This window comes from Anaerocolumna sp. MB42-C2 (genome assembly GCF_030913705.1).
Classification (GTDB): Bacteria; Bacillota; Clostridia; order Lachnospirales; family Lachnospiraceae; genus Anaerocolumna.
On sequence record NZ_CP133190.1, the window covers coordinates 922,744 to 980,414 of the forward strand.

The 57,671-nt window shown below is 37.0% G+C and carries 46 protein-coding genes, 1 pseudogene and 1 riboswitch (2 of these 48 only partly in view); of the genes and pseudogenes, 8 read left to right on the forward strand and 39 right to left on the reverse strand.

All coding sequences use genetic code 11. The features are described from left to right. Window positions 1-780 carry the 3' portion of an aldose 1-epimerase family protein gene (locus RBU59_RS04150; protein WP_308146616.1) on the forward strand. 111 nt of this gene lie to the left of the window's left edge, so the window shows 780 of its 891 coding nt (coding positions 112-891); the start codon falls outside the window, past its left edge; the stop codon is at window positions 778-780. A 15-nt stretch (window positions 781-795) separates the two neighbouring features. After that, window positions 796-1,506 (forward strand): gamma-glutamyl-gamma-aminobutyrate hydrolase family protein, encoded by a 711-nt coding sequence (locus tag RBU59_RS04155; RefSeq protein WP_308146617.1) that lies wholly within the window; start codon window positions 796-798, stop codon window positions 1,504-1,506. Between the two features lie 243 nt (window positions 1,507-1,749). Here the strand turns inward: RBU59_RS04155 and RBU59_RS04160 are convergent, their stop codons facing one another. From RBU59_RS04160 to fusA, 3 genes are all read right to left on the reverse strand, one after another. Beyond that, complete coding sequence (locus RBU59_RS04160) at window positions 1,750-3,870, reverse strand: YgiQ family radical SAM protein (protein ID WP_308146618.1); 2,121 nt, start codon at window positions 3,868-3,870, stop codon at window positions 1,750-1,752. A 414-nt stretch (window positions 3,871-4,284) separates the two neighbouring features. After that, window positions 4,285-5,517: a hypothetical protein gene (locus RBU59_RS04165; protein ID WP_308146619.1), complete on the reverse strand. Its 1,233-nt coding sequence runs from the start codon at window positions 5,515-5,517 to the stop codon at window positions 4,285-4,287. A gap of 249 nt (window positions 5,518-5,766) precedes the next feature. Further along, window positions 5,767-7,857: an elongation factor G gene (gene fusA, locus RBU59_RS04170; protein ID WP_308146620.1), complete on the reverse strand. Its 2,091-nt coding sequence runs from the start codon at window positions 7,855-7,857 to the stop codon at window positions 5,767-5,769. Between the two features lie 422 nt (window positions 7,858-8,279). Here fusA and aroF point away from each other — a divergent pair, with 422 nt between their 5' ends. The 3 genes from aroF to aroA all read left to right on the forward strand — a co-directional run bounded on the left by aroF (window position 8,280) and on the right by aroA (window position 12,006). After that, window positions 8,280-9,293, forward strand: a complete 1,014-nt coding sequence (gene aroF, locus RBU59_RS04175; RefSeq protein ID WP_308146621.1) for a 3-deoxy-7-phosphoheptulonate synthase — start codon at window positions 8,280-8,282, stop codon at window positions 9,291-9,293. 258 nt (window positions 9,294-9,551) lie between these two features. After that, on the forward strand, window positions 9,552-10,661 hold the full coding sequence (locus tag RBU59_RS04180; RefSeq protein ID WP_308146622.1) for a prephenate dehydrogenase: 1,110 nt from the start codon (window positions 9,552-9,554) through the stop codon (window positions 10,659-10,661). A 55-nt stretch (window positions 10,662-10,716) separates the two neighbouring features. After that, window positions 10,717-12,006 (forward strand): 3-phosphoshikimate 1-carboxyvinyltransferase, encoded by a 1,290-nt coding sequence (gene aroA / locus RBU59_RS04185; RefSeq protein ID WP_308146623.1) that lies wholly within the window; start codon window positions 10,717-10,719, stop codon window positions 12,004-12,006. A gap of 119 nt (window positions 12,007-12,125) precedes the next feature. Here the strand turns inward: aroA and RBU59_RS04190 are convergent, their stop codons facing one another. The 14 genes and pseudogenes from RBU59_RS04190 to RBU59_RS04255 form a co-directional block, all read right to left on the reverse strand. Beyond that, on the reverse strand, window positions 12,126-14,567 hold the full coding sequence (locus RBU59_RS04190; RefSeq protein ID WP_308146624.1) for a discoidin domain-containing protein: 2,442 nt from the start codon (window positions 14,565-14,567) through the stop codon (window positions 12,126-12,128). 418 nt (window positions 14,568-14,985) lie between these two features. After that, window positions 14,986-16,044, reverse strand: coding sequence for a tRNA preQ1(34) S-adenosylmethionine ribosyltransferase-isomerase QueA (queA, locus tag RBU59_RS04195; protein ID WP_308146625.1), 1,059 nt, complete (start codon window positions 16,042-16,044; stop codon window positions 14,986-14,988). A 227-nt stretch (window positions 16,045-16,271) separates the two neighbouring features. Continuing rightward, window positions 16,272-17,120 (reverse strand): annotated as a pseudogene (locus RBU59_RS04200) (tRNA 2-thiocytidine biosynthesis TtcA family protein); the annotation flags it as partial. Next, entirely contained in the window at window positions 17,119-18,330 is a 1,212-nt protein-coding gene (locus RBU59_RS04205; protein ID WP_308146627.1) for a cysteine desulfurase family protein, read from the reverse strand. The pseudogene RBU59_RS04200 and the gene RBU59_RS04205, both read right to left, overlap by 2 nt. A gap of 542 nt (window positions 18,331-18,872) precedes the next feature. Beyond that, a complete protein-coding gene (locus RBU59_RS04210) occupies window positions 18,873-19,910 on the reverse strand; it encodes an RNA polymerase sigma factor (protein WP_308146628.1) in 1,038 nt (345 codons plus the stop codon). A gap of 197 nt (window positions 19,911-20,107) precedes the next feature. Further along, window positions 20,108-20,863 carry a hypothetical protein gene (locus tag RBU59_RS04215; protein ID WP_308146629.1) on the reverse strand — a complete coding sequence of 252 codons (756 nt, stop codon included), beginning with the start codon at window positions 20,861-20,863 and terminating at the stop codon, window positions 20,108-20,110. 15 nt (window positions 20,864-20,878) lie between these two features. Then, entirely contained in the window at window positions 20,879-21,568 is a 690-nt protein-coding gene (locus tag RBU59_RS04220; RefSeq protein ID WP_330698478.1) for an ABC transporter ATP-binding protein, read from the reverse strand. A 61-nt stretch (window positions 21,569-21,629) separates the two neighbouring features. Further along, window positions 21,630-21,998: a GntR family transcriptional regulator gene (locus RBU59_RS04225; protein WP_308146630.1), complete on the reverse strand. Its 369-nt coding sequence runs from the start codon at window positions 21,996-21,998 to the stop codon at window positions 21,630-21,632. A 319-nt stretch (window positions 21,999-22,317) separates the two neighbouring features. Next, on the reverse strand, window positions 22,318-24,672 hold the full coding sequence (locus tag RBU59_RS04230) for a glycoside hydrolase family 3 N-terminal domain-containing protein (RefSeq protein WP_308146631.1): 2,355 nt from the start codon (window positions 24,670-24,672) through the stop codon (window positions 22,318-22,320). Between the two features lie 175 nt (window positions 24,673-24,847). Next, window positions 24,848-27,946, reverse strand: a complete 3,099-nt coding sequence (locus RBU59_RS04235) for an alpha-mannosidase (protein WP_308146632.1) — start codon at window positions 27,944-27,946, stop codon at window positions 24,848-24,850. Between the two features lie 107 nt (window positions 27,947-28,053). Then, window positions 28,054-29,043 carry a glycoside hydrolase family 130 protein gene (locus RBU59_RS04240; protein ID WP_308146633.1) on the reverse strand — a complete coding sequence of 330 codons (990 nt, stop codon included), beginning with the start codon at window positions 29,041-29,043 and terminating at the stop codon, window positions 28,054-28,056. Window positions 29,044-29,237: 194 nt separating this feature from the next. Further along, the gene (locus RBU59_RS04245; protein ID WP_308146634.1) at window positions 29,238-30,728 is read right to left on the reverse strand and encodes an ABC transporter substrate-binding protein; all 1,491 of its coding nucleotides are present in this window, start codon (window positions 30,726-30,728) and stop codon (window positions 29,238-29,240) included. 117 nt (window positions 30,729-30,845) lie between these two features. Further along, a complete protein-coding gene (locus tag RBU59_RS04250; RefSeq protein WP_308146635.1) occupies window positions 30,846-31,766 on the reverse strand; it encodes a carbohydrate ABC transporter permease in 921 nt (306 codons plus the stop codon). Window positions 31,767-31,879: 113 nt separating this feature from the next. Further along, on the reverse strand, window positions 31,880-32,860 hold the full coding sequence (locus tag RBU59_RS04255) for an ABC transporter permease (protein WP_308146636.1): 981 nt from the start codon (window positions 32,858-32,860) through the stop codon (window positions 31,880-31,882). 484 nt (window positions 32,861-33,344) lie between these two features. Between RBU59_RS04255 and RBU59_RS04260 the strand changes: the two genes are divergently transcribed. After that, entirely contained in the window at window positions 33,345-34,397 is a 1,053-nt protein-coding gene (locus tag RBU59_RS04260) for a LacI family DNA-binding transcriptional regulator (RefSeq protein ID WP_308146637.1), read from the forward strand. Window positions 34,398-34,947: 550 nt separating this feature from the next. On the opposite strand, the gene RBU59_RS28745 is transcribed toward RBU59_RS04260, so the two are convergent. The 7 genes from RBU59_RS28745 to argS form a co-directional block, all read right to left on the reverse strand. Continuing rightward, the gene (locus tag RBU59_RS28745; protein ID WP_442871700.1) at window positions 34,948-35,106 is read right to left on the reverse strand and encodes a FeoB-associated Cys-rich membrane protein; all 159 of its coding nucleotides are present in this window, start codon (window positions 35,104-35,106) and stop codon (window positions 34,948-34,950) included. After that, window positions 35,030-35,569, reverse strand: a complete 540-nt coding sequence (locus RBU59_RS04265) for a transcriptional repressor (RefSeq protein WP_308146638.1) — start codon at window positions 35,567-35,569, stop codon at window positions 35,030-35,032. The genes RBU59_RS28745 and RBU59_RS04265 overlap by 77 nt, the downstream gene beginning before the upstream one ends. A gap of 147 nt (window positions 35,570-35,716) precedes the next feature. After that, window positions 35,717-37,750, reverse strand: a complete 2,034-nt coding sequence (gene feoB, locus RBU59_RS04270; RefSeq protein ID WP_308146639.1) for a ferrous iron transport protein B — start codon at window positions 37,748-37,750, stop codon at window positions 35,717-35,719. 23 nt (window positions 37,751-37,773) lie between these two features. Then, window positions 37,774-38,001 carry a FeoA family protein gene (locus RBU59_RS04275; protein WP_308146640.1) on the reverse strand — a complete coding sequence of 76 codons (228 nt, stop codon included), beginning with the start codon at window positions 37,999-38,001 and terminating at the stop codon, window positions 37,774-37,776. 12 nt (window positions 38,002-38,013) lie between these two features. Next, a complete protein-coding gene (locus RBU59_RS04280) occupies window positions 38,014-38,226 on the reverse strand; it encodes a FeoA family protein (RefSeq protein ID WP_308146641.1) in 213 nt (70 codons plus the stop codon). Window positions 38,227-38,447: 221 nt separating this feature from the next. Further along, window positions 38,448-39,776 (reverse strand): ATP-binding protein, encoded by a 1,329-nt coding sequence (locus RBU59_RS04285; protein WP_308146642.1) that lies wholly within the window; start codon window positions 39,774-39,776, stop codon window positions 38,448-38,450. A gap of 145 nt (window positions 39,777-39,921) precedes the next feature. Then, window positions 39,922-41,694, reverse strand: a complete 1,773-nt coding sequence (gene argS / locus RBU59_RS04290; RefSeq protein WP_308146643.1) for an arginine--tRNA ligase — start codon at window positions 41,692-41,694, stop codon at window positions 39,922-39,924. A 196-nt stretch (window positions 41,695-41,890) separates the two neighbouring features. On the opposite strand from argS, the gene RBU59_RS04295 reads away from it, so the two are divergent. Both RBU59_RS04295 and RBU59_RS04300 read left to right on the forward strand, forming a co-directional pair. Further along, a complete protein-coding gene (locus RBU59_RS04295) occupies window positions 41,891-42,355 on the forward strand; it encodes a MarR family winged helix-turn-helix transcriptional regulator (protein WP_308146644.1) in 465 nt (154 codons plus the stop codon). Further along, window positions 42,333-43,202, forward strand: a complete 870-nt coding sequence (locus tag RBU59_RS04300; protein ID WP_308146645.1) for a DUF6544 family protein — start codon at window positions 42,333-42,335, stop codon at window positions 43,200-43,202. The genes RBU59_RS04295 and RBU59_RS04300 overlap by 23 nt, the downstream gene beginning before the upstream one ends. Before the next feature lie 378 nt (window positions 43,203-43,580). On the opposite strand, the gene RBU59_RS04305 is transcribed toward RBU59_RS04300, so the two are convergent. The 15 genes from RBU59_RS04305 to arfA form a co-directional block, all read right to left on the reverse strand. Beyond that, on the reverse strand, window positions 43,581-43,766 hold the full coding sequence (locus tag RBU59_RS04305; RefSeq protein WP_308146646.1) for a PspC domain-containing protein: 186 nt from the start codon (window positions 43,764-43,766) through the stop codon (window positions 43,581-43,583). A gap of 12 nt (window positions 43,767-43,778) precedes the next feature. Continuing rightward, a complete protein-coding gene (locus tag RBU59_RS04310) occupies window positions 43,779-44,813 on the reverse strand; it encodes a DUF4097 family beta strand repeat-containing protein (RefSeq protein WP_308146647.1) in 1,035 nt (344 codons plus the stop codon). After that, window positions 44,810-45,613, reverse strand: coding sequence for a DUF1700 domain-containing protein (locus tag RBU59_RS04315; RefSeq protein ID WP_308146648.1), 804 nt, complete (start codon window positions 45,611-45,613; stop codon window positions 44,810-44,812). The genes RBU59_RS04310 and RBU59_RS04315 overlap by 4 nt, the downstream gene beginning before the upstream one ends. Then, on the reverse strand, window positions 45,613-45,933 hold the full coding sequence (locus RBU59_RS04320; protein ID WP_308146649.1) for a PadR family transcriptional regulator: 321 nt from the start codon (window positions 45,931-45,933) through the stop codon (window positions 45,613-45,615). The genes RBU59_RS04315 and RBU59_RS04320 overlap by 1 nt, the downstream gene beginning before the upstream one ends. Before the next feature lie 348 nt (window positions 45,934-46,281). Beyond that, window positions 46,282-46,608, reverse strand: coding sequence for a recombinase family protein (locus RBU59_RS28750; RefSeq protein ID WP_330698479.1), 327 nt, complete (start codon window positions 46,606-46,608; stop codon window positions 46,282-46,284). Further along, window positions 46,599-46,958, reverse strand: coding sequence for a hypothetical protein (locus RBU59_RS28755; RefSeq protein WP_330698480.1), 360 nt, complete (start codon window positions 46,956-46,958; stop codon window positions 46,599-46,601). Before RBU59_RS28755 ends, RBU59_RS28750 begins: the two co-directional genes overlap by 10 nt. A gap of 117 nt (window positions 46,959-47,075) precedes the next feature. Continuing rightward, a riboswitch (cyclic di-GMP riboswitch) is annotated at window positions 47,076-47,162 on the reverse strand. Between the two features lie 22 nt (window positions 47,163-47,184). After that, a complete protein-coding gene (locus RBU59_RS04330) occupies window positions 47,185-48,807 on the reverse strand; it encodes a M56 family metallopeptidase (RefSeq protein WP_308146650.1) in 1,623 nt (540 codons plus the stop codon). Window position 48,808: 1 nt separating this feature from the next. Further along, window positions 48,809-49,186, reverse strand: a complete 378-nt coding sequence (locus tag RBU59_RS04335) for a BlaI/MecI/CopY family transcriptional regulator (protein WP_308146651.1) — start codon at window positions 49,184-49,186, stop codon at window positions 48,809-48,811. 415 nt (window positions 49,187-49,601) lie between these two features. Then, a complete protein-coding gene (gene sdaAA / locus RBU59_RS04340) occupies window positions 49,602-50,474 on the reverse strand; it encodes an L-serine ammonia-lyase, iron-sulfur-dependent, subunit alpha (protein ID WP_308146652.1) in 873 nt (290 codons plus the stop codon). A 39-nt stretch (window positions 50,475-50,513) separates the two neighbouring features. After that, window positions 50,514-51,194, reverse strand: a complete 681-nt coding sequence (gene sdaAB / locus RBU59_RS04345) for an L-serine ammonia-lyase, iron-sulfur-dependent subunit beta (protein WP_308146653.1) — start codon at window positions 51,192-51,194, stop codon at window positions 50,514-50,516. A 217-nt stretch (window positions 51,195-51,411) separates the two neighbouring features. After that, entirely contained in the window at window positions 51,412-52,989 is a 1,578-nt protein-coding gene (gene galT, locus RBU59_RS04350; RefSeq protein WP_308148542.1) for a UDP-glucose--hexose-1-phosphate uridylyltransferase, read from the reverse strand. 207 nt (window positions 52,990-53,196) lie between these two features. After that, on the reverse strand, window positions 53,197-54,189 hold the full coding sequence (gene galE, locus RBU59_RS04355) for a UDP-glucose 4-epimerase GalE (protein WP_308146654.1): 993 nt from the start codon (window positions 54,187-54,189) through the stop codon (window positions 53,197-53,199). Window positions 54,190-54,241: 52 nt separating this feature from the next. Continuing rightward, window positions 54,242-55,405: a galactokinase gene (locus RBU59_RS04360; RefSeq protein ID WP_308146655.1), complete on the reverse strand. Its 1,164-nt coding sequence runs from the start codon at window positions 55,403-55,405 to the stop codon at window positions 54,242-54,244. Between the two features lie 88 nt (window positions 55,406-55,493). Beyond that, window positions 55,494-56,408: an ArsR/SmtB family transcription factor gene (locus RBU59_RS04365; protein ID WP_308146656.1), complete on the reverse strand. Its 915-nt coding sequence runs from the start codon at window positions 56,406-56,408 to the stop codon at window positions 55,494-55,496. A 292-nt stretch (window positions 56,409-56,700) separates the two neighbouring features. Beyond that, window positions 56,701-57,671, reverse strand: partial view of an arabinosylfuranosidase ArfA gene (gene arfA, locus RBU59_RS04370; protein WP_308146657.1) — the 3' portion only. The gene runs 547 nt beyond the window's last position; 971 of the gene's 1,518 nt are visible here — the last part of the coding sequence; its start codon lies off the right edge, out of view — the gene reads right to left on this strand; its stop codon occupies window positions 56,701-56,703.

Here is a 57,671-nt window from a genome sequence, read left to right on the forward strand (position 1 = left end):
GGTGATCCAGCTTACTGGAAACGTCATTCACCGGTGCTTTTTCCCATTGTCGGAAGCTTAAAAAATAATAGTTACCATTATAATGGTATAGAATATTCTTTATCGCAGCATGGATTTGCAAGAGATATGGACTTTACTTTGATGAATCGTTCCGACTCTGAAATTTGGTTCAGGCTTAAATCTTCAGATGAAACGAAAAAGGTTTATCCATTTGATTTTACTTTAGAAATTGGTTACCGTTTAATTGAAAGACAAATTACTGTCTTATGGAATGTTATCAATAACGGGACTTCGGAAATGTTTTTTTCTATAGGAGCACATCCTGCATTTTTGTGCCCATTAAAAGATACGGAAAACCAAAGCGACTATTATATTTCGCTTGATAACAAAGAAAATCTTCATTATCTGCTTATAAACAATAAAGGAATGGTTGTGAAAAAGCCATTTAAAGAACAGGCCATTCTGGAAACAGAGAATGGATTTCTGAAGATAAACCCGCATTTATTTGATCAGGATGCCCTTATCATTGAAAATAACCAATGCCAAACAGTTTCATTAGCAGATTCAAAGAAGAATCCTTATGTAACGGTTCATTTTGATGCACCTTTATTCGGATTATGGTCTCCTGCGGGGAAAAATGCACCATTTATCTGTATTGAACCCTGGTATGGGCGCTGTGACAGCAGTGATTTTGACGGTAGTTTAGAAGACAGAGAATGGGGAAACCATCTAGAGACTGGCAAAGAATTTAAAGCATCATATACTATAGATATAAATTAGAAAGGGTGTGATTCCGTGAGAATACCAATTATCGGTTTGACTCCGCAATATGACTGTGAGAAAAACAGGGTTTGGGTAGGTCCAAATTATCTGGAGGCTATCCGGGCAGCCGGAGGCATTCCAATATTACTGCCATTGCAGGTTGAAAAGTATGAGTTAGAAGCTGCTGCTGCTGTTTGTGATGGCTTTTTATTTACCGGCGGTCCTGATATAGATCCGGTTCGATTCGGTGAAGAAACCATAAGGCAATGCGGAGTTGTTGTTCCCGAAAGAGATAACATGGAAGAATTATTATTTCAAATAGCAATGGAGTCCGATAAACCCATTCTTGGAATCTGCAGGGGTATACAGGTGCTTAATGTATTTTTAGGAGGTACCTTATATCAGGATATACCTGCCCAGTTCTCCTCTGATTTGTCCATATCCCATTCACAACAGTCCGGCAATTCTGTCCTGACTCACAGTGTGTACATTACAGAAAGTTCGAAACTCCACACTATATTGGGTAAAGATACCATCAGAGTTAACAGCTTTCACCATCAGGCAATTAAAACTCTTGCACCTTCCCTTATTACGGCCGGTGTTTCTGCTGATTCTTTAATTGAAGCTGTTTACCTGCCGGAACATAAGTTCTTTCTTGGCGTACAATGGCACCCGGAACATCTCTTTCGAACTGAGGATGATGCATTTCGTATCTTTAAGGCTTTTGTTGATGCCTGTACGTAAAGTAAAGGTAAAGACAGTAATGTTTTCTTCCTGTCAAATGTAAGTATGTAACGCCAACTTACACCTTTTTAAGTTAGATTTTGCTTCAATAAAAAATAAGGAGGTATTGATAAATAGTCTATATCAATGGATATAAAGAGGTAATTACTTACTTTCTTTAAACTATCCGCCTTTTAACTATTTACAATATCCCCTTAAATGCTTAAGTTTCTATGTTCTTTACTTTTATATCAATTACATTGATTAACGCTTTGCCGTTACCTTTTTATGCTGATAGGATTTAACGGCCCCCTTGTTTGAATTTTTTCTGTTGAGAGAATTCTTACTATTGGAGATCTTCTCAATGCTTCTGCCTCTTGTGGTTCCGGTCTTATCATTTCTCTTTCTATCCAGTACTTCACTGCCCTTTTGATTGTTTCTAGTATTTTGACTATTTAGTTTATCTTTACCTTTCCCTGACCTTGCAGATGATTTTTCTATATTGCCGTGTTTTATCCTGTCCTGATCCGAGTTCTTAAATTTACCGTTCTGTGAATTACCGTTTTTATTATCATAACGGTTTCCATGTGTTTTAGGGCGGATTAAACATTTCTTATCAAATCCGATCAAATCGGTGCGATGGGCTAAAGTCAAGGCTTCTGTCACCAGATCATAATTCTTAGGATTGCGGTATTGAATCAATGCTCTCTGCATGGCTTTTTCATGTGGAGTTTTTGGAACGTATACAGCCTGCATAGTCCTTGGGTCCAACCCGGTATAATACATACAGGTAGATATGGTAGAGGGTGTAGGATAAAAATCCTGCACCTGCTCCGGCATATAACCTAAATCTCTCAAATATTCCGCAAGAGCTACGGCTTCTTTTAGGGTAGAACCCGGATGAGAAGACATAAGATAGGGTACTACAAATTGATTTTTGCCTATTCTCTCATTCGTCTTTTTATATCTTCTTAAAAATTCCTCATAAACAGAGTTTTTGGGCTTTCCCATCATATCTAATACTCTGTCACTGATATGCTCCGGAGCTACCTTCAACTGACCGCTGATGTGGTGTTCGCAAAGCTCATTCATAAATGTATCATTTTTATCATTTATCAGATAATCAAAACGGATACCGGAACGTATAAATACTTTTTTAACATTTGGTAAACTCCGTAATTTTTTCAGTAAAGAAAGATAATCGCTGTGATCGATCTTCAGATTTTTACATGGAGTCGGAAATAAACATTGTTTATTTAGACAAGCACCTTTCGTATTCTGTTTCTCACAGGCAACGTGTCTAAAGTTGGCGGTGGGACCCCCAACATCATTGATATACCCCTTAAAGTCCTTATCCCAGATTAAATGATTTGCCTCTGCCAGAATGGACTCATGGCTTCTGGTTTGTATAATCCTTCCCTGATGAAAAGTTAGGGCACAAAAATTACATCCTCCGAAACATCCTCTATTGCTGGTCAAACTGAATTTCAATTCTTCTATTGCAGGAATTCCACCCAACGGAATATAAGAGGGGTGATAATCCCTCATAAACGGGAGTGCATATACCCGGTCCATTTCTGCTTGTGTAAGTGGTTTAGCGGGTGGATTCTGTATCACATATTCATTTTCCTTATATGGTTCTACTAATCGCTTTCCTGAATATGGATCCGTATTCGTATACTGAATATAGAAACTTTCAGCAAATTTATGCTTGTCCTTAACAATATCCTGGAAACCCGGTAAAGTTATGGCATCGTACACAGATGATAACTCTTTTGCTTTGTATACGGTTCCGTCAATAAAGGTGATATCCTTTATTTCAATACCGCTGTTAAGAGCATCCGCAATCTCAACTATGGAGTGCTCACCCATACCGTAGGAAATCAGATCTGCCTGGGAGTCCAGAAGTATGGAGCGTTTCACCGTATCACTCCAATAATCATAATGCCCTAATCTCCTTAGACTGGCTTCAATACCCCCGATAATAACCGGTTTGTTTTTATATACCTTACGTATTAAATTACAATATACAATCGTAGCCCGGTCCGGCCTTTTCCCCATTAATCCACCCGGAGAATAGGCATCCTGAGCTCTTCTTTTCTTAGCAACTGTGTAATGATTAACCATGGTATCCATATTCCCGCCACTGACTAAAAAACCCAGTCTTGGAGTTCCAAGAATGGTAATACTGGCGCTATTTTTCCAGTCAGGCTGGGAGATAATTCCCACCTTATATCCATGGCTTTCCAGAACTCTGCTGATGATAGCTGGTCCAAAAGAATGGTGATCCACATAAGCATCCCCAATAACATAAACAAAATCACATTGGTCCCATCCCCTTTTATCCATATCTTCTCGGGAAACAGGTAAAAAATCCTTTATCATATCTATTTATAAGGGCGCTGCTTCACTATATCTTCGGCAGTAGCCCTTTCTCCTTTCAAGTAAGGCTATAAATAGGTAATTGCGAAACTCACATATTGTCTCTATATGTCATGCAATTAATACAATTTAAGAGTCAACTCTGTACCATAGTGCATCTGAAGTTAGAAACCAGTATCAATTGCATGATATATTTATAAGACTTATAGTTTCGTTATTACCTAAAGGCTATTTATTGTCACATCTATTTAGTATAACTGAATTGAAGGAAATAGTCGATAGTTTATTTATGTAATATAATAACATTTCGTTATAGTTCATTCTAATCTAACCCGTACGAAATATAATAATATGCATAAAAACAGTTTTATGATAAATAGATTCATATACCTCTGAGATCGAACCATTAATTCCAATTTAATTTGGTCTTAAGCGGATAGCTGCTATCCCGGTTCCGCTTTTGTATCCTGTAAAATAATTAACATAGCGGTTAGCTTCACTTCCTAAACCGTCTGCGACCAGAATATAACGGCTATTACCTGTGTCATTAATAAATTCTTTATAACCCAGTCCTAATAGGTACTCATATCCAAATGAAATACCTCCTTGAAGTATTATAGTAACCGGACATTTATTATCCAATTCATCTGTTATGTTGTCCCAGCTTGTATTAAAATTATAATAACCATATGAACTGCATCCCTCGGCATTTTCACTAAAGTAATTTTTCATTATTTCCAAATAATCTTCGGGATACGTCTTTGAATAATGGGCAATATATAAATCATCATATATATTTTCAAAAAGGGTATCCCAACTTTTTTGCTTTAAATTATTAAATTTAACATCTACTCCACACCAATATTTTAATACATTAACTCCGCAAATCGGTCCACTTGGTTGTATTATATTATCATCATGATCATATATAGTTAGATAGGATGTTTTATCATAATCCTTAACTTTTGAAGAAGTTATAGAATTATATGCTGATTTGTAATTACCATCATTAAGAGTAATATTGTCTTTTACATTATTAATGTTATTTTCTCTAATATTATTTTCCATGCTTTTCCACAAATTATTTGCTTCATCTTTACCATTATAATTAAAAACACTTACTTCAGATATATTGATTTCTTCTCTCTTAATTAGTTCGATTCCATTGGGTGAAACCTTATAGATGTAAGCATTTTTCTTATCTCCAATGTAATAATTTAACCCTCCAGTATAATATATCTCTACGGATGTTTCCGTCAGACGGTCTTTAGTAATAATATATTGTTTTGCCCTATCCAAAAAACATCTTCCTTTATAGGCATATTCTATAATTGGAACCTGATTTCTGGACGCTCCGACAATTATATATCCCGCCGGTTTCATGTCAGAGTCTTCAAACGCAAGAAGATATGCACTGATCGTTCCATCCATACTATATAAATTTTCCATCTTATTTATATGTATATTCTCCTTAAAGGATTCGCTGTCAGTCAGTCTATCCGAATTTATCTGAGCAATCGCCAGTTTCTTAGCATCATCAGCAGATATAATTGTTTCTGATGCCTGCACCAAGTTTACATACTTAGTATTTACGAGAAGACCAACTAAGACAAAGCAAATTAATAGATTAATAATAATACGTTTCTTCATAAATTTTACTCCTTTTCTTTATTGAATTGCGCAATGGAATTATTTACCTATCCATATTTAAGTATATAAGATATATCCGATTAATCAATTGACAATATACACAAATTATCTAAACCTGGTCATAAATTATACAATTTAAACCTATATCACTGAAAAATGGACTTGTATAAGTGCCATATATACAAGTCCACTCAAATAAATATGATAAAAACAAATCACCTATATATTAATATAAATATATTGAATCTATTACTCACCGCTTGCCATTAGTTCTTTTTCATTATCTTCTATTACTTTCAGCTGAATATCCGACGGTGCCTGTTCATAACGGTTGAATTCATAAGAGAAATCACCGGCTCCTCCGGTCATGGATCGAAGATCGGTGGAGTATCCGTATATTTCTGATAAAGGAATATCAGCCTGAATTTCCTGTTTGCCTCCGTGTATCGGATTCATACCCAATACCCTGCCTCTGCGTTTATTTAAATCACCCATAATATCACCGGTGAACTTATCCGGTACGACTACTTTTAAGGAAGCAATTGGCTCTAACAAGACCGGTGAAGCTTCCATAAATCCTTGTTTAAACGCTTGAATAGTTGCCATCTTAAAGGCCATTTCGGATGAATCTACGGGATGATAGGAACCATCTACTAAGGTTGCTTTTAACCCAACTACCGGATAACCTGCTACAGGTCCTTTTAATACACACTCAGCAATTCCTTTCTCTACGGCTGGAAAATAGTTTCTGGGAACGGAACCGCCGAAAATCTTCTCAGCAAACTCATAGGCCTGTTCCATATTGCCGGAAGGTTCAAATTCAATGTGCACATCACCATATTGGCCATGTCCGCCGGACTGCTTTTTGTACTTGCCCTGAACTCTGACTTTTTTACGCAGTGTCTCGCGGAATGGTACTCTGGGTTTCATTATATCAATATCAACCTTGTATTTTGTTTGTAACTTACTAACCACAATCTCCAGCTGCTGATCTCCGATTCCATATAATAAGGTCTGCCTGTTTTCTTTATCATTTACAACTTTCACAGTAAGATCTTCATCCATAATTTTAGCTAACGCCTGGGAAACCTTATCATCGTCACCTTTATTTTTAGTTTTAAAACGCTGATAGGTATAAGGTTTCGGCATTTCAGGCCGTTCATAAACAACTGGTACTGCTTTAGTTGATAAGGTATCCCCCGTGGTCGTATCGGATAATTTACCGATAGCGCCAATATCACCGGCTTGAAGTTCATTAACTTCAATCTGTTCCTTTCCTCTCAGTACATAAAGCCGGGAAATTTTTTCTTCCGTGTCTTTGTCGGCATTATAGATTGAAGAGTCAGATTTTAAGACACCGGAGCAAACTTTAATAAGTGAAAATTTACCGATAAAAGGATCTGCAATCGTTTTAAAAACCTTAGCTGTCATCGGAAGTTTTTCATTATAGTCTGCCTTAAAGGTTTCCTGGGTTTTAACATTTGTTCCTGATATCTCCTGTTTATTCGGGCTTGGGAAATACTTTTCTATTGCCTGTAGAAGCATAGTGGCTCCCTGGGAATTTAAACCGGAACCCATTAAAACCGGTACCACTGTACCATCTATTACATTATTTCGAAGTGCAAGAGAAATCTCCTCCGGAGTAAATTCTTCTCCTGCAAAATATTTTTCCATTAATTCTTCACTCGTCTCAGCAACTGCATCCAGCAGAGTTTCACGAAACTTGGTAAGATTCTCCATGGAGTAATCAGGAACCGGGCATTCCTCATAGTTTCCCATAGAAGTAAATCTTCTTCCAGCCATTTTTACCACATTAACAAATCCAACAAACTTTTCATTTTCTCTTATCGGTATATGAAACGGTGCAATCTTTTTACCGTAATTTTCAGTTAAATCTTCCACTACCTGGCGATAACTTGCATTATCATCATCCATATCCGTTACAAAAAACATTCTCGGTAGTTTATGCTTTTCACAATAATCCCATGCCCTCATAGTTCCTACTTCAACTCCTGCCTTAGCAGAAATAACTATAATTGCCGCATCGGCGGCATTTAATGCCTCTTCTACTTCTCCAATAAAATCAAAATAACCAGGAGTATCTAAAATATTGATCTTGGTATCCTCCCAAAATACAGGTACCACTGTGGTGCTGATAGAAAAAAGACGTTTCACTTCTTCCTTATCATAATCACTGATGGTATTACCCTCTTCAATCTTACCTTGACGCTTTGTAATTCCCGTTGTGTAGGCCATGGCTTCGACTAAAGTCGTCTTGCCACAGCCACCGTGGCCTAACAATACAACATTTCGAATCTTTTCTGAAGTGTAAACATTCATCCTTTTTTCCTCCATTACATAATATTTTGGTACTTCCTAATACTTATTTCTGTAAAATATGGGTATTCATAACATTTCAGGTACCCATGTCTATATTTTACTAAAAGTTGTCAGAATTTACAACTATTTTATACCAGTTTAACAAATATATTTATCTGAATCAATAAAGCGTACAACATTATTTTCATAATTCATTACTTATTCTCCTTATTTTTATGTTTATTTACTTTATCAGACTTTTTTCATGTATTTTTCACGCTTTAAACCGTCACACTTTAAACTGTTACACTTTAATGTTTTACAGTATTGACACCGTTATTTGTTTGATGTAAAATGAACCTAGGAAATGAAATCATTTGTCTCATAAATAAAAATATGAGAATACTAAGATTAGATTGAACAAGAAAGGTTTAGGTATTTATATGATAATTGTAATGAAACCAAATGCAAAAAAAGAATCCATTCAGAATATTATTGAAATCATTGAAGGGAAAGGGCTTACAGCTCACATATCCGACGGCAAAGAGGTTACCATCATTGGGGTTGTAGGGGATAAAACTAAACTTCAGGATCAGAATCTTGAGATTGCGGATGATGTTGATAAAATTGTCCCAGTAACGGAAAGCTATAAATTAGCAAATAAAAAGTTTCATCCGGAACCTTCTGTTATCAAAGTAGGTAATACCTCTATAGGCGGTGACGAATTTATTATTATGTCCGGTCCATGTGCGGTAGAAAGCAGGGAGCAATTATTAGAAACCGCCCGGGCTATTAAAAAAGCCGGCGCCCAGATTTTACGCGGCGGTGCATATAAGCCAAGAACTTCTCCTTATGCTTTTCAGGGTTTAGAAGAAGAAGGTTTAAAATTCATGAAAGAAGCCAGAGAAGAAACCGGTATGGCTGTTGTATGTGAAGTAACCAGCTTAGCTGCTATTGAAGCAGCAGTAAAATATGTGGATATGCTTCAGATCGGCGCTAGAAATATGCAGAATTTTTATTTATTAAAAGAAGCAGGAAAAACCGGACTTCCTGTATTGTTAAAGAGGGGCTTGTCAGCAACCATTGATGAATGGTTAAATGCCTCCGAATATATTATTGCAGAAGGGAATCCCAATGTGGTATTATGTGAACGCGGAATCCGTACCTTTGAAACTGCAACCAGAAATACTCTGGATATCAGTGCGGTTCCAGTTATAAAAGAAAAAAGCCACTTACCGATTATTGTTGATCCAAGCCATGCAACGGGTGTGAGAAAATATGTAAAACCTTTAGCCAAATGTGCCGTTGCTGCCGGTGCGGACGGCCTGATGATTGAAGCACATCCTAATCCGGCAATTGCTTTATCGGATGGTCCTCAATCCCTGACATTCCCCCAGCTTAATGAATTATGTTCCGAACTAAGACCTTTCGCTGCATTAATGGGTAAAAAATTCTAAGACGGTTGTATAAGATACTGCTTATTTAGTTACTTGGAGATATGGACAATAATGCCGGTGAGTTATCGCATCTATCGTTTTTCAAAGACCCCTTAGGACCTGGATGAACAGATAGACCACAAGTAAGATAATAAGTAGAAATGCCACTGTAAACTCTAAATAAATAATAGATTAGAAAGGATGCCATGTTGTGAATTTATCACATTGTAGATTATGGCATTATCGCAGATAAGTATGCGGTAAGCAACGGGTGTTTATATGAAGGATTCAATAGTTGGCTTTATTGGCTTTGGTTTAATCGGCGGTTCTATCGCCCGCGCTTTAAAAGAAATAAATCCAGGCAATACTTTAATCGCATTTAACTATAATAAAAATAAGTTAGGAAATGGCCTGAAGGAAGCTTTAGACGATAAGGTTCTGGACCGTATCTCCTATGATCTGAATGATACTTTTCCAGCCTGCGATATTATTTTTTTGTGCGCACCGGTATTATCCAATATAACTTATCTTACTAATTTGAAAAATGTCATAAAGCCAGACTGTATTGTGACGGATGTGGGAAGTGTAAAAGAAAATATACATAAGGCAGTTTCAGAATTAGGACTGGAACACCAGTTTATCGGCGGGCATCCCATGGCCGGTTCGGAGAAAACTGGTTATCAGAATTCCCACAGCAAACTGCTGGAAAATGCATATTACATTTTAACTCCTACGGAAAAAACCTCTCAGGATAAACTTCAAAAACTATATGAAATTGTTAGTGAAATTAGTGCTATTCCCTTGATTTTGAACCCAAAAGAACATGATACTATAACCGCTGCTATCAGCCATGTACCTCATATCATAGCCTCCAGTCTGGTAAATCTGGTAAAAGATTCGGATGACACCTCCGAAAAAATGCGCACCCTTGCAGCCGGCGGTTTCAAAGATATCACAAGAATTGCCTCTTCCTCCCCAATTATGTGGCAAAATATATGTTTAACAAATACGGAGAGTATAATCCAGGTTCTAAATCAATATATTTCCTCCTTACAGGACATTGGAAAAGCCTTGGAGTGTAAGGATGAAGATTATCTATACCGGTTTTTTGACACTGCCAGCGAATATAGGGATTCCATACCAAATAAATCCATCGGTATGATGAAAAAAGTATTTGAGATTTATCTGGATATTATAGACGAAACCGGAGCAATCGCTACCATCGCCACATTACTTGCTACTAACCGGATCAGTATTAAGAATATTGGTGTTATTCATAACAGGGAATTTGAACAGGGTGTACTTCGGATTGAATTTTACGAGGAGCAAGCTTCCGTACTGGCTGTTGAATTATTAAAGAAATACCGTTATACTGTTTATGAAAGATAAAAACGTTGATTTTACGTCCTGCAATTATACAGTTCTGAAAGATTGGAGTTAAACAATGATATTACAAAAAGTAAACGCTTTAAAAGGTGAGATTACAGTGCCCGGAGACAAATCGATTTCCCACCGTGCTGTCATGTTTGGTGCTTTAGCGGAAGGAACCACGGAAATTACCCATTTTTTACAGGGAGCTGACTGCCTGTCTACAATCGGGTGTTTTCGTGACATGGGAATTGCTATTGAAAACGATCCTTTAAATAATAAGGTTATGGTCCATGGCAAAGGCCTTCATGGATTAAAACAGGCCTCCGGCATTCTTAACGTCGGTAACAGCGGTACAACTATGCGGCTGATGTCAGGTATCCTTAGCGCTCAGACGTTTTCTACCACTATGACCGGTGATGATTCTATTCAAAAGCGCCCTATGGGCAGAGTAATCACACCATTAACTATGATGGGGGCTGATATAAAAAGCATAAGCGGAAATGGTTGTGCTCCTTTGGAAATTCTGGGCAGACATACTCCGCTTCACGGTATCTCCTACCATTCACCGGTTGCATCGGCGCAGGTTAAGTCCGCAGTTTTACTTGCAGGCTTATATGGAGATGTTCCTACTTCCGTTACCGAACCATACGTTTCCAGAAATCACACAGAATTAATGTTAAAAATGTTAGGTGCAGATATAGAGAATCAGGGCAATACGGCGGTTATAAAACCTGAACCTGATTTGCATGCTGAAAAAATTACTGTTCCGGGCGACATCTCCTCAGCTGCATATTTTGTAGCGGCCGGTCTTATTATTCCCGGGTCAGAAATATTGATTAAAAATGTAGGAATCAATCCGACCAGGAATGGGATTATTAAAGTATGTGAAATGATGGGCGCTGATATTAAAATAGAAAACATACGAAATACAGACACTGAGGCAGTAGCAGATATTCTGGTACGGCACAGCGAATTAACGGGAGCAGAAATCGGCGGTGCCTTAATCCCGACTTTAATTGATGAACTGCCTGTAATAGCTGTAATGGCTTGTTTTGCAAAAGGTAAAACCATAATAAAGGATGCAGCAGAACTAAAAGTTAAGGAATCCAACCGTATTGATGTAATGGTGCATAACTTATCCCTAATGGGTGCAAAGGTAACTGCCACAGAAGACGGTTTGATAATTGAGGGCGGCAGACCATTAAAAGGAGCCGTTATAGACAGTAATTTAGATCATCGTATTGCCATGTCTTTTGCTGTCGCTGCATTGGCTGCTGACGACAGCACCGAAATACTTGGTGCTGAGTGTGTTAATATTTCATACCCGGATTTTTATTCAGACTTAAAAAGTTTAGTACCTTAAATTATTTATAATTTATACAGTACATCTTTATCCAGTAATTTAAAATCGGCAGGAAGAACAGTTCAAACTGTTCCTCCTGCCGATTTTAAAAGTTGCTTAATTTGCGGAACATTTAATAACTATGATGCTGGTGAAATATTGACTGTTACTTCATCAGAAACATCACCAAAACCAGGAACTTTCACAGTCACCATAACCGTCACTGTTTTTGCAGTTTCATTTTTCCCCACTGTTAAAACACCATTCTCATCAATCACGGTATCTTCGCCACCTACAACTTTCCATACTTCTTTGCCGCCTTTTAAAGACCTGGATCCTCTGATGATCTCAAACCGGTGAGATTGCCCTTGCACGACAGAAGCGTCCCTGTTGGTAATCGATACACCTATCTCCGATTCGGCGACCGCTCCATACAGCTCTACTTCAGCTACACGGGCGATTCCATCGTCTCCGGGATCGGTTATGTTTATACGAACATACCTGGCTTCAATGGGATCAATATCAATATCGCTTACATCGTAAGTATTAGCGTAATACTGATCTACAGTAGTCCACTCCTTACCGTCCATACTTACCTCAACCGTATAATCCCTGGTATTCAGGGATGTAGCAAGTCCATTGCTTCCCGCATGCTGAATCAAATATCTGGACAGTACATATGTTTCGCCTAACGAATAGGTCAGGGACTGGGCTCCGCTTTCCGACGCCGTCCATATATCTCCGGATGGAGTACCGTCCACAGTAAGTTCAGCGTAATCCGTTTTACTGGTAGCTGAGGCTGTCAAATTAGCAGAAAGTCCCAGGTTAAACGGTAACCTGTTGCTCTCACAATATAAGGCCAGGAAATGATCCGCTCTGACAAACTTTACCTTATCACCATAAGCATCGTACATTCTGTTGGCTGCGTTCACAATATTGCTCGGTTTGGAACTTCCCCATACGCTCATCTGTGTCGCCAGAAAATGAGGATCGGTGCCCTCCCACTCATTAATGTAATTCTTCAGTAAATTGCAATAAGAATTTTCATCTGCCGAATAATACGCCTGATCCAAGCTATACACGGGCTTATTATTGTTAATGCTGCCAGGCACCGTGCCCCGATTTCTAAAGTCTTGTACAGTAAGTCCATACAGGTATCTCGCGTTTTCCGTGTAGATGTCTCGTTGATTCTTGGAAAGCGTATCCCATATGGTAGCGATCCGCAGACCAGTCCTGTACATATAGTTATTGGTCAGCCTTGCATAATCCGCCATCAGCTCATCGTTTTCAAGAAAATTCTGTTCCGGTGCGCCAGGTTCAGGAAGGGTATTTTCAAACATAGCGTAACCCAGACCCGAAGGCCCGCTAATTAAATTCTCGCAGTCCGTCGCCTGAGAATAGTAATAATTCAAAATAGCCGGGCCAGCGTCAGCAAGAGCCGGACTGATTGTCCAACTTATTGGAATCTGTCCGCGGCTATTCACAGTAGCAGGGTCATCCCATAGTTTGCGCATGTATCTTTGAATATATTGGATATTATCGCCATCGCTGATAATAGGTGCGATATATACTTTATCCCCAAGCTCGGGTTTATTGGGGACTTTCGGAATCTGAATGGCAGTATCAGTTCCGCCGAATACGGTTCCGTTGATATAGTGATCAGCCGGAAGCAGGGATAATCCATATTTTGCTGCAGTCGTTACGCCTGACCGTTCGGTAGCGGACCAGCCCAGTACAAGACCATTGCCAGCCTCCATATCGACAAGGAATTTCTCGAAAAGTTCCTTCTGTTCTTCGTTTGTGCAGTCCAACCAAACAACCGCTGCTTTTGTGGCTGCAGCATAATCCCTGATATAATGTGGCTTGTCGGTATTCAGGCTGATCAGGAGCCGGTGATTGCAAAGTTTCCAATAATGATCATACAAATAAGTATAGGTATCCAGGGCATTATATAAATTAAGGCTCCGTAAATCAATAACTCTTTCAGAATCTTTTATATCTGGCAACATAATACCTTTACTTACCCACTGGTTATAGGTATTCAGATCCATTGGAAGCATATCGCGCAGACCCGCCACAGTAGAGGCGAGGTTACGCATATGTGCATTCTTGTCTGAATCAAATAGAACCACACCTTTTGTTTCGTCAATATACTTTTGAACCAACTCAAACTTCTGCCTGTTTTCATATTTAATACAGTCAAGGTCCGTAATAGGTGTCTCACGCCATGTGTCAGGACCTTCGTCGGGGTTGATATCAGTAAACAGAATTCGTGGTTTCGTCCTGTTCACGATGCCTTGTAGAGCCGTTATGGTCACACGTTCGTTTTGACCGCTATAATCAAATGCCCCAATAGAGATTGTGTCAATCGGATCAGCCGGTCTGGAAAAGATCGGCAACACTTGTCCATCCGGCCAGTACATTCCCTCATCCGGATTATATACCCTGGCATATGGTTTATACTTATTTTCCCTGTTTTCATCGACAGCCGCTTTGGCAACTAACGCAGGTGCCGTGTTCATAATTAATACGGAAACCAGAACGACATATATAATTTTATTTACTCCTGTAAGCTGCTTCATTATTTTCCCTCCTCTATTATCTATACATTTCCTGGGTATCGTTACGACAGTAATTCTCTGAACGAACCGTCTTAAGCGCTTCCATGCATATAGTCATCCCTCCCTTTCGATTTATAACCTTGATAAGGTATTTATTACATTTTTATTATAATTTAATTCCATAATTTTACAACATCAATTGTCTATTCTACATGATTTTTGCCTAATATACAATAATATGTAATTATTATAGCCGATATAGCCGGTTATTGCGGGATAGCTGATTATGGCGAGATCTAAATACAGCATACTTATTTTCCTGTTTTTACATTTATAAAACAAAAAGCCCCGGAAAACACTGATGTTGAACCTATCATGTTTCCCAAGACTTTTCTTGACTTATTTTCAGTTATCAGATTTTCCAGAGATTTTTTCTGGATTAATCCTTGTTTTCATTCATAGCATTTATAATGTTAGTTATAAACATCGCATCCCCAAAACTAAAGAAACGGTAACGTTCTTTTACCGCCAATTCATATGCCTTTAGAACATTCTCTCTGCCTGCTAAGGCTGATACCAGCATAATTAATGTAGACTCCGGTAAATGGAAGTTGGTGATTAAGGCATTAAGTATCTTAAATTGATACCCGGGATAAATAAAGATCTCCGTATCCCCGCTTCCGGCTTTTACAAATCCCTGTTCATCCGCTGCGGATTCTACGGTTCTACAGCTGGTGGTTCCAACACATATAATTCTTCCGCCGTTTTTCTTGGTATTGTTGATTTTTTCGGCTTCTTCCGGTTCAATAATATAAAATTCCGAATGCATATGGTGATCCAAGATATTTTCTTCTTTAACCGGGCGGAAAGTTCCCAGACCCACATGAAGCGTAACATTTGCTATAATGATTCCTTTCTCTTCAATCTGTTTCAATAATTCTTTGGTAAAATGTAATCCGGCGGTAGGGGCGGCTGCCGATCCTTCATATTTTGCATATACGGTCTGATACCGGTTTTTATCCTGTAACTGATGGGTAATATAAGGAGGTAACGGCATCTGCCCTAGTTGATCCAGAATTTCTTCGAAAATTCCCTCATAATAAAACTTAACTAACCGGTTTCCTTCATCTACAATTTTAATGACTTCGCAGTTCAATAAACCGTTACCAAAACTAATCTTTGTACCTACTTTCGCTTTTTTACCGGGTTTTACCAAAGCCTCCCAGATATCATTTTCCTGCCGTTTCAGAAGCAGTATCTCAACTTTTGCTCCGGTTCCTTCTTTTTCACCGATTAATCTGGCCGGAATTACTTTCGTATTATTAATTACCAGGCAGTCTCCTGGATTTAAATAATCAATAATGTCCTTAAATATTCTATGCTCTGTTTCACCTGTATTTTTATCTAACACTAACAGTCTTGAACCGGACCGGTCAGGGAGCGGGTCCTGTGCGATTAACTCCTCCGGTAAATCAAAATAAAAATCTTGTTTTGTCATATATTTCTCCTATTTGATACACGTTTATAAATATTGGAATCTCACCTGCTGTAAGTTTCTATTATCCAAAATCGTTTCTTGCAAATTAATCCAAATTCTATAATTTAGTAACATTATTATTACACTATTTCATATTACAATCATTAATTTTACAATCATTAATTTTGATTTATTATTTTACACTTGTTGATCTTACACATTTTTTATATTAATTTTTATTTTGTTTTTTACTTCAATTCATTTTCTGAATCCATACTACTGATATCCGTATCATAATCGTCTAGAAAACTATGGAATACCTGTTTTTTCTGGTATCCTATCATGGTATCCAGGTTTACATTATGAACACTGCGGAAGATATTCATATCAATAATAGAACTTGTCTGCCTGAATTTCTTGATTAACTCTTTCATTTCCTGCCGTTTGGACCCACCGCCGTTATCTCCTAACATACAATTTTCCGTAAACCGGCAGGCACATTGGATAAACTGCAGGTTATTATATTTTCTCCAGGCTATAATGTCTGCTTCTTTAACCATATATAGCGGTCTGATTAATTCCATTCCCTCATAATTTGTACTATGAAGTTTTGGCATCATTCCTTTCATCTGTCCGCTGTATAACATACTCATGAGAACTGTTTCAATCACATCATCAAAATGGTGTCCTAATGCAATTTTGTTACAACCCAGTTCCTTTGCATGTTTATATAGATATCCTCTGCGCATTCTCGCACACAAATAACAGGGAGATTCCTCCACTGTTGCAACAATGTCAAAAATATCGGTTTCAAACATATGAATGGGTATATTTAAATACTCTGCATTATTTAAAATAACCTGTTTGTTATATTCATTGTACCCAGGGTTCATTACTAAAAATACGGTTTCGAATTTTACTTTACCATGTCTTTGCAATTCCTGCATACATTTTGCCAAAAGCATGGAATCCTTGCCGCCGGAGATACACACGGCTATTTTATCGCCTTCTTTAATTAACTCATACTCATTTACGGCTGAGATAAATTTTCTCCAGATCTCCTTGCGGAATCTTTTAATAATACTTCTTTCCACATCAATATAGTTTTCCATGATTATCTCCAATCTCTTTTAAAACCTGCTTAAAGTTATCCAGGAAGAAATCAATTTCATCCATGGTGGTCAAATGACTCAAACTGATACGAAGTGTGGACAAGGCCAATTTACGATCCTTTGTCATTGCATATACCGGCCTTGAAACCGTATTGGGCGCACAACAGGCCGATTTGGTCGCTACATAGATATCCCTTTTGTTTAATTCATTCTGCAGTTGATTGGTATTTACCCCTTTTATACTGATATTTAAAATAAAAGGAGAGCCCTGTATTGGTGTATTTATTTTTATATTTGGATAAGCCTTTAAAGCCTCTCTTAATTCCTTATTTAATTCATTTACATATTCATAACGGACAGTTAGGTTTTCTACCCCTATGGTCAGAGCTTTCTCCGTCGCCGCAGCCAGTGCAAGCATAGGTGTTCCACTTCGAAAAGAAGTAGTACTTAGGCCCCCATGGATTAATGGTTCCAGCATAATGCTTTCTTTTTTTAACAGAATGCCGCATCCGTTTAATCCATAAAATTTATGTCCGGAAAATGTCATCAGGTCAATCTTCTCAAAGCTAACCGGTATTTTACAGACTGCCTGTGTGGCATCAACATGTAAAAAGCAGTGTGATTTTGCATGTGCGATTTTACTGATTTCCTCAATCTGCTGTATGGTCCCTACTTCACTATCTATATAACAGACAGAAACTAAAATAGTATCCTCTCTTATTAACTCCATCAAATGATTCAAATCCACCTGCCCGTTATCTGAGAGGCTAATATAATCAACTTCGTAGCCGTCATTTTGCAAAGCTGTAATCGGGCCGGTTACGGAAGCATGTTCCAAATAGGTTGTGATTATATGTTTACCATATCTCTTATAACTGGAAGCGATTCCTTTTATTGCCATATTATTGGATTCACTTGCCCCTGATGTATAAATTACTTCATTCTCTTTAGCTCCCAGAAGATTTGCAATCTGTTTTGTAGATTGATCCATCCTCTCTCTTGCTTTATCCCCCAAAGTATGAGGTGAATTGGGATTCCCAATATAGGTCAAAGATATATCATAAAATGTATCCAATACCCCTTTATCAACCGGTGTATTAGCAGCATAATCCAAATAAATCATTATATCATCAACACCTTTCTGTTCTTCTTTTATCTGATAGCAGAATATAATCTGTATATTAATATCTGACATTCTTACTTATCCTATAAATTTAATACGGATTAATAATACGAATGTTCCAACAATTTGTCAACCAAAACTATTATTTAAATGATATTAATTATAAATGCCAAATAATGATTATACCCCACCTGATTAAACAATTCAATAAAGCCGGATAAATTTATAAGTTTATTCTTTTATAATAGTTCTGCGAAAGTTATTCCAAGCATTCCAAAACCGTCATTTCTATTATACCTTACAAGTATTAATTTTTCCAACTCTAAATAAAACCAAAGCGAAGTCTGTTATTGCTCGCGGAACTGCTGTTTTTGCAGGGGAGTAAACAGTAATAATTTTCTCATAAAACAAGAAAGAGTCTGGCTTGCCAGACTCTAGCGCTGACGAGCTGTTACGACAGTGACAATCTACCCTAAAGGATATTATCCTTTTGCGTGTTCATGTGCATCCTGCCGGTCGGGCTTTTTATTTCAAAGGGATGTTCGGAGAACTTTACTATGAAATAAAAAATGGTTGGAGTATTTAACTCCAACCGAATTAACAATATTAAAAACTCATTTATTTTCTTTTGATCGTTTTATGATAAAATCTATGTCAACCAAATCGGTAATTTCCTTATTATTATTAAAAATGATAAAATCAGCCTTCCCGTCTTCTTTCACTTTATAAGTCTGTATCAGGGTTTCTCTTGCGATTCCTCTAAATACCTCCTCACTTATGCCGGAATAATAATCATAAAATACTAATACTATTTCATTTCCAACATAACTTCCGGGTATTTTAATATTTAACTCAATGATATCTCCCTCTTTATATTCATATTCATTTTCCTTATAATTACCGCTCTCCTGTAATAAAACAGCCTTTTTATACGATTTATTTTCAAAATACTGTTTGTCTTGTATATTAAAAATAAACACGGAAAGCAGAACAAAAACCAGATAACAAAATAGAATTCCTACTCGGTATTTTATTTTGGAAAAGTGGGAATATTTACTTCTAAACTCCTGAAACATTCTATTTTCAGTTTTATTTTTTATTTGGCTGTTCGCATATATTTTAATAAGAGCAGATTCATAATTTCTCTCAAAGTCCACATTTTTTCTTGACATATATTCCTCCAGCAAACTTCTTAACCTCTCCAGCTGTAATTGTATCATATCTTCTTTTCTATTTAAAAGTTTACCGATTTGGTTGACAGACATCTTTTCATAATAGTATAAATGGACGACTATTCTGTATTTCCTTGGTATTAACTGCAGATATTCTTCGAATAAGGACTTCTCGGATATATTCTCTGACAATTTTATATTCCAGATAAATTCTTCTTCACCTTTTGTGCTTTTCTTATAATTAAACTTCCAAAGACTTCTAATACAATACATCGTTGTCCGTATAAACCATAACCTCTCCTGTTGCTTAGTATGAAACACGGGCATTTGCTTTATATATTTAAGAAACACCTGTATAAAAACTTCGTCGGTATCCATTTTGTTTCCGGTAAGTGCAAAGGCGAATTTGTAAACAGTATCAGCATATACATCTACTATATCTTCAATATATTTATTCCATAAAAACAACTCATCTGCCACATAAAAAACCCCTTTCTGATTATGCCTGATACAGGAAAAGGGTAAATCATTACAATTCTATTCGAATTACGGCTGACTTACCCTGTTTTTTATTTATATTCCTATTATATAATAGTGTACTTTTACCAGGTTGTTACAAAATTACAGATACTATTTTTATATTGTTTTATTCGGGTAATGAGGTTACCCTAAAAACATTAAACACTTACTTTTTTATCAATCATCCAAGCGGTTCCAATATAGGTCAAAACAATAAATAAGAGTGCTATGACACTTTCCCAGATGAAATAAATACTCAAATTACTTGTATAGCTTTCAATATCGCCAAGGAACAGATGGGTAACCTTAGTAACTACAACATTTAAAGCAATAAAAATTATAAAACTTACTACACCTTTGAACTTTTTGTTTTCTAAAAAGGTTGAACTTAATGTAATTGAGAAGAAAGCAATGGTTATGGTACTGATCCAACTTGTTAATACAACGGCTACAACCGATACAATATCGGAAAAATCTATTTTTAGCTTCAAAAATTCATCAATCGCTTGTAAGATTACTTTCTTAGCTTCCGCCAACACATTATATTTAGCTATTAATACACCGCCGTCTAACGCAAATACGGCAAAAAATATAATACCTGCCAGGATAATCTGAATTCCGGCTGTTAAAACTTTAGCACCTACAATACTATAACTGGTATTCGGTGTCAGGAAAAGCATATAACTGCATTTCTGTTTTAAATCATTGGAATAAGTAATAATAGATTCAAATGCCAGAAAAAACAAAGCACCGAAAGTAAACATCGCTAATAAGGACATCGACATTGCAATTACATTTTCTTTGTCTAAAACAACTCCAAAAAAGAACACTATTTCCAATAAACCAACTAAAGCTAAAATAATCAGCTTTGAAAAAACCTGTTTTCTAAATTCGTATTTCATTAACTTTAACATTCTTCCATCCCCCTGTTATGCATAAATTTCTTTGTATAATTCAACAATTGATTTACCGTGGGAGGCCCTCAGTTCTTCTGCCTCACCATTTAAAACGATAGCTCCGGATTTAATAAATACTGCATTATCTATGATTTTTTCCAATTCATCCACTAGATGACTGGATATCAATATCGTTGAATCTTCTCTTGCAACTTCTAATACAGTAGTGATAATTTTTTCCCTTGCTATAATATCAATTCCGTTCAAAGGTTCATCCAGCATATAGAGTTCCGCTTTCCTTGCCAATGTCGCTGCTATTTTTAGTTTTGCTGCCAGACCGGAGGATAAGGTTTTCGCTTTATCCTTCATGCTCAATTCCATTCTTTCGATTAATTCTTCATATCGCTTTACATCAAAATCTTCAAAAAAATCCTTATAATAATCACCCACATCTCCCACAGACATATAATTATAGAAGAAAGGTTCCGTAGACATATAAGCAACTCTTTTTTTAGATTCCACCCCAATAGGGTTTCCTTTATAAGTAATTGTTCCGCTGGTTGGTTTAACCAAACCTGCAATCATTTTCATAAGTGTTGTTTTACCGCTGCCGTTTGGCCCCAACAGCGCATATATTTTACCTTTTTCTGCTTCAAAACTAATACCATTTACAGCAGTTTTATTCATATATTTTTTTACTAAATCATTGCATTGTAATATCATATTCTCACTCCTATTATTTTTTATTGGCACCCGCTATAGCGGTTGTCGTTTGCCGTTTTTTCTATTGTTTTGTATTTAAATCATATTTATGCTCTAATAACTGAATCAGCTCTTCTTTCGTAAAACCTAACTGCTTCATTCCCTCAATAAAATTATCCAGAAGGGAACCTGCCATTTCTTCTCTTATACTTTTCATTTTCCTCGTATCCTCCGTTACAAAAGTGCCTAGCCCTCTTTTTGTGTAACAAATTTCTTCCGCTTCCATTTCTTTATAGATACGGCTTGCAGTGTTGGGATTTATTTTGTATTTGTAGGCCAGCTCTCTACCCGACGGAAGTTTCTCACCTAAAGCCAGGGCACCGTTTATTATATCTTTTTTGATATCATTAATAACCTGTATATAGATTGGAATATTATTATCAAATTCCATTCATGTCCTCCTTTCATTCCGTTTTTTAATAACCATGTTACTCTTGTTATGAAACAGCATTTTTCAGTTTTTCTTCCATTTCCTGTTTCGTTTTGTGTTTACTGCACTCGATTACCAGTGAACTAGTTATATAGTACACTAACTTTATAATGATGTCAATATATTTATTAAAAAATTTTTATTTTTATTTTGGGTATCAAAAGACATACTAAATTTATTTTATGATTATATAGATGTTCGTATTCGTTAAAAACATTAAAAATGCCCATCCATCAAAATATATATGAATGGACGGGCTGATTATATAGATATTTTTTTATTATTCCAGAAATAAACTACACTCCCAAATATCTTTACTGCCATCTGTAAGCGATAGCCTGAACTCCCCCGGTTCAGTGACAAACTGCATTTTATCATTCCATATGGAGAGCTTTTCTTCATTTAAGTTTAATGTACAAGATCTGGTTTCCCCTTGAGGTATCCATATTTTATCAAATGCCTTTAATTCTTTTACCCTGCGTATGGTACTTGCCTGTAAATCTTTTATATAAAGCTGAGGTACTGAAAAACCATCATAACCACCAAGGTTGGATATCTCAAAGTTCACCCTGAGTCCACCAGAATGCAAGACTTGAGATGAAACCCTGTAGGAGTTTTCATTAGATTTACCGGATTCATATAAATTCATTTTAAAACCTTTATGCTCTGTCTCAAACGGAATACATTCCATCCTAATATTCGAATATGCAAATTCCGTATAACTTAATCCATATCCGAAAGGATATAAAGGTTTATTATCTATGTCATAATATTTCATACCGGCATAAGAATTTTTATAATTATAATATACCGGTATTTGCCCCCCATGTCTTGGAATAGAGACCGGAAGATGTCCGGACGGTGAAATCTCACCGAATATTATCTCCGCAAGTGCCTGACCGCCTTTCATTCCGGGGTAAAAGGCACAAAGCACGGAATCTGAGTTTTCTGCAATTTCTGGAATAGAATATGGCCGTCCCTGGATTAAAACAGTTATAACGGAACAGCCTGTTTTATATACAGCCTCCGCCAATTTATTCTGCAAACCAGGAAGTCTTAAATCGGCACTGTCTAAACCCTCACCGCAGTCCATATCTCGAACAGCATCAATTCTCGCAGCACCGTTAATATCAAAACTGGCGCCTCCAAAACGGCTGGAAGACCCTCCCAGAACTAGGATAGTACAATCACAGGAATCTGCAATTTCTGCTGCTTTTCTAAGGCTTTCTTCTGTCCCCTCAAATAAACCGCAGCCTTTATGAAATTTGACTTCGATAGAACTATTATTTTTTTTGATATAATCTTTAATACCCTTTAAAACCGTAATCCCGTCCCGGTTATTAATTGGAGGTGTGTAATCTCCTAATTGATGGTATATTTCATCTGCATTAGGACCGATTACTGCAATTGAACCGATTTTGTTTATGTTAAGGGGCAGGGTATTGTTTTTATTCTTTAGTAAAACAGCCGATTCTCTGGCAAGTTTTAGTGCCTCAGGGTATTTCTCATAGGTGAACTCTGCACCGGAATCCTTTTCTTCTATATAAGGGTTATCAAACAGTCCCAATTCAAATTTCAGAGTAAGTACCCGAAGAACAGCCATATCGATGTCTTCCTCCGTTATCAAACCACGGTTAAGCGCCTCATTTAGTTTCGAAAACCCGGTATCCCATAAACTGATATCCACACCGGCTTTCAAGGCTATGGCACCGGATAACTCGTTATCTCCGGTCATAACATCTAACTGATCAATTGCTACTCCGTCAGCCATAATCACGCCCTGAAACTGCATCTCATCACGAAGAATTTCGGTTAATAGCTTTTTATTTCCATGACAGGGGATTCCGTCTATTTCATTGTAAGCTGCCATAATACCTTTCACACCAGCTCTTACACAGGCTTTTGCGGCAGGAAGGTGAATTTCTCTTAACTCTCTTTCCCCTATACGGGCGGCACTGGCATTAATACCTCCGGTACCCTCCCCCTGGGCACAAAAATGTTTGGCAACCGCCACAATACCATTACTCTGTATTCCAGTAACGGCTGCTTTGGCAAGCTCCGATGAAAGATAAGGGTCTTCGCTGTAACACTCTTCGCTTCTACCCCACCTAGGATCCCTTACTATATCAAGTACCGATATCAGAGCTAAATTTACACCCAGCTCTTTTAACTGCTTACCGCAGACCTGGTATGCGCTTTTTAACAGTTCCGGGTGAAAGGTCGCTCCTGCACTTAAATTTACCGGTACAAGATAACCATCAAGTGCCTGGTGTCCATGAGGACATTCCGAGCTCAACATCATGGGAATACCAAGACTTGAATGTTCCATAACATAACGTTGTATCATATTATAGGTTTTCGGTGCAAGCTCACCGGTAAGACCGGTATCAAAGTCTTTCCCCGACCAGGGATCCGCACGATAAAGTCCGTATAAAACGCCTAATCCATCGAATTTCGCTACCTCATTTTTAAATTCATCGGTCAGTTTGATTTCATCATAGATACGTTCATATACCGAAAAACCATATAGCCGCTGATTCAGCTGTCCTACCTTTTCTTTCACTGTCATAAGCGATAATAAATTCTCCGCACGCTGCCTGGCCGTATATTTATTATCCTTATATAGATAAGTCATGAATTATAACCTCCGCTTCATATTTATTATATAACTATTATTCATTATACCAGGAAAGGGTTGCTGCAAAATATTAATCCTAACTAACTTGTCAGAGTATCATCTATCTCTCTGATTAACGATAATTATTCATATTGCAACAACCCAATTAGATTTTAAACGGTTCTATTAATTCCTATTTCTTGTTTAAGATTACCCTGTATGATTTAATTTCATAAGGTTTAATACTTACTTTAAACCCATCTTCATTCAAGGGAATATCGCCGATTTTTTCCTCAATTAAATTACATTCTTCTACCGAAAGAACCGAGGACCGGATTCCCAGTTTTACATTAACTCTCGTTAAAGCATTTTCACATTCATACATACGAAGTATAATTCCGTTGCCATCTTCAGCTAATTTAATAGTTTCTAATATAACATTCGATTTATCAACCGAAACCACTGATTGCTCCGTGCCGATTGTTCCGCCGTTAACCGCATAAGCAGGCTGATTCATTTTATAAGCTTCTTTCACTGTCCTGCCGTCTCTCCAGTTACCCGCATGCGGATATAATCCATAAGTAAAGAAATGTTCTTCCTGATCTGTAACCGGATTCGGTTCCGTACCGGACTTAATCAGAGTAATCGCCATATTTCCGTCTTTTACGGAATGTCCGTACTTACAATCATTTAGCAGGCTGACACCATAATGACCCTCGGATAAGTCGATCCATTTTTGTCCACAGCTCTCAAATCTGGCTTTATCCCAGCTGGTATTGGAATGAACTTTTCTGGTTACATTACCAAATTGTATGTCAAAAGTTGCTTCATCAGAATGAATATCAACCGGAAAATGTACTTTAAGTAAATGTTGATGTTCTTTCCAATCAACATAAGTATTAAATTCAATTCGTCTGCTGTTTGCGTAAAAATAAATTTTTTGCTTAATTGTAGAATTGCTGATCTTACGGTCAATCTCCAGGGTGGCACGTACGGCACCTAATTCTGTCCATTCCATTCTGGTTACCTGATCGACATCCCAGTATTTTTCCGTGTAGAAGATGTCAATATCCCAGTTATCATAATAAATAGGTTTATCCTCATACATACGCATTAAATTACCGTATTGGTTTTCTTTTAGTACTTCTCTGTCATTTTCCTTGTCAAAAATAGACGTAAACATACCCTTTTCATTAACCGTTATCTGATAGAATGGTGTTTCTAATACCGTACCGTAAAGCTTAAAAGGTATCTCTTCTTCTTTTTTTGTAAATGCAAATGTTTTACTTCCCTTAGACGGAAGCTTTGTTACGAACACCACCGCTCCGTCGGTCGTCTGCTGGATGGGATAACAACTGCCGTCTTTATCAATTAATGCTTCCGCTTTGCAGTCTCCTAAATTAACAATATCATCTCGTTCAAATCCTAATGTATTATACAGGGTTATACCATCACCCTGTCCGGTTAACACCGCCAGGCAGTCGCCTATTAATTCATTCATTTTCTTAGTAAGTTCTGCATACTCTTGTTTTGTTACTTCATAAACTTCATGAATAGAGGAACCAGGCAGTATATCATGGAACTGGTTAATCAAAACTGTCTTCCACATAGAATCCAGTTCTTTCACCGGATATGGCTTTTCTCCCATTGCTAATACCGATAATAATTCCAAATCCATAAGTTTCAGCTCGCTTTTTCTGTTGGAACGCTTATTTCTGGCCATGGAAGTATAAGTACCTCTATGGTATTCAAAATAGAATTCGCCCTCCCAGACTGCAAGTCTGTTATTATCCTTAACCTTGTCATACAGTTCTTTAAAATAAGTTCCTGCAAATTCCTGCCGTACTTTCGGAATGCCCCTTACACCTTTTTCCATACGAATGGATGTCTCTAGCATTTCCCTGGTAGGACCGCCGCCGCCGTCCCCATATCCATAAGAAATTAATATGTCATTATTAATTTCTTTATTCTGATAGCGTATCCAGCCTCCCATAATGGAATCCGGATGAAGCATACCGTTATAAGTGGTAAAAAATTCATTGGTGCTCTGACCTACACCCAGTGTTGTTATTAAGTGGGTAAAAACTTCCGATCCGTCAATTCCTCTCCACATAAAGGTATCATTGGGAATCTTGTTAAACTGATTCCAGGCTAATTTGGTAGTCATGAAATAATCAATTCCACTTTTTTTCATGATCTGCGGCAATGCTCCGGAATAGCCGAATACATCCGGAAGCCATAATATTTTATTATCGATACCAAATTCTTCTCTAAAGAATTTTTTGCCGTGCATAAATTGGCGAACTAAGGATTCTCCTGAGGTAAGATTACAGTCTGCCTCTACCCACATACCACCCTCAGGTTCCCATCTGCCTTCCTTTACCCTTATCTTTAAGCGTTCATAAAGTTCCGGATATCTTTCTTTCAGAAAATAATATAACTGCGGCTGGCTTGACATAAATTTATAATTCGGATATTCCTCCATTAATTTTAACACTGTGGCAAAACTGCGTCCGACTTTTTCCCTGGTCTGTTCCACCGTCCACCACCAGGCCACATCAATATGGGTATGTCCGATACAGGTTGCTATCACATCTTCATAACCGGCCATATCTTCATATAACGCTTTCTCTAAATAGCTGTCCGCTTCTTCTAAGGTTTTATAAAACTCTTTGGAATATGGTGTTCTTAAATCCAGCTTATTAATACAGTTATTTAATACCGTTTCTATATCCCGCCTTATCTTATCATCCTTTTCCATACGGGAAAAAGCATTTAGAGGAACTTTAATATCATAATACAATTTTTCAATTCTATGGTCTATTTCAAGCATTTCTACGATCAGATTAAATTCAGTATGTAAAATACCCGTATATGCTTGTAAATCCAGTTGATAAGTCTGACCTGCTGCAGCTGAATCCGTTAGTTTTATTCTCCTGTGGTTCATATCAATACCTTGTGTTACCACATTATTTACAAATAAGAGAAATTGCGGGTTTCTGCCGTCATCCCACTCATCAACCTGTGTTTTGACATTCATCCACATAGATTTACCATTCAGGTTTTCCGGAACCGTAAATGTGGTTCTGAACCAATAATGCTCGTCCGGTCCATACCAATGATCCGTTTTGCTGTTAAATTCCAGCCATGGCTCATTAGATGAAGAAGCCTCTTCAGGATGGATGTAATTTCCTTTTTTAAATGTCCAATTCTCTACAGTAATTTTTTGAACGACGGACAGTTTATTTAATTCGTTGCTGATTACATTAATTCTTTTATCAATAAAATCCATCTTAAACTCCAAACTGCGCGGCCTGCGCTCTTATCTTCTTTCTTTTCTCTTAAATCCGGTTATCAGGTCATTTATTCATTTTGCTAATTGAACTTTGTGTAAAATTTCTATAATGGATATTTCTTCATATAATCCATCAGATCATTTACGGTTGTAAAAGCTAAGCCGGTTACCGTATCCGCACATCCGTAGTAGAGGGCAATACGGCCGGTATCTGCATCTGTAAGCGCTGCACAGGGGAATACTACATTAGGTACATCACCTACACATTCATAATATTCATAAGGGGCAAGGATATAATATTTAGAACGGCATTTCACTTTCCAGGGTTCATCAATATCCAGTAAGGCGCAGCCGACACGGTATACAAAACCATTACAGGTATTAATAACTCCGTGATAAATTAGCAGCCAGCCCTCCTCTGTCTCAATCGGTATCGGACCCGGACCGACTTTGGTTGACTGCCATGCTGATGCATCATCTCTGACTGGTGACATAACATGACGATGATGTCCCCAATACTCCAAATCTTTACTCTGACTGAAAAAGATATCTCCGAACGGAGTATGTCCTGTATCGCTGGGGCGGCTTAAAAGACCGTAATATCCATTTATTTTACGGGGAAATAAAACGCCGTTGCGATTATAAGGAAGAAATGCATTTTCCAACTGGTAAAAAGTTTTAAAATCAAAGGTATATCCAACTCCAATTGTAGGACCGTGATACCCATTACACCAGGTTACATAATATCTGTCTTCCACAAAGCAAACTCTCGGATCATATCGGTATTCCCTTTTTAATATTTCTTCCTCTTCTCCTAAGAAAGTAATCGGTTTTTCATTGATTTTCCAATGGATACCATCCTTGCTGAATCCGGGAAATAAATCCATACTGACAGATTTACTGTCACAACGGAATACCCCTGCATATCCGTCTTCAAACGGAACCACTGCACTGTTAAACACACTGTTGGAGCATTCAATTGCATCTCTTCCGATAATCGGATTCTCCGGATAACGCCATATAGGCATCTTATAATTTTCCGGTTTATCTACCCACGGAATGTTTGGTAATGAACTCCCAATAATCTTACTCATACTTGTAAACCTCCTTGTTATTAACAACCATATTCATTTGCAATTTGCCCTCTGGCAAGAAACCGGCAAACGGCCTTTAAACCAGAGGAAGTTCTCGTATTATGACAAATAAGCCTGCAATAATACGAGCTTTGTTTTCACGCAAATAGTGCCGCCTGCCTAAAGCTGGCGGCACTACAATTATAACATATCTTTTATTTATTATACATAGCATCTATCTGAGATTGTGCTTCTTTTACAATAGTTTGGAATCCGGATGCATCAAGTTCGGCACTTATCGTTTTTACCATTTCTCTTGGCTCTCTGGCACCCGTCATTAACTCACTTCTATATTTTTCATAGATGGAACGGCAATTGGCAAGTTCTGTTTCAATCTTTGAAGTATCCAGGTTAAATCCTAATAAAACGGATGGATTTGCTTTGGAATTTAATTCCTTTACCTCATCCCATTGATTGAATTCATCACTGGCAAGTTTAGATACATTAAAGAATGTTCCTTGTGTATAACCGGCCATTGTCCAGTCATTATTTAATTTCTCAATTTCACCTTTATCATTATAATTAAAGTTGTCACCTTCAAGTCCATAATAAAATGCATCTCTTACCTTACTGTCCAAGTTAACTAATTGTAAAAACTCAAGACACTTTTCCGGATACTTGGTATTGGCAGAAATACCATTTAAGGAACCACGAACCGTACTGTTGGATACGATAGTATCAATGAATTTACCGGTCACTGCTTCTACGCCCATATTCGGACCCCATGTGGTTTTAGCTGCGCCTGACCAACCCTGTGCGGTATAGAACATTCTGTAGGAAGGAGCCTCTCCAACTGCCGGTGCATCTGCATTAATAATACCCTCATCATACCATTGATGAAGAAGATCTAACTGACTTAAAATTTCTTCCTGTTCTAATACGTTTACAACTTTACGGGATTGATCATCATATCTTACACCTAATGCAGGCAGTCCTACACCCATTTGATCGTATACGGAAGTTATAACCTCAAACCCATTCTTATCAAGTACAACCGGTGCAGTTCCCTCACCTTCTTTAATCTTTTTAAAAGTATCTGAAAGACCTGCTAAGGTATTCTCTTTTTCATAATCCACTGAATATTTCTCTGCAATTGCTTTATCCCAAACAAAATACTGTGTGGCTGAACTATCTTTGTAAGTCGGTACGGAATAAACCTTTCCATTAACAGATACCGCATCCCAATAATCGGCCGGAATGTAGGAATATAAATCAGGAGCTGCTGTTTTCACTAAATCTGTGATATCCAAAAAAGCACCCAGCCCAACTTCACTGGCATATCTGGCACCATCCGTAAATAAAATATCAAAATTTTCACCGGAATTTACAATAACACTTCTTCTTGTGTCCCAATCCGACCAGGGCACTATTTCAACATCAATATTAACACCAATCTTTTCTGCCAGATACGGATTAATCTTAGCCAGCCAGTTTTCATAATTTTTAGGCATACCGTTTCCAACCGAAATCCATTTTAAGGTTACTACTTCACCAGTGGAAGTCGTATCTTTCCCATCTCCGTTACTTGTTTCAGAAGATGTATTATTTCCTGCTGCTTTATCATCTCCCCCTTTAGAGCAGCCAATAACGGAAGTTGCCATCATTGCAAAAACTAAAAATAGTGCTAATGCTTTTCTTAATTTCATAATTGTTATTCATCCTCCTGTAATTTAATAAAATCACGTGTTTACCTAATATTACTAAGTGTGGTAATAATTTTATATAAACTTCCTAATAAGTTTGACCTGTAGGAATAATTTATATCAACCTTTTACTGCTCCGACTGTAAGTCCTGAAATAAAATATTTCTGAAAAAACGGATAAGCACATGCGATGGGCAGAATTATTACAATCGCAATGGCCATTCTGGCACCTTCCTGAGGCATTAAATTTTTATACTGCTGCAGTGACAATCCGGCTGACGGGTTGTTTGCCAGATATTCAATATTTCTCTGGATATTATTTAAAAGTGCCTGCAGCGATAATAGATTTGTATTTGATATATATAAAGATGATTGGAACCAATCATTCCAATAACCAAAGCAAAGAAATAAACCAATCGTTGCGAATACCGGCTTAGATATGGGTACGACGATTCTTGCAAATATATTCAGCTGACTGGCTCCGTCAATTTTAGCTGATTCAATAATGGAATCCGGTATTGTTGTTCTGAAAAATGTTTTGCAGATAATTACATTAAAAGAAGATACCAATAGCGGTAATATCAAAGCCCAGATAGAATTTTTTAAACCGAGTAGATTGGTGTTAATAACATAGGAGGACAACATACCTCCATTAAATATCATTGGTATAAATACTATGTAAGTTAATAATCCATTCAGTTTATAATTTCTTCTGGATAAAACATATCCCATAGTCGTTGTTAGTAAGACTCCAAGTACAGTACCTGTCAATGTTACTAACACTGATATTCCCAGGGCTTTTAAAATGGTTTTTGCCTCATTCCACAAGAAGAGATAAGATGCCGCTGAAAATTCTTTCGGTATAAACTGATATCCGTATCTGGCCAGTGAATGTTCCGAAGTAATGGAAATCATAAAAACAAAAATAACTGGTATTATACATATTAGGGATATCACAATAAAAATTATATTAAACAGTATATTTGCTCTCCACGAAATACGGTTTAGCTTAGAAGTGTTTTCTTCTATTTCCTTTTTCATAATAACCTCCATCTGCCGCCTTAACGGTATAAGTGGCAACTTTCTTAATATTTTATTTCAATCCACTTGAAACAATGCTGTCTGTTAAACCGAATCAAAAACAATAATTGTTACTATATGATTGCGCTGTCATTATCAATTTTCCTTACAATCCAGTTTGCCAGCAATATAGTCAAACAGCAAGCCACAGACTGAAAGAATGTTGCCGCAGCTGTCATACCGATAGGTGCTGAAGACTGCAGGGCTTTATAAATATAGGTATCAATTGTTGATGCTACATTATATAGTGAACTTGGTATTTCCCTTGTCACCTGGAAAAACAACCCGAAATCCGAATAGAATATCTTTCCTACATTTAAGATGAACATCATAATTACAATTGTCTTTATACTAGGAAGCGTTATGTACTTAACCTGCTGCCATTTTGTTGCACCGTCAATTACCGCAGCTTCATATAAAGCACTGTCAATACCGGTTATACTAGCCAGATATACAACCGTACTATAACCGATGGTTTTCCATAATTGCATAAAAACTAAGATAAACGGCCAATATTTAGGTTCCATATACCATTGAATTATATCTTTTCCAAATGTCTTTAATATACTGTTAACCATACCTTTATCAATGCTCAAAAAGGCATATACAAAATAACTTACAACAACCCATGACATAAAATGCGGAAAAAACATAAGCGTCTGATATACCTTTGATTTCCGTTTGCTATAAATAAGACTTATCATAATCGCCAGGGTAACCGGTATAACAATGCCCAGGATAATAAAAATAATATTATATCCGATGGTATTTCGTAAGAGCAGCAGCAGTACATTGGATTTGATTAAGAAATTAAAATTATCCAGACCCGCCCACTGACTTTGTATCAGATTATATATAAAACCATGACCGGGAAATATCTTGTAATTTTTGAATGCAATTACGATACCAAACATAGGCAGAAAACAAAATAATATGTACCAAACAATTGTAGGTAATGCCAGCAACGTCAGCTCCGTATCATCTTTTGTCCATTTTTTTCTGGTTTTTACTTTTTTATTAACCATATCCTTTTTATCATTTTTTAACTTTTTCATTTTGTTAACCTCCATTTACACGTCACTGCTTAACAATTAACTGGATTCATATTAACATATTTTAATTTTTAATGCAACATTTATTTTCTTTTTTTATCATATTTTTAACATGTTATTAAATGCGTTATTATTTTGTATATATTTAAAATGCAATTACTGGTTTAATTCCTTGTATTTTTGTACAATTTAAATAATTTTCATATAATAAGCATCTATTCATATTTCAATTTTGCTTATCATTATTTATCATTTAACAAATGCATAGTTTTATCTTTTATTAACATCATTTGATAAATAATTATAATAATTTGTTGTGATTTGTTAAATGTTATGTTATAATACTATTCAACAAAGTGATTAAATGGGGCTGTTGCATAATATATTAATTCTGCAACAGTATCCGAGACCGAACGGATAACGCAGCGATATAAATACACCTGAAACAGGAACCCCTCACAAAGTGATTACAAAGAAGGAGTACTTTATGAAAAAAATAACTATGCAGGAAATAGCGGATGCTCTAAACATTTCAAGAGTAACTGTCTGGAAAGTATTCAATAATTATCCCGGAGTATCGGATGCCCTAAGTGATCAAATCCTTAGCAAAGCACAAGAACTGGGATATTTAAAGCAAAAACCGTCTCTATTACCAAATGCAGCAGCTGTTGATTCGCATGAGAATATTCCTGCCGAAACTGAGATGACGGTCTCCGTTGTAGTATCCCGCCCGGAATCTTCCATGTTTTGGATGAATATCATTCATCAGATTGCAAAAGAATTGGTTAACTCCAATATCAATTTGATGTACACTTATTTACCCAGCAAAACAACAAATGGTTATCGCCTGCCATCCGTTTTAACAAACGGAACAGTACAGGGTATTATAGTTTTAAATGTTTATGATCATGATTTACTAACCATGTTAAATGAATTAAAAATTCAGAAAGTCTTTTTAGATATGGTTTCCTCTATTCCGGAAGATACCTTATCCGGAGATTTATTTTTACTGGAGGGAAAGTCCAGTGTAAGTAAAATAACAGAAGCTATTATTCAAAAAGGAAGAACAGAAATTGGATTTATCGGTGATATAGAATATGCAAAGACGAACCTGGAACGTTATGAGGGGTATTTATCTGCCATGAACCGTTACAACCTCACTATTAATAAAGATTATAGTTTAGTCCACAGTATTGGTATTTATACCTATGCGGAAGAAATAAATGAATTTTTATCTAAATTAAAACATATGCCTCAGGCATTTGTTTGCGCTAGCGATTACGTAGCTCATTTTGTCATAAAATATTTGAGTGCTAACAACTATCGTGTTCCGGAAGATGTAGCCATATCCGGATACGACGGTACAACAGAATATATCGATCAGATTGATTATCTTACAACGGTTCAGGTTCAGACCAGAGAATTAGGGATTCGTCTGGTTAAGCAGCTTTTACACAGGATAGCAAATCCTGATTTTCCGCCGGAAGTAACTTACATCTATTCTAAAATAAGATATGGTGAATCAACTAATTTTGAATAAAATTTAATATTTAAATGATTAAACTTGTAATCTCAGTTACCGAGACAGTCAAATAAGGATATTCTAACTTTTTAAACCTATCATTACAATTCAGCCTATGGCTGAATTGTAATGATTTATGCACAGAAATTATGCTTTCAACATAATTTCGCGCATGTATATCTCGGGTTTTCTGTGACTTTCGCTTTGCTTCACTCACAAAAAACGCCTCGCGGTACCAAAGGCTGAACTGTAACAACCTATCATTTTTATCTATACTGATTAATTTATTAACTAACATAATCAGTAAATAAAAGTGATACGAATTCTGAATCGGCCCCCATATGTTAGATTTTTGTCTCTAACTCATGAGGGCCGGTTCATTCCAATCTCTTGGAGTATCCTTTATTATTTATTGTATTGTATTTTATGATTCGAGCTACAGCAGTCAATTTTATATTACGGTTCAATCAATTTGCACATTTTATATTTGAACCAAGTGATGCAGGCAATAGCTTCGACTGTTAACTTTTTATAATTCTTTATAGGAGGCACAATTATCACACATACTCTATATATTTTCCTTTTTCTCCATCCCGCAGCCGCTGCAGCCGCTGCAGCCGCTGCAATTACACCCTGATTGGACTCCTCTTTTATGAGACCTCACGCTTCTTACAATGATACTTACAACCAAGATTGTTACAGTGGCAGCTATGATATAATTGATCATCGCATTTTTCCTCCTCTGCTTTCTTTTCACTCTTTATGACTATAGAAAGATTTTGAACATCAAAACCTTGTTCCAGAAGTTCCTTTTTTAAAAGTTCAAACCATTCACCTTTGTTTAAATTAACTGCATGTTTAGTCTTTTCGTCAACAAAAATAATCTGCTGATCTTGTTTTAATTCAAGATTCTCATAATTGATCAGATAAAGGTTTTTGCGGTTTATAACACCTAAATCCTCCAGGGTTTTGACCATTCGGTATACAGTTGCAATACCTACAGTCGTATCTTTTTTTACCGCTTTATAATATATCTCCTTACAGCTGGAACACTCATCTTCTAATATGGTATCAATCAGCAGTTTTCTTTGCTCCGTTATTCGGTAACCGCTTTTACGCAACTGTTCTAAAATCACTTCTCTTTTATGAATTTTAACTAAGATCGGTTCCTTATCTGACTTCATTTTCATAGTTCACTCCCGTCCACCCGCCTAAGCAGGTATAAAGATCAGAGGTGTGTAATATTATATCACACAACACCCAATACGACCGCTTTCGCAGATTTTTTGCAGGGGGGATGCCCGTTTACCGGGCATTTATCTAAAAGTTAATTTGAATTAAAATATGATATTTCCTATATTGTATATTAAAAATGCCACGATCCAGGCAGTTAACATCTGAAATCCTACTGTTTTTAATGTCCATTTTAAAGATCCCATTTCTCTTCTAATCGCACCTACCGCTGCAAAACATGGCATACATAATAAGTTAAAAGCCATATAGGAATATGCGGACACTTTTGTAAATACTTCTGAAACTCCCGGAAGAGCTGCACTTCCTTCTGCCGCAGCTGCTGCCACATCATCGGAGGCACCAAATAAAATTCCAAAAGTTGAAACAATATTTTCCTTGGCGATAAATCCGGTAAATGTTCCTACCGCTGCTCTCCAGTTGCCAAAACCAAGAGGAATAAAGAGAAACTTAAATGCATTACCTATATAAGCTAAAAAGCTGTCTTCCATATCACACATACCGCTGAAATTAAAGTTTGATAACAACCATATTAAAACTGTTGAAGTGAAAATAATTGTACCTGCCTTTATAGCAAATCCTTTCACCTTATCCCAGGCATGAATTAAAATACTTCTTAAGGTTGGTATTCTGTATTGGGGAAGTTCCATAATAAAATTGGAGATATCACCTTTGAACATTGTTCTGCTTAAGATTATACCGCTTAAGATAGCAACAGCTAATCCAAGGAAATAAATAGAGTAAACCACTATTGTTTGATTATCATTCGGAAATAGTGTTGCTGCAAACATAAGATAAATCGGTAATTTTGCGCCACAGGACATAAATGGAGTTATCATCATGGTAAGTCTTCTGTCTTTTTCATTTTCAAGTGTTCTGGACGCCATAAGAGCAGGTACAGAACAACCAAAACCCATCAGTAATGGTATAAAAGATTTACCCGATAAACCAAATCTGCGGAAAATACGATCCATAACAAAGGCAACTCTTGCCATATAACCGCTATCTTCCATAAAGGACATCAGTAAGAACAAAACTAATATTTGAGGTAGAAATGATATAACACCGCCAAGGCCGGCTAAGATACCGTCTACTACTAAGGATACCGCCCAGTCTGCACCACCGGCATTTACAATAAAGTCTTCTATCGTTGTAGTAAGAGGTCCATCCCAGAATTCGGTAACCAAGCCCTGCAGCCAGGCTCCGACACCGATCGGACTATCACCAAAGGTTATGGCAAACATAACATACATGATAACAGCAAATAACGGAATAGCAAGGAATCGGTTGGTTAATATCTTATCCAGTTTATCGGAGGTGGTTTCCACATGTCCGGTATGTTTTTTCTTTACTGATTCTTTCACTGTTTTTGCTATAAACTGATATCGCAAATCCGCAATTTTTGCTTCAGCATCTCCATCGGCATGTTTTTCTGCTTCTTTTACAACATCCTCCACTTGGAGTCTCACGGAATCAGAAAGGTTGTTTGTAACAATTTCATCCCCCTCTAATATCTTAATTGCTTTCCATTGCCTTTCCTCGGAATCTTTATCTTCTAAGATTTCTTCAATTCTTAAAACGGCAGAATCTATATTACTGTCAAAGATATTAAGTTTACCGGGTTTCGTACCTTTCTTTGCCGTATCAATAGCAGCATCCATAAGTTCTTTTAATCCTTTGCCGGTACGTGCAGCAATCGGAATTACCTTAACGCCCAACACTTTAGATAGTTTATCACAGTTGATTACATCTCCTCTTGCCTCTACTTCATCCATCATGTTAAGAGCAATAACTACAGGGATCTGTGTCTCAAGAATCTGTAACGTCAGATATAAATTACGTTCCATGCTGGTACCGTCAACGATATTTATAACTGCATTAGGTTTTTCTTTTACTATGTAATCTCTGGCAACGATTTCTTCTGCCGAATACGGTGATAAGGAATAGGTGCCTGGCAGATCAAGTATAGTGACCTCTTTGTCCCTTTTGTAAATACCCTCTTTTTTATCAACCGTAACCCCTGGCCAGTTACCAACATGCTGCTTTGATCCGGTTAATTCATTAAATAAGGTTGTTTTACCGCAGTTAGGATTACCTGCTAATGCTATGGAATAATTCATTTTAAGTTCTCCTTCATTATTATCTAGTACTTCTGATTTATTTCAATCTGTTCAGCTTCGTTTTTGCGTAAACTCAACTCATATCCCCGGATGTTTACTTCAATCGGATCACCTAAGGGTGCAACTTTAATCACTTTAATTATAGCTCCCGGAGTGACCCCCATGTCCATAATTCTGCGTCTGACCGGCCCCTTTTCTCCAATTCCTGTTACCTTACCTTCCTGTCCCGGTTTTAAGTCTCTTAATGTCATGTTATTTTCCTCCTAAGCTACCATGATTTTGGATGCCAAACCTTTATTAATTGCAACTCTTACGCCTTTTACCAGGAGAATTAAACCGCTTTCATTCTCAGATAACAATTTCACGCTTTCACCTTTTACAAAACCCATATCCTGCAGGTGCCTTTTTATATCCTCTTTTCCCGTAAAATCAATTATTACTTTTGTCTCTCCTAAATTAGCAAATGCTAACGACATAATTTCCACTCTCCTTTTATATTTTGCGAATGATTATCATTTGCAAATATTATATGTCTTATTGATAAACATGTCAATACTATAATTGAAAATAATTATCAATAACATTTACTCTCTGATAAAAAATATAAAAAAAACAACTAATAAATTCTTTTTTTTGAATTAATTAGCTGCTTTTAATATTCGATGTGTACCCGAATTATTTCGATCTCTATCCTTAACTAGATACCCTTTTTCTGGCCAGCCAGGTAATTGATAAACTGCTGGGCTGTTCTGCCGGAACGTCCGCCATGGCTCATTTCCCACATATTTGCCTGTGCACATAATTCTTCTTCGCTTAAGGATAACCCATTTATCTGTTTCGCAAGACCTTTTACAATTTCATAGTATTCTTTCTGATTCGGTGCCGAGTAATTAATCGTAATTCCAAATCTGGCAACCAGCGATAATTTCTCTTGCATAGTATCCGAATGGTGTAATTCATCTTTGGATATATCTGAACGGTCACTCCAGGTTTCTCTTATTAAATGTCTTCGGTTGGATGTTGCATAAATTAGAATATTATCCGGTTTGGTTTCAAGTCCTCCCTCAATTACTGCCTTCAGATATTTATATTCGATTTCAAATTCTTCAAAGGACAAATCATCCATATAAATAATGAATTTATAATTCCGGTTTTTTACCTGTGCAATAACGGAAGATAAATCTTCAAATTGATGTTTATAAATTTCAATCATTCGAAGGCCCCTTGAATAATACTCATTTAAAATAGCTTTTACGCTGGTGGATTTGCCCGTTCCGCTGTCACCAAATAATAGAACATTATTTGATTTTCTGCCCTCTACAAAAGCTTCCGTATTATCAATCAGTTTTCTCTTTTGAATTTCATAACCCACAAGATCGGATAAACGAATGTCATCCGTATTGGTAATCGGATATAAAGCTACTCTCCTTTCTTCCTGTCTGACACGAAAAGCCTTATTTAAACCAAATTTACCGACACCATATTCTCTATAAAAATCCGTAACAATAGATAATAATTCATCTTCATTATGAGCCTGTTCCATCTGACTACTTAAGAAACGTACCTTATCACTTACATTTTTGTTATATCTTTTACCGTTTTTTACAACTGCCTGGTAGTTTAATATAATACTAAAACAATTAACACCTAATTCTTTTTCTATTTTACTGAAATCATAATCAAATAACTCTTTAAAAATTTTAAAATCACCTTTTGCAAATTGATTTACCGTGCCGTCCCTTTTACCTACTTTCTCACAGGTTATACTAAAAGGATTTTCATTTGTTGCTAAAATATAAGCTAAATAATTATGCCATAAATTCTGATCAAAGCCATATTCCGTTGCCAACTCCAGAAGGCGGTTTATTTGTGTATAGATCTTAGTTGTAATTGTCTCCTTTAGTACCGGATCCTTTGAATCAACCGGTAATCTTCTTAAGTCCTCTATGGCATCAGCCAGGGAAAATAGGATGCTGTCTTGTCCTAAATTACGGTATATTACTAATTTTGATATTTTATTGTACATATTCTGCTCCTCTAGTCTGGTATAATTATTCATATTAAGGACTATTATAGCACTTATAAAAGTACGCAACAAGTAAAAAAGGCTGAAGAATCCATGTTATCGGTTTCTTCGACCTTTTTTAATCAGCTCAGTTGTACTATTACTATTACATTCTATCCGGAGCGTCAAAACCAAGTAAATCAATACACGTTTCCAGGATGCCCTGCACCAATGATATTAAGGAAATCCAGGATTCCTGCTTAACTTTGTCCTCCTGCGCAATGATTTTATTTTCATGATAAAAACTGTTAAAGGCATTCGCAATATCATAAATGTACTGACAGATTTTATTTGGTGCATTTTCTTCGAAGCTATGCTCTATTATATCATTGAATTTGGTAACTTCAAGCATTAAACTGATTTCACCCGGTATATCAGATGAAATGATGCTCCCTGTATTATCAGGATCTTTTCCTGTTAACTCTTTGTATTTCATCAAAATCGATTTAATACGTACAATCGTATATAAGATATAGGGGCCGGTATTTCCCTCAAAGGAAATGAAACGGTCTATATCAAAAATATAATCTTTGGAAGTCTGGTTAGATAAATCACCGTATTTTAAGGCTGCGAGACCGACTTTCTTAGCAATACTTCTCGCTTCCTCGACTGACATCTCACGGTTTTCCATCATTTTATCATATACCGCATCATTAATACTCTGAATAAGGTTCTCAAGGCGCATTACCCCGCCATCTCTGGTCTTAAATGGTTTGCCGTCCTTCCCATTCATGGTACCAAATCCCAAAAAGGTAAGTTTAACTTTATCTTCCAGCAGTTTTGTCTTTTTCGCACAACGGAACACAGTTTCAAAATAAAGTTCCTGCCTTTTATCAACAATATAAGTAATGGCATCCGGGTCAAATAATTTCTTACGTTCCACCATAGTGGCTAAATCGGTGGTATTGTAAAGCGTAGCACCATCGGATTTTAGAATCATACAAGGCGGTATCTCCTTAGTATCCGTGTCTTCTTTTACATCTACCACCAATGCTCCTTCACTGATTCTGGTATAATTGTTTTCCTTTAAGTAAGCGATCATATCCGGAATATAAGGCTGTGCATCACTTTCCTTTTTCCATAAATCGAAACTTACATTCAGATTCTCGTAGTTTTTCTTTAAATCGGTTACGGATACATTAAGAATATGATTCCAAAGGGCATTATACCCCCGGTTACCGTTTTGTAACTGGAAGGTGGCATTTTTTGCTTCTTCCTTAAACTCCGGGTGTGCTTTGGAATATTCATTAGCGGCGGGGTATATTTCTTCTAATTCGGATATGGTAAAAGGTGCCTCTATGGGATATTCTCCTGTAAAATTTTCATCAAAATAAACTAAATCCGGCTGCCTTTTCTTAAGCTCTGTAATAATTAAACCCATCTGCAGACCCCAATCCCCCAGATGCACATCCCCGATTACATTATGTCCTAAAAATCTTCCGATTCTTTTAATACTTTCGCCGATAATTGCTGAACGAAGATGCCCTACATGCAGTGGTTTTGCAACATTCGGTCCGCCGTAATCGATAACTATAGTTTGAGGATTCTCTGCTTTCTCAGCTCCATATTGTTCTGTCTTGCTCATCTCATTTAAATATTCTGCCAGATAGGCAGTATTTAATGTAATATTAATAAATCCAGGCATAATTGCTTCAATCTTATCAAATGCTTTATTATCCTTTATAATATCCACAACTTCATTTGCAATCATGATGGGAGCCTTTTTATATAATTTTGCCGCTACTAACGCACCATTACACTGATATTGGCATAAATCCGGACGGTTGGACAAGGTAACCATACCGTACTTGCTGTCATAACCTTTCTTCTCAAATGCCTGCATTAATTCATCAGCAATTAAATCAATTAACTTTTTCATAAGTTCCTCCATTCAATCTCTGGGTCTTTTATAAATTAACCCAAATTTTCTTTCCTTATACCATTTCTTTCTTTAAAATACTCTACCATAATTATTTTCGGATGTAAATACATGAAAAATTATCCTTGACAATAAGTAACCGGTTACCTATAATAAGTGTAACCAGTTACTTATAATTAAGAAAGGAGTTATTAAGTTGGATCATATCGATAAAAAAGCATTCGTTTTTGGTTCCATATTCACTTTGGCAAACCGTCTGCAGATTTTGGGAGATAAATTTGACCCAAATCTGACGATAAAGCAATGGCTTTTACTGGCCGGTATAGCCGAAAGTATAAAATCAACCCCGTCCTTAAGTGAGGTTGCCGAATTAATAGGGAATTCCAGACAGAATGTAAAGAAAATGGCTTTAATATTAGAGCGCGAAGGGTTTATTCAATTAAAAAAAGACTCTGAAGATGCCAGAATACTGCATCTGGAACTCACAGAAAAATGTAAGGAATATTTTATAAACCGGGAAAAGCGGGAAACGGAATTTTTAGAGCAGGTATATCAGGGATTTGATGCGGATCTGTTGGATGGATTATATGCAGGTCTACTCAAAATGGAAGATAACATAAAAGGAATGGAGCAAATCAATGAAAACGAAGAAAAGGAGTAGGAAATATATGTTTGTCATCATAGCGGTTATTATAGTTATCATATCATTAATTATCTTATTTTTTAAACTGCCTGGTTCCAAAACGAAAAAGGAATTTTATGCTCTAATGAAAGACAGAATTTCAGATACTGTACCTGCAAGCGGTATTTATACGGAAGCTGATATAAAAAACCTGCCCGGCCCGCTTAAGAAATATTTCCGCTACTGCGGTTATCTGGGTAAACCTAAAAACTCTTCAATGAAAGCTGTTTTCAAAGACGTCGATTTCCATATGTCTAATAAAGGTAAAAAATCTGAAATAAAGATTGATTATACGCAATATAATTTTGCAAACAAACCTGAGCGCTTTGCTTATATTGACTCTGCCCTTTATGGTATTCCTTTTGAAGGTTTTGATTCCTACCAGAACGGAATTGGCAGCATGAAAGGTGTTATCGGAAAGGTTATCACTTTATTTGACCAGCGGGGTGAAGCTATGGATAAAGCCTGTCTGGTAACCTTTCTGGCTGACTGCCTTTTATTTCCGGGGGCTGCCTTACAGGATTACATCTCCTGGGAAGAAATCGATGATACCCATGCAAAAGCTTCCATAACCTATTATGGGATATCAGCAGCTGGAATTTTTACCTTTGATAATAACGGCGCAATGTTGTCTTTTAGAACCGGCGACCGTGCGTCCATAGAAATGGACGGAACCACCAAAGTTGCTGAATGGTCTGCCGTCTGCCGTAACTATCAGCTTGTTAACGGTTTATTGCAGCCAACGGAATTTCAGGCAATATGGCATTATCCGGAAGGTGATTTTGTTTATTTCCATGGAAAAAATGCAAAAATCGAACTCAGATAAAGCAACCGCATTTACTTAGAACGGAAGTTTAATTTTATTATTGTGATTCAGCCTTATTCAGATTTACACCCATGGTTTCGCCCTTTTCGTGGTAATATGTCCTGAATTATAAGGCTTTCTTTCTATCGTTACATATTCTTTATCTGTGCCGTAATATGTCCCCAAGGTGTATGTAATACATTGCAGATTCAATCTTTCCTATGCTGCACCTGCATTCATTTCACTTACCAGTTCCTTTGAGAAATATTTCATAGATCGTAATTGCACTTAGAACCAGAAAGAGACTGTAGCAAAATCTTAGATTTTGTTACAGTCTCTAATTATAGCTTGCTGTCACATTAGTGACAATAGATTTTTTTATATATCGGCCGGCAATGGTTATTGCATCGGCATAATAATTGCCGCTATAATATAAGCAATCACACCCGTACCGCCCATGAAACATAATAAAGCCCATAATAATCTGACTACCGTCGGATCAAGATTAATGTATTCGGCAATACCACCGCATACACCTGCAATCATTTTGTTTGAATTTGACCTGTACAATCTTTTCTGTTCCATATTTATTTCCTCCTATTTTTGAATTTCCAATGCTATCTTACCAATTCCACAATCCAAATCAAAACTGTTTTTTGCATTATTATTAGTCTTATGTTTGGAATTAACTCCGCTGTAACTGTTATCATTAATTATAACAGTTCCTATTCCGCAGTCAACATTATAATTGTAATCATTTTCATTTCCGTTAATAGCAAGACTGACATTACCGATACCGCATGTCACAAGACTATCACCGTTAATAACACCTGCGGCGGTAAGGTTTCCTACTCCACAGTTAATATTCGCATCCTGTGCACTTATATTCTCAATAACCAATTGACCCGTATCAATGGAATAAGAAGATTTTTCACTGGCCGATAATTCTTCTATATGCAAACTTCCTGCACCAACATCAATATCGGCGTTTTTAGAACTTAGTCGCTCCGCTTTTATAGTACCTGCATTAAGTATAATATCCAGATTCTCAAAAACAAAATCTTCAGGGATGGTTAGTTCAATATTAGCAGCACGAAATGGGTGATTTACTGAATCTGATATTTCGACTCCAAAAATGGAAAATTCGCTCCTGTTATCATCTCTGTTATCCCCTATTTTCCACACTCCTTCATTAACAGTACTATAATAATCATTACTGCCAATGTTATCTACCTGAATATCAAAATGTTCTCCCTCTTTAATAGATACTGTACCATAGGATATATCCAGTGCTAATGATTTCACATCTCTTAAATTGTTTGTATTACCGGAAGATCTAATCCCTGTATTACCCTCCGTACCTTTACTTTCTGTATTATCTGAAATCAACTCGTTTTTATCTTCTTCAGCCTCCTTATTACTCCAATCGTTTTTGTCCCAATCATCCCTGTCTTCTTTATCAGAATTTGACCATCTGCCAGAATGATAATTATTATTTCCGAATGGTATATTAAAATTCTCCCAATTACTAAAAATAGTGTTATCCATACTGAAACTGATTAATATTAAAAACAACCCCAGAAGTATGGATATTCCGGCTATTTTCAAACAATTTTTTATGAATGCATTCATGCCGCTGCCCTCCTATTCCGAAAGGGAAGTCTGCATAAATTAAGGAATCCGTGTATAACTACCGGCATAACCTTTGTACTAAGAGCAATGGTAGCCATAATAAACAGCAGTCCAAGACCAAATAATAGTAATCCTCCGCCCGTAAAACAGATTCCAAGGACGGGAACCGTAAGCAGTTTAACGATTCCAACAATCGTTGCAGCAATCCCGGTAACCGTCAATACAATTGATACAATCACAAAAGCCAGCCAAAGGGAAGCCACTGTCGCAATTACCGCGATAAATATTCCAAACACCGCAGATACTATAGGTATACCAACAGGAATTGCGAATATACAAAGAAGTATAATTAATACTGCTTTTCCTGCACTGTTGGTACCCCCGGTATTATAGCTGTTTTGAGAATAACCATATTCGTTACTGTCTTGATTTGCTTTGTTATTATATCCACCGGCATAACCTGATCTCTGGGTATCCTCTTCTTTAAAACTATCGTCTTTTGCTTTTTTATCATTGCCATTCATTATTTCAAATTTAGGTTCTTTAAGCGTTTCATCTTCATATCCTTTTTCCGTAAAATATCCCCGGCTTTTTACTTCCTGTTCACTTGCATTTAGATCTGCCTTAATACTTGCGGCCACTTTCTCAGGTGAACCCAATTCCGATATGATACCCTCCTCTCTTTCCGGCCCGGCGTCTTCAAAATAATTCTCGTAATATTGAAGGGCCTCCATTCTTTCGTCCGCTGAAATTTCAGTTAATAAAACTTCCAGCTGTTTCATAAATTCATTCTTGGTCATTAAAAATTCACCCCCACGAACATATTATTAATTTTATTGCAATAAGATTTCCATTCTTCATAATACAGTCTAAGCTGTATTTTACCCTTATCGGTTATTTTATAGTATCTTCTGTTCCTGCCGTCAAATGCCAGATCATAAACCTCCAGACAGTCATCTTTTTGTAACCGCCTTAAAACCGGATACAAGGTGGATTCTGATATCTCTATAACCTGCCTTACATCCTGGGTAATTTTATATCCATAGGTTCCCTCTTTCTCTTTCGACACAACCGCAAGTACAATTGCATCGAGTAATGCAGCACCTGTATTAAATACCATAACATCTACTTCCTTTCATATTTATACTCCTAATTCACCCTCTATTCCCACTTAGTTTTACATTTCATTTAATTCATCCAATGCTATTTCATATTATATATTATACGCCGTATAATATTATTGATGAATATAATATACAATATTGAATAATATGTGTCAATTATTTTTTTGATAATAATAAAATTTTATTTTAAACTTATAGCTAAAACACACTTGAGTTTCGTTATATACCAAAAACACCTGACAAATTTTTGCTCATACTTAGCTTTCAGAATCATAACTACCGGCTAAGCCGGTAGTTTGTTCTGCCCCTATAAGGAGCTTTTACCGGCACTGGAGTCTAAAGACTCATAGTTGCTTGACCTTTTCAAAGGCTTCTCGGTCAATAATCGGTTCATGGGTGTTCTGAACAACAATCCAGTCTTTTTCGGGTACGGCTTCGATTTTGTGTATCTTGTAGCTTTTCACACGATTTCGCCCCTGTGCCATATCCCCAACATAGACGGGGTTTTTCAGCATATTGCTGATAGTAATGGTACTCCACATAGGCTGTGTCTGTCCGTTGGGGCATTTGTACTTTAATCCCTGACTTTGCTTGTAAACGGAAGGGCACATAACACCGTGGTCGTTTAGATGATTTACAATAGCCCTGACGGTCATACCGCTTAGACACATGGAAAAATCTGCTTTACTACTTCTGCGGCTTCGTGGTCTACCAACAAAGCGTGTTTATCATTGGGATCTTTGATGTAGCCATAGGGGGCATAGGAGCCGATAAATTCCCCATTGCGTTTCTTGTAGTCAAATACCTGACGGATTTTCTTTGAGGTCTGGTAGCAATACTGGTCGTTCATTACGTTTGTTATTGGAACGAGAATACTGGATACACTGTCAGGATTCAAATAACTGTCTACGCCCTCTGCCAAACTGATAAAGCGTACAATCATCTGAACAAACAAATTTTCAATCAGACTTCCTGCGTCCGTATAGTTACGGGAAAGGCGGGAAAGGTCTTTGACAATCATTTGACGGGTAGTGCCTTTTTTTATTTTTGCTTATAAGGTTTTTCTATTAGCTCATTTTTTCATAATGAGCTAATAGAAAAACCTGCCGCAAAAGGGCAGGTTTAGTACGAAATTTAACTTGGCGGCCAGGCTATCATCATGCGTTTGCACCTTAGACCCTTGGCTTTGCGTCCTTGCCTTTCGGAAAGTTTGCCCTTTACACAGCTATATTAATTTGTTGCGACTTCTATTTTTCAACTCCTATCAATTTTCCGTTTTCGTCATAAATTGTATGAACACTGATTTCACCACCGTCAACAGACTGATAGGTAAAAACTCCATCATCTTTTTTTTCGTCTATAAATTGTTTTACTAATTGTCCATTATAATAAACGTTACCCCTACCGCTTCCTTGTTGCTCTTTGTACTCAATCCCAAAATCCTTATACTTGGCAAACTTCTGTGCAAATGTTTCACCTCCTGATACACCTCCGGTGGCATATGTGACTGCATCAGAAGAGCCTTTCAAATCCTCCAAATTTCTTTGCTTAAATTCCTCTTGACTATATTTTACAATCCCCGTTAAGTCGCCAAAAGGATTTATACTTCCATCGCTATTTTCAATAACTTTGCGTGTTGTATGCACATCAACCGCACCTTCCTCGTTCAAATATTCATATCGTACGGATGATGTGTTATCGCCCAAGTCCACACCATCCCAAAAGTATCTTACAAGCTCATCATTAAAATACATCTTACCGTCTTTATCAAACGAAATGCCGTATGGGCCATATTCGGATAATAATTCCTGTTCCGTTGGAGTATTTAAGACAGCCTGTAAATGTTCATCCCCTGATGAAACTACATATGTCGTTTGCGCTTCGGGAACTGCTGATGAATTGGCTGCAAATGCCGCACCCGTCCCCAATGTTCCTGCTAATACTAAGCAGAAAATAACAGCTCCTGCTTTCTTTTTGCTTGTGTCCATAATGGAAAATATTCTTTTTTTCATACCTTTCTTACCTCCATAAAAATTTGTTGAGAATGCCGTTTGCATTCTTGATTGATTTTTGATAACACCAATGATGGTTTCACTGTATTGTTGCCTCGTGCCAATATCTGTTTTGCTTACTACCTCCGCATCACATGATATTTCGCATTGTGACGCGATGGCCTTTGCCATCACATACATTACAGGATTAAACCAGTGAACGGCGGTTGCAAAAAGTACCAGACTTTTATACCACAAATCCTTACGTTTGAAGTGTACCAATTCGTGTTTGAGGATGTATGACCGTTCATCCGCTGAAAAGTCAGACCACGGCAACAAGATTGTAGGTCTTACAAAACCGATCATCATTGGGCTTGAGATACAGGAGCATATTTGCAGTTTAACTGGTGTGGTTATTCCCATATCTACTTTAATCTTTTGTAAGGTATCATTCATTTGCTTATCAGGCTGTCCGTTCCATCGGTTTACCATTCTAAGAAATCGAAAATGCTTTAACCCGTGATAAACCATAAAGGCAAAAAGTCCGGCAATCCATAGGCATATACCAATTAGATACCATGAAATTGCCGATAGCGCTTGTGATGGTGTATTGGTTGGAATTGTTGAATCAATAATATTCCCAGCGTTTCCAGGTATGATTTGCTGGATATAATCGGGCGCGGCATTCATCTGAATAAATGCTGTGTCGGGATGAACCCGGAATGGAATGATTAAACCTACCACAAGCACTAACCAGATATAATACAACCATTTTGCAGAATATCTTTTTGACAGCCATGGGGTAGCGGCAATGAAACCCAATACAAGCACTGACATGGTAACAGAGCATTCTATCAATGCAGTCATAAATTCCCGCATATCAAATCCTCCGTTCTTTCACCCATTTCATCAGTTCTTCAATATCGGCATCGTTAAGCTGCTTCCCATCATAAAGGGTATTGACAAAGCTAAGAAATGAGTTTTCATGATAAAGTTTCATAAAGTTACCTGTTTCAAATTTCAGATAGTCCTCTTTGTCTACAAGCGGGAAATAGGTGCGCTCCTTACCGTTTTTCTCCGTCCGCAAAAAGCCCTTTTCCACCAGTCTAAGCATCAGTGAAATTACAGTTGGCGCTTTCCATTCACGCTCATTGCCTAACGTTTCCATAATCATGTTAGTTGTGATGGGCGGCTCGTTCGCCCACACCACCTTCATAATCTCAAATTCCGTGTCAGGCAGTTTTTTAAAGTTACTCATTCATATCATCTCCTTTTTAGGCAATTGCCTATATTCGTATTTTACACTTGCCTAAAACGAATGTCAATAGTGTTGAGAAATATTTTTTACAATTGTCTAAAATATATTCGACGGGATTTGCAAAATTAAATTTGGGGTTGATACCCATAATATCAGCTTGATAAACTTCATAAAAATTCTCCTTTCATTGAATGGCCTTATTGTTGTATCCTACCTATATTTTACCATTCTGGGCAGGGCTCAACAATGTTGTCGAGGGTTTGTAAATGTTAAAGTAGTAGACAGCCCACCTGCATAGCAGGTGGTTTAAAAAAAGATTGCTATACAAAAAAAGCTATTGCAATTCATAATTATGAATTACAACAGCCTCTTTTAATTAATAAAATTATTATTACTATAGTGTTGTCTTAAAACTTTATTTACAATTTCTGCATGCACCGCAAGCGCTGGGAGCCGCCGCCAATCCCCCTAATGCAGTTTCCCGCAATTCATGGGGAATACTGCGTCCCACATTATACATAACAGAAACAGCCTCATCAAAAGGAATTATGTTTTTTATACTGCTTAATGCAATCTCCGAACAGACTAAAGCATTGGATACACCCATAGCATTTCTTTGCTGACAGGGTGCCTCTACCAGTCCCCCGATGGGATCACAAACGAGACCTAAGAGGTTGGCAATAGCACTGGTTGCCGCATGCAGACACTGTCTGGGTGTACCTCCCATTATCTCCGTAATAGCTGATGCGGCCATAGCTGATGCGGAGCCTACTTCTGCCTGGCAGCCGCCCTCCGCTCCGGCTACGGTCGCATTATAAGCTATGAGATAACCTATTGCCCCAGCGTTAAACAACGCTTTGATTAGTACTTCATCCGGAAGATTCATCTCCTCCTGAATTGCTAAAAATGCTCCGGGTATTACTCCGGACGATCCTGCTGTCGGTGCTGCAACAATTAACCCCATTGAGCTGTTCACTTCAAGAACTCCCATAGCATATGTGATTGCCTTTGACATTAAGGAACCGCAAACCGGAGAATTACCCTCAAGTCTCCGGCTGTTGATTCTCGCGGCCTCACCGCCGATTAAGCCGCCCATGGAAACAATATCACCTTTTAATGCTTCTTTTGCTGAGTTTTTCATAATGGACCAGGCATGCTCCATTTTTTTTAATACATCCTCTCTGCTATTCTCCAAATAATTTGTTTCACGAAGTATCATCACTTCTGAAATGCATATATTATTTTCATCGCATAATTTTATCAGTGCCTCACCGGTTGTAAAATTCATAGTTTAAGCTTCCTCTCCAGTTAGTTAATTTGAATCTTTTTATAATTTTTCTATTAAAAATGCATCGAAAACACTTTGGAATTCTTCTATTTTATCAATGACATCTTCGTTAATGGGCTGGTCTGTTTCAATAATAGAATATGCTATAGTTCCTTTATTTTCCCTGTATAACTTCATAAATGCTATATTTATATCAAACTGACTTAACACATTGGTAACACCGGCTACCACTCCCGGCAGATCTTTATGCCTTATAACTAATGTGTGATAATCTCCTGATAAATCAATGTCAACACCATTGATTTTTTTAATAACTGCTCTTCCTCCTCCGATGGATACGCCGGTAATCGTAGTTTCTTCATCATTTTCATTTGTAATTATAATATCCACTGTATTGGGATGTATATCCTGTTTGGCGGAGTTGGTTTCGAAAATGTAATGCAGTCCGGCCTTTTTCGCATATTCAAAGGACTCTTTTATTCTATAATCCTCCGTATCAAATCCAAGCATTCCCCCCACTAATGCATGGTCCGTACCGTGACCCTGATAAGTCTCGGCAAATGAACCATATAATATGAATTTAACCTGTTTAATCGAACTTTTCACCATATTTTTAGCCAATCTGGCTATTCTAAGTGCTCCGGCCGTATGAGAACTGGAGGGGCCGATCATGTTAGGACCAATAATATCAAAAACGCTTATTTCTTTCGATGCATACATATTATGAACCTGTCAAAAATGTAATATCATTTATGACAATCTCCTTTCCGCACATTATTTATTATAAATATACCCGTAATTTACTTCTTTTAATTCGATATAAAATATAAATTTAAACCACTATTATTTTAACACTGATGCCCTCAATACACAATGCCACTTATATATAAAAAACTCCTATGCAGCTGATATGGCTGCATAAGAGTTTTTCCAGTACTTATTTCATATGAGATTCGTTTAAATAATTAATAAATCGTAAAAAGGCTTCCTGTCCTTCCCTGTTACGCTTGTATACACCGGCATGTTCTAAAACCCGGGAGAATACCAGACCGATTTCATCCTGAATAATTAGATCTATATTCGCTTCCGAAATATCCTGATATTTCGGAATAAATTCCTCAACCCATTTTTTGTGTTTAGAAATCATTTCATTGGAGCTTATATCTTTTCCTGAAAGTATATAAGATTTTAAAATCTCCATTTCTTCTTTTAACCTGGAGGGCAGAACCGCTAGTCCCATTACTTCAATTAACCCGATATTTTCTTTTTTTATGTGATGCAGTTCATCGTGGGGATGATAAACTCCAAAAGGATGTTCATTCGTAGTAACATTATTACGTAATACCAAATCCAGTTCAAAAAAGCTTCCAACTTTACGGGCAATCGGTGTTATTGTATTATGAGGTTCTAATTTTAATTTTTCAGAACTGGTACTCTCAGCTGTTTTATCAGCCGGAAGAAGATTTCCGTCCGAATCCGAATACGCATAGATAAAGGAAGCTTCATCGGTATAATTTCTCCAGCTGCATAAAATATAATCCCCAAGTTCTATGAGTAATTCTGCACTTTCCGCTTGCAGCCTGATAACAGACATGGGCCACTTTACAATACCTGCACGTACCTTTTCATATCCTTTTATACTTAGATATTTTTCTATTGGAGCTTTTGCCATGGCAAATTCATAATTACCGCCCTGAAAATGGTCATGTGTAAGTATGGAGCCGCCTACAATAGGTAAATCTGCATTGGAACCCACAAAGTAATGTGGAAATTGTTTTACAAAATCAAACAATTTACCAAATGCTGTTTTATCGATCTTCATTGGGGTATGGTCATAATTGAATACGATGCAATGCTCATTATAATAAACGTAAGGTGAATATTGGAATCCCCATTTCTGGTTATAAATCTGCACCGGAATAATTCTATGGTTTTGTCTGGCAGGATGATTTACTCTTCCTGAATAACCCACGTTTTCTTTACATAACAGACATTTCGGATAGCCGCTCTGTTTCATATGTTTGGCTGCGGCTATAGCCTTTGGATCTTTTTCCGGTTTTGATAAATTAATGGTAATATCAATATCTCCGTATTCCGTTTTTGTAACCCACTTAATATCCCGCGCTATACGGTAACGTCTTATGTAATCGGTATCCTGGCTGAACGTATAATAAAAGTCCGTAGCTTTTTTAGGGTTTTCCTTATACAAAGCCTGAAATTTCTTTATTACTTCCGATGGCTTAGGTACCAGTAATCCCATAATTTTAGTATCAAATAAATCTCTGTAAACAATACTGTTTTCCTTTAAAATTCCTTGTTCATATGCATAATCAAGCATGCCATTCAATATTTGTTCCAGTGAAATATCAGATTCCTTGGAAGTGACCGTTTCCTCCAATTCCTCCAGTCCAAATAATTCGAGCAGCTGGTTGATTGTATATATTTTATCCTGTTCTTCAATTAATCCTTTTTTTAAACCGTATGTAACCAGTGCTGTTATATATTGATTAATCATCATTTTCCTCATTCCCGCGCACGTTTTATGCGCATTTAAAATTTGCACCAAAATGCCAAGCATATTTTGGTTACGCAGGCACAAAATTTGGAGGTTCAAAGTAATTACTTTTTAACCTTTTCTTTCGGTTCTATAATTGAAAGCTTGCACCCGATTATCCGATACAAGCTTTTAAGCCAAACTATTCATTTTCTGTTATGATGGTGACTAATTGCTTTTGTATCCGTTTGGATGGGTTTTATGCCATTTCCAGGCAGAAGAAATAATTTCTTCAATATCCTCATGCTGAGGTTTCCAGCCCAAGACAGTTTTGGCTTTTTCACTGGAAGCAATCAGTTTGGCAGGATCTCCGGCTCTTCTTGGAGTAATCACTGCCGGTATTGGTGAATTCGTTACTTTTCTTGCTGCATCGATTACTTCATTTACAGTAAATCCCACACCGTTTCCAAGGTTAAAAATATTGCTTTCGTTGCCCTCCATCAGGTACTTTACCGCTAAGATATGAGCGGATGCTAAATCAGTAACATGAATATAATCACGAATACAGGTACCGTCTTTTGTGTCATAATCATCTCCATAGACACTGATGGATTCTCTTTTACCGTTCGGCACCTGAAGAATTAACGGTATCAGGTGAGATTCCGGATTGTGAGCTTCTCCGATATTGCCGCTTTTATGAGCACCGCAGGCATTAAAATACCGTAAGGAAACATAACGTAAACCGTGTGCTTTATCAACCCATTTAAACATTTTCTCCATAGACAGCTTAGTTTCACCATATGCATTAGTTGGTTCCGTACGATCTGTTTCTAAGATAGGTACTTTCTCCGGTTCTCCGTAAGTCGCTGCTGTGGAAGAGAATACGATTTTTTTTACATCATGGGCTACCATGGATTCCAGTAATACCTTGGTTCCGTTTAAATTATTATCATAGTACTTAAGTGGGTTTGTCATACTTTCTCCAACCAGGGAGTTTGCTGCAAAATGAATTACCGCATCTATCTTTTCCTTTTCAAAAACACTGTCAATAAATGCTCTGTTTCTGATATCTCCCTGATAAAAACGGGCCTTGGGATGAACTGCCTCTTTATATCCGGTCTCTAAGTTATCAACGATTACAACATCCTGACCTTGATCAATTAACTCATACACGGTGTGTGAGCCAATATAACCGGCTCCTCCTAAAACTAATACTGTCATATATTTACCTCACATTCTGCCGCTGAAAGCGGTATTCAATTAATATGTTCACTTATATTCTGCTTGGGCCATTACCGATATCTACTACATAAAAATCTGCTTTATATCCGATTTTTTCTTCATAGGTTTTTCCAACCTTATCTATAAAGTCCTGCACACAGTCATTTTCAACAATACTTACCGTACAGCCGCCAAATCCTGCACCTGTCATTCTGGAACCGAGTACACCTTTTTGCTGCCATGCTGTTTCTACCAGAGTATCCAACTCAATTCCGGTCACTTCATAATCGTCCCTGAGGGAAACATGGGATGCATTCATTAATTGGCCGAATTCAACTATTTTATTGGCCTTTAGGGCTTCCACCGCTTTTATTGTTCTCTGATTTTCATATACGGCATGTTTTGCTCTTTTTTTACGAATCGGATCAGCTATTGCCTCTTTATGCTTTTCAAATTCTTTTTCACTTAAGTCTCCAAGGGTTGCTATATCAATTACTGTCTGTAATTCCTTAAGCGCTTGTTCGCATTCGCTTCTTCTTTCATTATACTTAGAATCACCTAAGCCTCTTTTTTTATTACTGGAGATTATGACAATTCTGGCATTCTCTAGTTTAATGGGTGCATATTCACACGCTAAATTACTGGTATCTAAGAAGATAGCATTATCTTTTTTACCCATTGCAACAGCAAACTGATCCATAATGCCACAGTTTACTCCTATAAATTTATTTTCTGCAAACTGACTGATTAATGCCAGTTCAATCATATAGAGATTAAATCCAAACAGATCTTTTAGTAAATAACCGGTTAGAACTTCCAGGGATGCTGATGAAGATAATCCGGAGGCATTAGGTATATTGCCGAAATACAATACATCCATTCCCTGATCTATAGAATAACCTCTGTGTTTAAGAGCCCAAATAACTCCTTTCGGGTAATTTGCCCAGTCATCTTCCTTTTTCTTCGTTAATCCCTCCACACAAGAAGTGATTACTCCAAGATGTTCAAAGTTCATGGAATAAAAACGTAAGATCTTATCTTCCCTTTTTCTTACCACAGCATAAGTACCAATCGTCAGAGCACAGGGAAATACATGCCCTCCGTTATAATCGGTATGCTCTCCAATGAGGTTCACACGCCCGGGTGCAAAATAAACTGAAATCTCCCCGCCGTCACCAAATATTTCATTAAATTTCTGTAATAATTGTTCTTTCATACAGCACTCCTTTTACAATTCTTTCTCTTTATAGAAAGCAGGTATTCCAAATCATTCGTATAGTAATACATCTGCTTTATCACATTAATTAAAAAACAAATTTCATTCGGATATTTTGCGCATAATCACCGAAACTATCCCCAAATAAGTTTACTCCTCCAATATGCTTTGCATCTTCTTTAATACCGATTCGAACGGATATAAACGCATTTTCAGATAAATGATATTCTTTAATTGTTTTAGCACCCACTCTTTCCTCATCCAGATAAGTACCCTCATCCGTCAGTATCCAGGTTTTTAATATTCCATACTGAGTATTCTTATCCGGCCACCACTGTGGATTTAATTTTCCTCTTCTGCCGCCAAAGTCACTGGGACAATTCCAGGTACCGGCTTCTATACCATTAATCCAAACAGTAATATCGGAGGGAAAATTAAAATTATATTCATGATCTTCCGAACAGATTTCCATGGATAATTCCAATCGTTTCTCGGTTCGATTCGTAAGTATTTTATTTGGAAAACGGTATTCCAAATATCCTTTACCAAACCAGAGCAATTTTGCTTTAATTCGATCCGGGTTGTAAAAACATCTGGGTTCGTCTTCTTCATCAATATGTCCCTTTTCACTTACTATTCCACAGGTCGGCTCCACATAATAATCTACAAAGTTACCAATAGGCATATTAATAACCTCGGTTTCTTCTTCCAGCTCTGTTGTCAAATCAATGTTAAATGCTTTAGGCAGCTTCGTACAGACTTTCATGGAGCCCCTTACGGCAGGTTTCAGACTTGTTTTAATAAGTCCTGCCTCTTCCAAAACTTTAATGTGTGCTGCAGCGGAAGATTGTGGTAGTTCTAAGCGTTCGGCAATTTCATTAATATTTAAATCGTACTTGCATAAAAGCTTTAATATTTCAATTCTAACCTCTGTCGATAATGCTTTTGCCAACAAAACAAGCTGTTCCTTATCATCTAAATCCAACTGTATTGTTTTACCCAAATCTTATACTCCTTCTCTTAATTTATTTATAACAAAATTTTTGTTATAAATCATTTTTTCTGTTTTAATTGTATCATGATTATTTTCTCTTGAAAAGCTTTTTTGTTAAAATATAAAAAAGTTAATAATTTATTCAAATTTTGTTCAAAAACGACAAAAAACAAAACCTGGTTATATTAAGTTATTTACCTGTTTCTTACAGGATATAAACTTTAATTAACCAGATTTCATTTATTAATCTATTATACTTTTATTTAGTCAGGTATTATTTACTTAGATACTTTATCTGAAATCATTTTTTACCTAATCGTATCACATTCCAGGAAGCTTTCTTTAAATTTGCTGTTACTATACCGTTATCAAGTATGGTATCATTTACAGTTACCGGTGCAACTGCCTGCTTTACAGCTGAATTAGAGGCCAACAGATCATCACTTGTTAAGACAATATGTTCAATCAGTCCATATCCTTCAAAACTTCTGATATCACAGGTAAACTCAATGCTTTCTTCTATATCACGGTTTACAGCAAATATAGTAACTTCCTCTGCTTCTTCATTATATACGGCAACGGAATCCACATCATAAACATCTGTATATTCTCTGGTATCATGTTTTGTGGAATATAAAACAGGCTGGAGTGCAATTCCACGTCCGTATTTGGAGGCATGCAGATAGGGATAATATATTGTCTGTTTCCATGCCGGTCCGTCTGCCTGTGTCATAATCGGTGCGATTACATTAACAAGCTGCGCCAGACAAGCCATCTTTACTCTGTCGGCATGTTTCATGAAAGTAATTAACATAAGACCTACAACTAACGCATCTTCAAAATTATAAATATCCTCTAACAGCGCCGGTGCTTTTTGCCAGGGCTCCCTCTTCATGGTATTGTCATCTGCCTGATGAGAGTGATACCAAACATTCCACTCATCAAAGCTTAAGTTAATATCCTTTTTACCTCTCTTTTTGGCTTTCACATAATCGCAGGTAGAAATAACCGTTTTTATAAAGTGTTCCGTCTCCATGGATTTTGCCAGGAAATTCGGTGTATCACCGTCAGGATTGCCAAAATACTGATGTAATGATACATAATCAACATGTTCATAAGTATGCTCTAATGTGACAGCTTCCCATTCAGGAAAGGTTTTCATACCGGTACTGGAGCTGCCGCAGGATACCAGTTCAATGTCCGGATCAATTAATTTCATGGCTTTTGCTGTTTCATAGGCAATTCTTCCATACTCTGTCGGAGTTTTAGATC

Coding starts and splice junctions, on each gene's coding strand:
- RBU59_RS04160 (WP_308146618.1), bottom strand. CDS start 3,870: ATGATAAAGGATTTTTTACCTGTTTCCCGAGAAGATATGGATAAAAGG.
- RBU59_RS04165 (WP_308146619.1), bottom strand. CDS start 5,517: ATGAAGAAACGTATTATTATTAATCTATTAATTTGCTTTGTCTTAGTT.
- fusA (WP_308146620.1), bottom strand. CDS start 7,857: ATGAATGTTTACACTTCAGAAAAGATTCGAAATGTTGTATTGTTAGGC.
- aroF (WP_308146621.1), top strand. CDS start 8,280: ATGATAATTGTAATGAAACCAAATGCAAAAAAAGAATCCATTCAGAAT.
- RBU59_RS04180 (WP_308146622.1), top strand. CDS start 9,552: ATGAAGGATTCAATAGTTGGCTTTATTGGCTTTGGTTTAATCGGCGGT.
- aroA (WP_308146623.1), top strand. CDS start 10,717: ATGATATTACAAAAAGTAAACGCTTTAAAAGGTGAGATTACAGTGCCC.
- RBU59_RS04190 (WP_308146624.1), bottom strand. CDS start 14,567: ATGAAGCAGCTTACAGGAGTAAATAAAATTATATATGTCGTTCTGGTT.
- queA (WP_308146625.1), bottom strand. CDS start 16,044: ATGACAAAACAAGATTTTTATTTTGATTTACCGGAGGAGTTAATCGCA.
- RBU59_RS04205 (WP_308146627.1), bottom strand. CDS start 18,330: ATGTCAGATATTAATATACAGATTATATTCTGCTATCAGATAAAAGAA.
- RBU59_RS04215 (WP_308146629.1), bottom strand. CDS start 20,863: ATGTTAAAGTTAATGAAATACGAATTTAGAAAACAGGTTTTTTCAAAG.
- RBU59_RS04220 (WP_330698478.1), bottom strand. CDS start 21,568: ATGATATTACAATGCAATGATTTAGTAAAAAAATATATGAATAAAACT.
- RBU59_RS04225 (WP_308146630.1), bottom strand. CDS start 21,998: ATGGAATTTGATAATAATATTCCAATCTATATACAGGTTATTAATGAT.
- RBU59_RS04230 (WP_308146631.1), bottom strand. CDS start 24,672: ATGACTTATCTATATAAGGATAATAAATATACGGCCAGGCAGCGTGCG.
- RBU59_RS04235 (WP_308146632.1), bottom strand. CDS start 27,946: ATGGATTTTATTGATAAAAGAATTAATGTAATCAGCAACGAATTAAAT.
- RBU59_RS04240 (WP_308146633.1), bottom strand. CDS start 29,043: ATGAGTAAGATTATTGGGAGTTCATTACCAAACATTCCGTGGGTAGAT.
- RBU59_RS04245 (WP_308146634.1), bottom strand. CDS start 30,728: ATGAAATTAAGAAAAGCATTAGCACTATTTTTAGTTTTTGCAATGATG.
- RBU59_RS04250 (WP_308146635.1), bottom strand. CDS start 31,766: ATGAAAAAGGAAATAGAAGAAAACACTTCTAAGCTAAACCGTATTTCG.
- RBU59_RS04255 (WP_308146636.1), bottom strand. CDS start 32,860: ATGAAAAAGTTAAAAAATGATAAAAAGGATATGGTTAATAAAAAAGTA.
- RBU59_RS04260 (WP_308146637.1), top strand. CDS start 33,345: ATGAAAAAAATAACTATGCAGGAAATAGCGGATGCTCTAAACATTTCA.
- RBU59_RS28745 (WP_442871700.1), bottom strand. CDS start 35,106: ATGATCAATTATATCATAGCTGCCACTGTAACAATCTTGGTTGTAAGT.
- RBU59_RS04265 (WP_308146638.1), bottom strand. CDS start 35,569: ATGAAAATGAAGTCAGATAAGGAACCGATCTTAGTTAAAATTCATAAA.
- feoB (WP_308146639.1), bottom strand. CDS start 37,750: ATGAATTATTCCATAGCATTAGCAGGTAATCCTAACTGCGGTAAAACA.
- RBU59_RS04275 (WP_308146640.1), bottom strand. CDS start 38,001: ATGACATTAAGAGACTTAAAACCGGGACAGGAAGGTAAGGTAACAGGA.
- RBU59_RS04280 (WP_308146641.1), bottom strand. CDS start 38,226: ATGTCGTTAGCATTTGCTAATTTAGGAGAGACAAAAGTAATAATTGAT.
- RBU59_RS04285 (WP_308146642.1), bottom strand. CDS start 39,776: ATGTACAATAAAATATCAAAATTAGTAATATACCGTAATTTAGGACAA.
- argS (WP_308146643.1), bottom strand. CDS start 41,694: ATGAAAAAGTTAATTGATTTAATTGCTGATGAATTAATGCAGGCATTT.
- RBU59_RS04300 (WP_308146645.1), top strand. CDS start 42,333: ATGAAAACGAAGAAAAGGAGTAGGAAATATATGTTTGTCATCATAGCG.
- RBU59_RS04305 (WP_308146646.1), bottom strand. CDS start 43,766: ATGGAACAGAAAAGATTGTACAGGTCAAATTCAAACAAAATGATTGCA.
- RBU59_RS04310 (WP_308146647.1), bottom strand. CDS start 44,813: ATGAATGCATTCATAAAAAATTGTTTGAAAATAGCCGGAATATCCATA.
- RBU59_RS04315 (WP_308146648.1), bottom strand. CDS start 45,613: ATGACCAAGAATGAATTTATGAAACAGCTGGAAGTTTTATTAACTGAA.
- RBU59_RS04320 (WP_308146649.1), bottom strand. CDS start 45,933: ATGGTATTTAATACAGGTGCTGCATTACTCGATGCAATTGTACTTGCG.
- RBU59_RS28750 (WP_330698479.1), bottom strand. CDS start 46,608: ATGTGTCTAAGCGGTATGACCGTCAGGGCTATTGTAAATCATCTAAAC.
- RBU59_RS28755 (WP_330698480.1), bottom strand. CDS start 46,958: ATGATTGTCAAAGACCTTTCCCGCCTTTCCCGTAACTATACGGACGCA.
- RBU59_RS04330 (WP_308146650.1), bottom strand. CDS start 48,807: ATGCGGGAATTTATGACTGCATTGATAGAATGCTCTGTTACCATGTCA.
- RBU59_RS04335 (WP_308146651.1), bottom strand. CDS start 49,186: ATGAGTAACTTTAAAAAACTGCCTGACACGGAATTTGAGATTATGAAG.
- sdaAA (WP_308146652.1), bottom strand. CDS start 50,474: ATGAATTTTACAACCGGTGAGGCACTGATAAAATTATGCGATGAAAAT.
- sdaAB (WP_308146653.1), bottom strand. CDS start 51,194: ATGTATGCATCGAAAGAAATAAGCGTTTTTGATATTATTGGTCCTAAC.
- galT (WP_308148542.1), bottom strand. CDS start 52,989: ATGATTAATCAATATATAACAGCACTGGTTACATACGGTTTAAAAAAA.
- galE (WP_308146654.1), bottom strand. CDS start 54,189: ATGACAGTATTAGTTTTAGGAGGAGCCGGTTATATTGGCTCACACACC.
- RBU59_RS04360 (WP_308146655.1), bottom strand. CDS start 55,405: ATGAAAGAACAATTATTACAGAAATTTAATGAAATATTTGGTGACGGC.